General features: G+C 72.0%; 52 protein-coding genes, 4 tRNA genes and 1 pseudogene (1 of these 57 running past the window's edge). 16 read left to right on the top strand and 41 right to left on the bottom strand.

All coding sequences use genetic code 11. The features are described from left to right. The 7 genes from rplL to C3486_RS07585 all read right to left on the bottom strand — a co-directional run. Positions 1-165, bottom strand: the 5' end (the start) of a protein-coding gene (rplL, locus tag C3486_RS07615; RefSeq protein WP_103831824.1) for a 50S ribosomal protein L7/L12. It extends 225 nt beyond the left edge of the window; the window shows 165 of its 390 coding nt (coding positions 1-165); its start codon is at positions 163-165; the stop codon falls past the left edge of the window. 125 nt (positions 166-290) lie between these two features. Next, entirely contained in the window at positions 291-818 is a 528-nt protein-coding gene (gene rplJ / locus C3486_RS07610) for a 50S ribosomal protein L10 (RefSeq protein ID WP_103831823.1), read from the bottom strand. Positions 819-1,248: 430 nt separating this feature from the next. After that, positions 1,249-1,971: a 50S ribosomal protein L1 gene (gene rplA / locus C3486_RS07605; protein ID WP_103831822.1), complete on the bottom strand. Its 723-nt coding sequence runs from the start codon at positions 1,969-1,971 to the stop codon at positions 1,249-1,251. A gap of 106 nt (positions 1,972-2,077) precedes the next feature. Then, positions 2,078-2,512: a 50S ribosomal protein L11 gene (rplK, locus tag C3486_RS07600; protein ID WP_030262765.1), complete on the bottom strand. Its 435-nt coding sequence runs from the start codon at positions 2,510-2,512 to the stop codon at positions 2,078-2,080. Positions 2,513-2,761: 249 nt separating this feature from the next. Continuing rightward, the gene (nusG, locus tag C3486_RS07595) at positions 2,762-3,640 is read right to left on the bottom strand and encodes a transcription termination/antitermination protein NusG (protein WP_103831821.1); all 879 of its coding nucleotides are present in this window, start codon (positions 3,638-3,640) and stop codon (positions 2,762-2,764) included. A gap of 73 nt (positions 3,641-3,713) precedes the next feature. Continuing rightward, positions 3,714-4,016: a preprotein translocase subunit SecE gene (gene secE / locus C3486_RS07590; protein WP_103831820.1), complete on the bottom strand. Its 303-nt coding sequence runs from the start codon at positions 4,014-4,016 to the stop codon at positions 3,714-3,716. A gap of 110 nt (positions 4,017-4,126) precedes the next feature. Next, positions 4,127-4,199 (bottom strand) — tRNA-Trp (locus C3486_RS07585). Between the two features lie 181 nt (positions 4,200-4,380). Between C3486_RS07585 and C3486_RS07580 the strand changes: the two genes are divergently transcribed. Further along, positions 4,381-5,616, top strand: a complete 1,236-nt coding sequence (locus C3486_RS07580) for a pyridoxal phosphate-dependent aminotransferase (RefSeq protein WP_103831819.1) — start codon at positions 4,381-4,383, stop codon at positions 5,614-5,616. 160 nt (positions 5,617-5,776) lie between these two features. After that, positions 5,777-6,796, top strand: a complete 1,020-nt coding sequence (locus tag C3486_RS07575; protein ID WP_103831818.1) for an adenosine deaminase — start codon at positions 5,777-5,779, stop codon at positions 6,794-6,796. Between the two features lie 36 nt (positions 6,797-6,832). Here C3486_RS07575 and C3486_RS07570 read toward each other — a convergent pair whose 3' ends face one another. Then, complete coding sequence (locus C3486_RS07570; protein WP_103831817.1) at positions 6,833-7,435, bottom strand: TetR/AcrR family transcriptional regulator; 603 nt, start codon at positions 7,433-7,435, stop codon at positions 6,833-6,835. Positions 7,436-7,501: 66 nt separating this feature from the next. On the opposite strand from C3486_RS07570, the gene C3486_RS07565 reads away from it, so the two are divergent. Further along, positions 7,502-8,146, top strand: coding sequence for an NAD(P)-dependent oxidoreductase (locus tag C3486_RS07565; RefSeq protein WP_103831816.1), 645 nt, complete (start codon positions 7,502-7,504; stop codon positions 8,144-8,146). Between the two features lie 108 nt (positions 8,147-8,254). Here C3486_RS07565 and C3486_RS07560 read toward each other — a convergent pair whose 3' ends face one another. From C3486_RS07560 to C3486_RS07535, 6 genes are all read right to left on the bottom strand, one after another. Further along, positions 8,255-9,310 (bottom strand): UDP-N-acetylmuramate dehydrogenase, encoded by a 1,056-nt coding sequence (locus C3486_RS07560; RefSeq protein WP_103831815.1) that lies wholly within the window; start codon positions 9,308-9,310, stop codon positions 8,255-8,257. 62 nt (positions 9,311-9,372) lie between these two features. After that, complete coding sequence (locus C3486_RS07555; RefSeq protein ID WP_103831814.1) at positions 9,373-9,807, bottom strand: MaoC family dehydratase; 435 nt, start codon at positions 9,805-9,807, stop codon at positions 9,373-9,375. A gap of 5 nt (positions 9,808-9,812) precedes the next feature. Next, a complete protein-coding gene (locus tag C3486_RS07550; RefSeq protein ID WP_103831813.1) occupies positions 9,813-10,268 on the bottom strand; it encodes a MaoC family dehydratase N-terminal domain-containing protein in 456 nt (151 codons plus the stop codon). Between the two features lie 100 nt (positions 10,269-10,368). Beyond that, positions 10,369-10,533 carry a 50S ribosomal protein L33 gene (gene rpmG / locus C3486_RS07545; protein ID WP_003956487.1) on the bottom strand — a complete coding sequence of 55 codons (165 nt, stop codon included), beginning with the start codon at positions 10,531-10,533 and terminating at the stop codon, positions 10,369-10,371. 88 nt (positions 10,534-10,621) lie between these two features. After that, positions 10,622-10,694: transfer RNA gene (locus C3486_RS07540), tRNA-Met, on the bottom strand. A gap of 46 nt (positions 10,695-10,740) precedes the next feature. After that, positions 10,741-10,813, bottom strand: a tRNA-Thr gene (locus C3486_RS07535). Positions 10,814-10,985: 172 nt separating this feature from the next. Between C3486_RS07535 and C3486_RS07530 the strand changes: the two genes are divergently transcribed. Both C3486_RS07530 and C3486_RS07525 read left to right on the top strand, forming a co-directional pair. Next, entirely contained in the window at positions 10,986-12,245 is a 1,260-nt protein-coding gene (locus C3486_RS07530) for an amidohydrolase family protein (RefSeq protein WP_103831812.1), read from the top strand. Between the two features lie 182 nt (positions 12,246-12,427). Next, on the top strand, positions 12,428-13,090 hold the full coding sequence (locus C3486_RS07525) for an NAD(P)H-binding protein (protein ID WP_103831811.1): 663 nt from the start codon (positions 12,428-12,430) through the stop codon (positions 13,088-13,090). 93 nt (positions 13,091-13,183) lie between these two features. Here the strand turns inward: C3486_RS07525 and C3486_RS07520 are convergent. Then, positions 13,184-13,265 (bottom strand) — tRNA-Tyr (locus C3486_RS07520). A 200-nt stretch (positions 13,266-13,465) separates the two neighbouring features. Here C3486_RS07520 and C3486_RS07515 point away from each other — a divergent pair. Next, entirely contained in the window at positions 13,466-13,954 is a 489-nt protein-coding gene (locus C3486_RS07515) for a YajQ family cyclic di-GMP-binding protein (protein WP_103831810.1), read from the top strand. A 132-nt stretch (positions 13,955-14,086) separates the two neighbouring features. Here the strand turns inward: C3486_RS07515 and C3486_RS07510 are convergent, their stop codons facing one another. From C3486_RS07510 to C3486_RS07455, 12 genes are all read right to left on the bottom strand, one after another. Then, entirely contained in the window at positions 14,087-14,479 is a 393-nt protein-coding gene (locus C3486_RS07510; RefSeq protein ID WP_103831809.1) for a YccF domain-containing protein, read from the bottom strand. Beyond that, positions 14,476-15,339 (bottom strand): zinc metalloprotease HtpX, encoded by an 864-nt coding sequence (gene htpX, locus C3486_RS07505; protein WP_103831808.1) that lies wholly within the window; start codon positions 15,337-15,339, stop codon positions 14,476-14,478. Before htpX ends, C3486_RS07510 begins: the two co-directional genes overlap by 4 nt. 159 nt (positions 15,340-15,498) lie before the next feature. After that, complete coding sequence (locus C3486_RS07500; protein ID WP_103831876.1) at positions 15,499-17,085, bottom strand: NADH-quinone oxidoreductase subunit N; 1,587 nt, start codon at positions 17,083-17,085, stop codon at positions 15,499-15,501. Between the two features lie 2 nt (positions 17,086-17,087). Beyond that, the gene (locus C3486_RS07495; RefSeq protein ID WP_103831807.1) at positions 17,088-18,767 is read right to left on the bottom strand and encodes a NuoM family protein; all 1,680 of its coding nucleotides are present in this window, start codon (positions 18,765-18,767) and stop codon (positions 17,088-17,090) included. Between the two features lie 88 nt (positions 18,768-18,855). Then, positions 18,856-20,889: an NADH-quinone oxidoreductase subunit L gene (locus tag C3486_RS07490; protein ID WP_103831806.1), complete on the bottom strand. Its 2,034-nt coding sequence runs from the start codon at positions 20,887-20,889 to the stop codon at positions 18,856-18,858. Further along, positions 20,886-21,260 carry an NADH-quinone oxidoreductase subunit NuoK gene (gene nuoK, locus C3486_RS07485; protein WP_103831805.1) on the bottom strand — a complete coding sequence of 125 codons (375 nt, stop codon included), beginning with the start codon at positions 21,258-21,260 and terminating at the stop codon, positions 20,886-20,888. The genes C3486_RS07490 and nuoK (C3486_RS07485) overlap by 4 nt, the downstream gene beginning before the upstream one ends. Then, a complete protein-coding gene (locus tag C3486_RS07480) occupies positions 21,260-21,883 on the bottom strand; it encodes an NADH-quinone oxidoreductase subunit J (protein ID WP_103831804.1) in 624 nt (207 codons plus the stop codon). Before C3486_RS07480 ends, nuoK (C3486_RS07485) begins: the two co-directional genes overlap by 1 nt. Then, positions 21,880-22,416 (bottom strand): NADH-quinone oxidoreductase subunit I, encoded by a 537-nt coding sequence (locus tag C3486_RS07475; RefSeq protein ID WP_103831875.1) that lies wholly within the window; start codon positions 22,414-22,416, stop codon positions 21,880-21,882. Before C3486_RS07475 ends, C3486_RS07480 begins: the two co-directional genes overlap by 4 nt. A 107-nt stretch (positions 22,417-22,523) precedes the next feature. Beyond that, complete coding sequence (locus tag C3486_RS07470; protein ID WP_103831803.1) at positions 22,524-23,489, bottom strand: complex I subunit 1 family protein; 966 nt, start codon at positions 23,487-23,489, stop codon at positions 22,524-22,526. Continuing rightward, positions 23,486-24,925: an NADH-quinone oxidoreductase subunit C gene (locus C3486_RS07465; RefSeq protein ID WP_103831802.1), complete on the bottom strand. Its 1,440-nt coding sequence runs from the start codon at positions 24,923-24,925 to the stop codon at positions 23,486-23,488. Before C3486_RS07465 ends, C3486_RS07470 begins: the two co-directional genes overlap by 4 nt. Next, a complete protein-coding gene (locus C3486_RS07460; RefSeq protein WP_103831801.1) occupies positions 24,922-25,698 on the bottom strand; it encodes an NADH-quinone oxidoreductase subunit B in 777 nt (258 codons plus the stop codon). Before C3486_RS07460 ends, C3486_RS07465 begins: the two co-directional genes overlap by 4 nt. After that, complete coding sequence (locus C3486_RS07455; RefSeq protein WP_103831800.1) at positions 25,689-26,090, bottom strand: NADH-quinone oxidoreductase subunit A; 402 nt, start codon at positions 26,088-26,090, stop codon at positions 25,689-25,691. The genes C3486_RS07460 and C3486_RS07455 overlap by 10 nt, the downstream gene beginning before the upstream one ends. Before the next feature lie 241 nt (positions 26,091-26,331). On the opposite strand from C3486_RS07455, the gene C3486_RS07450 reads away from it, so the two are divergent. The 6 genes from C3486_RS07450 (at position 26,332) to rarD (ending at position 34,942) form a co-directional block, all read left to right on the top strand. Further along, positions 26,332-27,525: a sensor histidine kinase gene (locus tag C3486_RS07450; protein ID WP_103831799.1), complete on the top strand. Its 1,194-nt coding sequence runs from the start codon at positions 26,332-26,334 to the stop codon at positions 27,523-27,525. A gap of 299 nt (positions 27,526-27,824) precedes the next feature. Further along, entirely contained in the window at positions 27,825-29,162 is a 1,338-nt protein-coding gene (locus C3486_RS07445) for a sensor histidine kinase (protein ID WP_103831798.1), read from the top strand. A 309-nt stretch (positions 29,163-29,471) separates the two neighbouring features. Continuing rightward, positions 29,472-30,131, top strand: a complete 660-nt coding sequence (locus tag C3486_RS07440) for a response regulator transcription factor (protein WP_103831874.1) — start codon at positions 29,472-29,474, stop codon at positions 30,129-30,131. Positions 30,132-30,462: 331 nt separating this feature from the next. Further along, positions 30,463-32,430, top strand: a complete 1,968-nt coding sequence (locus C3486_RS07435) for a 2-oxoacid:acceptor oxidoreductase subunit alpha (protein ID WP_103831797.1) — start codon at positions 30,463-30,465, stop codon at positions 32,428-32,430. Further along, a complete protein-coding gene (locus tag C3486_RS07430; RefSeq protein ID WP_103831796.1) occupies positions 32,423-33,517 on the top strand; it encodes a 2-oxoacid:ferredoxin oxidoreductase subunit beta in 1,095 nt (364 codons plus the stop codon). The genes C3486_RS07435 and C3486_RS07430 overlap by 8 nt, the downstream gene beginning before the upstream one ends. A 360-nt stretch (positions 33,518-33,877) precedes the next feature. Next, positions 33,878-34,942 carry an EamA family transporter RarD gene (gene rarD / locus C3486_RS07425; protein WP_103831795.1) on the top strand — a complete coding sequence of 355 codons (1,065 nt, stop codon included), beginning with the start codon at positions 33,878-33,880 and terminating at the stop codon, positions 34,940-34,942. A 192-nt stretch (positions 34,943-35,134) separates the two neighbouring features. Here the strand turns inward: rarD and C3486_RS07420 are convergent, their stop codons facing one another. The 4 genes from C3486_RS07420 to C3486_RS07405 all read right to left on the bottom strand — a co-directional run bounded on the left by C3486_RS07420 (position 35,135) and on the right by C3486_RS07405 (position 39,714). Continuing rightward, the gene (locus C3486_RS07420; protein WP_103831794.1) at positions 35,135-36,064 is read right to left on the bottom strand and encodes an ABC transporter permease; all 930 of its coding nucleotides are present in this window, start codon (positions 36,062-36,064) and stop codon (positions 35,135-35,137) included. After that, positions 36,051-37,058, bottom strand: coding sequence for an ABC transporter ATP-binding protein (locus tag C3486_RS07415; RefSeq protein ID WP_103831793.1), 1,008 nt, complete (start codon positions 37,056-37,058; stop codon positions 36,051-36,053). The genes C3486_RS07420 and C3486_RS07415 overlap by 14 nt, the downstream gene beginning before the upstream one ends. An 82-nt stretch (positions 37,059-37,140) precedes the next feature. After that, positions 37,141-38,421 (bottom strand): outer membrane lipoprotein carrier protein LolA, encoded by a 1,281-nt coding sequence (locus C3486_RS07410; protein WP_103831792.1) that lies wholly within the window; start codon positions 38,419-38,421, stop codon positions 37,141-37,143. A gap of 279 nt (positions 38,422-38,700) precedes the next feature. Further along, on the bottom strand, positions 38,701-39,714 hold the full coding sequence (locus C3486_RS07405; RefSeq protein ID WP_103831791.1) for a polyprenyl synthetase family protein: 1,014 nt from the start codon (positions 39,712-39,714) through the stop codon (positions 38,701-38,703). A 247-nt stretch (positions 39,715-39,961) separates the two neighbouring features. On the opposite strand from C3486_RS07405, the gene C3486_RS07400 reads away from it, so the two are divergent. Beyond that, positions 39,962-41,434: a peptide MFS transporter gene (locus C3486_RS07400; protein WP_258052654.1), complete on the top strand. Its 1,473-nt coding sequence runs from the start codon at positions 39,962-39,964 to the stop codon at positions 41,432-41,434. Between the two features lie 18 nt (positions 41,435-41,452). Next, on the top strand, positions 41,453-43,450 hold the full coding sequence (locus C3486_RS07395) for a CocE/NonD family hydrolase (RefSeq protein WP_103831789.1): 1,998 nt from the start codon (positions 41,453-41,455) through the stop codon (positions 43,448-43,450). Between the two features lie 58 nt (positions 43,451-43,508). Here the strand turns inward: C3486_RS07395 and C3486_RS07390 are convergent, their stop codons facing one another. Together C3486_RS07390 and C3486_RS07385 are read right to left on the bottom strand one after the other, a co-directional pair. Beyond that, positions 43,509-44,708, bottom strand: coding sequence for an NAD(P)-binding domain-containing protein (locus C3486_RS07390; RefSeq protein WP_103831788.1), 1,200 nt, complete (start codon positions 44,706-44,708; stop codon positions 43,509-43,511). 149 nt (positions 44,709-44,857) lie between these two features. Further along, positions 44,858-46,111, bottom strand: coding sequence for an ATP-grasp domain-containing protein (locus C3486_RS07385; RefSeq protein ID WP_103831787.1), 1,254 nt, complete (start codon positions 46,109-46,111; stop codon positions 44,858-44,860). A gap of 242 nt (positions 46,112-46,353) precedes the next feature. Between C3486_RS07385 and C3486_RS07380 the strand changes: the two genes are divergently transcribed. Both C3486_RS07380 and C3486_RS07375 read left to right on the top strand, forming a co-directional pair. Beyond that, the gene (locus tag C3486_RS07380) at positions 46,354-46,791 is read left to right on the top strand and encodes a hypothetical protein (RefSeq protein WP_103831786.1); all 438 of its coding nucleotides are present in this window, start codon (positions 46,354-46,356) and stop codon (positions 46,789-46,791) included. Positions 46,792-46,815: 24 nt separating this feature from the next. After that, complete coding sequence (locus tag C3486_RS07375) at positions 46,816-47,307, top strand: hypothetical protein (RefSeq protein WP_103831785.1); 492 nt, start codon at positions 46,816-46,818, stop codon at positions 47,305-47,307. A gap of 87 nt (positions 47,308-47,394) precedes the next feature. Here the strand turns inward: C3486_RS07375 and nuoN are convergent, their stop codons facing one another. The 8 genes and pseudogenes from nuoN to C3486_RS07335 all read right to left on the bottom strand — a co-directional run. Beyond that, entirely contained in the window at positions 47,395-49,071 is a 1,677-nt protein-coding gene (nuoN, locus tag C3486_RS07370) for an NADH-quinone oxidoreductase subunit NuoN (protein WP_103831784.1), read from the bottom strand. Then, positions 49,068-50,708, bottom strand: coding sequence for an NADH-quinone oxidoreductase subunit M (locus C3486_RS07365; protein WP_103831783.1), 1,641 nt, complete (start codon positions 50,706-50,708; stop codon positions 49,068-49,070). The genes nuoN and C3486_RS07365 overlap by 4 nt, the downstream gene beginning before the upstream one ends. 3 nt (positions 50,709-50,711) lie before the next feature. Further along, on the bottom strand, positions 50,712-52,658 hold the full coding sequence (nuoL, locus tag C3486_RS07360) for an NADH-quinone oxidoreductase subunit L (protein ID WP_103831782.1): 1,947 nt from the start codon (positions 52,656-52,658) through the stop codon (positions 50,712-50,714). Between the two features lie 12 nt (positions 52,659-52,670). Beyond that, positions 52,671-52,970, bottom strand: a complete 300-nt coding sequence (gene nuoK, locus C3486_RS07355) for an NADH-quinone oxidoreductase subunit NuoK (RefSeq protein WP_030262617.1) — start codon at positions 52,968-52,970, stop codon at positions 52,671-52,673. Continuing rightward, positions 52,967-53,839 (bottom strand): NADH-quinone oxidoreductase subunit J, encoded by an 873-nt coding sequence (locus tag C3486_RS07350; protein WP_103831781.1) that lies wholly within the window; start codon positions 53,837-53,839, stop codon positions 52,967-52,969. Before C3486_RS07350 ends, nuoK (C3486_RS07355) begins: the two co-directional genes overlap by 4 nt. A 22-nt stretch (positions 53,840-53,861) precedes the next feature. After that, positions 53,862-54,464, bottom strand: a pseudogene (nuoI, locus tag C3486_RS07345) (NADH-quinone oxidoreductase subunit NuoI); the annotation flags it as partial. Beyond that, positions 54,457-55,851, bottom strand: a complete 1,395-nt coding sequence (nuoH, locus tag C3486_RS07340) for an NADH-quinone oxidoreductase subunit NuoH (protein ID WP_103831873.1) — start codon at positions 55,849-55,851, stop codon at positions 54,457-54,459. The gene nuoH and the pseudogene nuoI, both read right to left, overlap by 8 nt. After that, positions 55,851-56,561: molybdopterin dinucleotide binding domain-containing protein (locus C3486_RS07335; RefSeq protein ID WP_181138471.1), on the bottom strand; the 711-nt coding region annotated here is incomplete at its 5' end. The genes nuoH and C3486_RS07335, both read right to left, overlap by 1 nt.

Here is a 56,561-nt window from a genome sequence, read left to right as displayed (position 1 = left end):
GGCGGCGTCGCCACCACCCTGGCCCGGGGCAGCGGCAACGACGGCGGCCGGGGCGGCGGCCTCGACGTCGAACTTCTCCTCGAACGCCTTCACGAACTCGGAGAGCTCGATGAGGGTCATCTCCTCGAACTGCGCGAGCAGGTCTTCCTGGCTGAGCTTCGCCATGGTGGCGGTCCTTCCACTAAATCGGCTGGTGCCGGGATGTACATGTCGGCGGGCGTACGTTGGGCCCGCTGTGGCCTCCTCCGCTCAGGCACGCCTGAGCAGGGGCTGCCAATGTGCGAGCCGAATTACTCGGCACCGCCCTGCTCGACCTTGCTGCGAAGGGCGTCCGCGGTGCGGGCGAACTTCGTGAGCGGGGCCTGGAAGGTCGCCGCGGCCTTGGCCATGGACGCCTTCATGCCACCCGCCAGCTTGGCGAGCAGAACCTCGCGGGACTCGAGGTCCGCAAGCTTCTTGATGTCGTCAGCGGAGAGCGCCTTCCCTTCGAAGACACCGCCCTTGATGACGAGGTTCTGGTTCTCCTTGGCGAAGTCACGAAGACCCTTCGCCGCCTCGACCGGGTCACCGGTGACGAAGGCGACGGCCGTCGAGCCCACGAGGTGCTCGTCCAGCACGGAGATCCCGGCCTCCTGGGCCGCGATCTTGGTCAGCGTGTTCTTCACCACACGGTACTGAGCGTTGTCACCGAGCGAACGACGCAGCTGCTTGAGCTGCGCGACAGAAAGTCCGGTGTACGCGGTGACGACAGCGGCGTTGGAGTTACGGAACTTGTCCGTGATCTCCGCGACAGCGTCGACCTTGTCAGGACTTGCCATGAGCCTCGGCCTCCTTCCGGGTGATGAGGACCGCGCAGAAGGGGCTGGGCAAAGCAAACGCCCCGGCGCAGGCGCACGGGGCGGACTCGACCGGAGACATGCGTATCCGGGAGTACTTCCTCGATCACCTGCGCGGGCCGTCCGCAGCTAGCGGATCCTTCGGCCGCCGCACACCCGGTTGGGCGCACAGAGACAACCAGCGGTCTTTGGCTTCTCCGTTACGGTACGCGAACCACTCGCGTGCAGGCAAATCGCCTCCCTGCGGGCCTGCTGCCGCCGGCCGCTCCCCGGCCGCCCGCCGGTCCCCGGCGCCCCGTACGGCCTCCTGCGGCCGCTCACCGGCCCCTGAGCGGTACGCAAAAGGGCCGGGCCCCGCACCCGATGAACGGATGCGGGGCCCGGCCTCACGCGTACGCGCGAGCCATCAGGCTCAGACCGCGGCCGGGTCCTCCTCGACGAGGAGGTTGCGGGTGCGGTTGGCGTCCACCGGAACGCCGGGGCCCATCGTGGTGGTGATGGTGGCCTTCTTGATGTAGCGGCCCTTGGCGGCGGACGGCTTGAGGCGGTTGATCTCCTCGAGCGCAGCGGCGTAGTTCTCCACCAGCTTGGCGTCGTCGAAGGACACCTTGCCGATGATGAAGTGGAGGTTCGCGTGCTTGTCCACGCGGAACTCGATCTTGCCGCCCTTGATGTCGGACACGGCCTTGGCCACGTCCGGGGTGACGGTGCCGGTCTTCGGGTTCGGCATCAGACCACGGGGACCGAGCACGCGGCCGAGGCGGCCGACCTTGCCCATGAGGTCCGGGGTGGCGACGACGGCGTCGAAGTCCAGGCGGCCCTTGGAGACCTCGTCGATCAGCTCGTCCGCGCCGACGATGTCGGCGCCGGCGGCTTCCGCGGCCGCAGCACGGTCACCGGTCGCGAAGACCAGGACCCGGGCGGTCTTACCGGTGCCGTGCGGGAGGTTCACGGTGCCACGGACCATCTGGTCGGCCTTGCGCGGGTCGACACCCAGACGCATGGCGACCTCGACGGTCGCGTCGAACTTGACGGACGAGGTGTCCTTGGCGAGACGGACGGCCTCGAGGGGGGCGTACAGACGCTCCCGGTCGATCTTCGCGTCCGCGTTGCGAAGAGTCTTGCTGCGCTTCACTGCTGCTCCTGAATGCAGTTACGCCATGCGGCTCGTGCCGCCTGGCAGGTGGAGTCGTGGTCCGGGCCAGCGCCTGGCCCTGCCACGGTGGCCATACGAGGCTCGATCAGCCCTCGACCGTGATGCCCATGGAACGGGCGGTGCCGGCGATGATCTTCGACGCGGCGTCCAGGTCGTTGGCGTTCAGGTCGGGCATCTTGGTGGTGGCGATCTCGCGGACCTGGTCGGCCGTGATCTTGGCGACCTTGGTCTTGTGCGGCTCGCCGGAGCCCTTCTCCACGCCCGCGGCCTTCAGGATCATCTTGGAGGCCGGCGGGGTCTTGGTGATGAAGGTGAACGAACGGTCCTCGTAGACCGTGATCTCCACCGGGATGACCCAGCCACGCTGCGACTCGGTCGCGGCGTTGTAGGCCTTGCAGAACTCCATGATGTTCACGCCGTGCTGACCCAGCGCGGGGCCGACCGGCGGGGCCGGGTTGGCGGCACCGGCCTGGATCTGGAGCTTGATGAGCCCCGTGACCTTCTTCTTCTTGGGAGGCATGCTCTCTCCGGGTCCTGTTGTTCCGCGCTCGCCCCCGGGGGACCAGACAGTCGTCCCCTTCGGCTCACGCGGCTGTGAGAGGTGTTTCGCCGTGCGATCCGGTCATCCGGATGCAGGCATACCGCACAACGATAACGGGTATGACTGTGCGGCCAAAAACCGAGCAGGTCAGGCGGCCCGTGAGGACCCGCCTGACCTGCTCGACGTCATTCCCGGGGACGGCCCCCGGACGCCCTGCCAGGAGAACGGTCAGTTCTTCTGGATCTGGTCGAAGCTCAGCTCGACCGGGGTCTCGCGGCCGAAGATCTCGACGAGGCCCTTGACCTTCTTCGAGTCGGCGTTGATCTCGTTGATCGTGGCCTGGAGCGTGGCGAACGGGCCGTCGGTGACGGTGACCGAGTCGCCCACCTCGAAGTCCAGCACCTGGACCTCGACCTTGCGCTGCGGCGCCGGCTTGCCCTCGGCCTCGGCGGCCTCCTTGGCGGCCTTCTCCTCGGCCTCCGGGGCGAGCATCTTGACGATCTCGTCCAGGGTCAGCGGGTACGGGTCGTAGGCGTTGCCCACGAAGCCGGTGACGCCCGGGGTGTTGCGGACGACGCCCCAGGACTCGTTCGTCAGGTCCATGCGCACGAGCACGTAGCCCGGGAGCTTGTTCTGACGGACGTTCTTCCGCTCGCCGTTCTTGATCTGGACGATCTCTTCCTCGGGGACCTCGGCCTGGTAGATGAAGTCCTCGACGTTGAGCGAGACGGCGCGCTGCTCCAGGTTGGCCTTCACGCGCTTCTCGTAGCCCGCGTAGGTGTGGATGACGTACCACTCGCCGGGCAGGCCGCGCAGCTCCTCGCGGAGCGCCGCGATCGGGTCCGCCGGCTCCTCCTCGGCCGCGTCCTCGGCGTCCTCGGCGGTGGCCTCGTCGGCCTCCTCGGCGGTCTCGGCGTGCACCGCGGCTTCCTCGGCGGACTCGCCGGCGGCAGCGTCCTCCGCGTCGAGCTCGTCGACGGCGTCGGCGCCCTCGACGATCTCCTGCGGGGTGTCGTCGCCCTCGACCTCGGCCGTAGCCGTCGCGTCGACGTCGGCCGCTGCCGCCGCGACGGGCTCGGCGGGCTCGTTCAGGTTCGGGTCAGACACTGTGGCTGCTTCTTCCTGGCTTCAAGGGGTTGAACATGCGAACGGGCGCCCGCTTCAGGCGCCCATCGCGGGATCAGGCGAAGACGTAATCGACGACTTCCTTGATTCCCAAGTCAATCACGGTCACGAGACCGATGCAGATGACTACGAAGACGATCACCACGGTGGTGTACGTCGAAAGCTGGTTGCGCGTCGGCCAGACGACCTTGCGGAGCTCCGCGATGATCTGGCGGTAGAACAGCGCGAGGCGGGCGAGCGGGCCCTTCTTGCCGCGCTTGCCGCCGCGACGGGGCTTCTTCTTCGACTTCGACTCGGTCGCGTCGTCGTCGGAACGGCCACGCTCAGGCATGTCGATGGAGCCCAGGGCGTCCGTCACTCGTCCTCACCTGAATCCGGGTCGTGGCCGTGCCGCGCCCGGTAGAGCCCGCACGGCGGTGCATTGCCTTACGTACGCGTGCACGCACCCCGGTGATGAAGTGCGTGTAGCAGGGCCGGAGGGACTTGAACCCCCAACCGCTGGTTTTGGAGACCAGTGCTCTACCAATTGAGCTACGACCCTTTGTGGTTCCCCCAACCTACAGCATCGACCGGTGCACTGTGTGCGCGGCCGACGACGACCCGTCGGGAGCCAACGGTGGACGAGTGTACGTGGTCGGCGGCCGGGCGTCGAACGGGAACCTCCGGGGCCGCCGGGACAAACCCCCGTGCCGGGCATCCGGCCGGTCTGCGACGATGCAGGTATGAGTGCTGCTACTCCACCCGCACAGTCCCCTACCGAGCGTCGCGTGTCGGCCCGTGTCGGCGCGATCTCCGAGTCCGCCACGCTGGCCGTGGACGCCAAGGCGAAGGCCCTCAAGGCCGCCGGGCGCCCGGTGATCGGCTTCGGCGCCGGTGAGCCGGACTTCCCGACCCCGGACTACATCGTCGAGGCCGCCGTCGAGGCCTGCCGCAACCCCAAGTTCCACCGCTACACGCCGGCCGGCGGCCTCCCGGAGCTCAAGCAGGCCATCGCCGAGAAGACGAAGCGCGACTCGGGGTACGAGGTCGAGGCCGCCAACATCCTGGTGACCAACGGCGGCAAGCAGGCCATCTACGAGGCGTTCGCGGCCGTCCTCGACCCGGGCGACGAGGTCATCGTGCCGGCCCCGTACTGGACCACCTACCCCGAGTCGATCCAGCTCGCGGGCGGTGTCCCGGTCCCGGTCGTGGCCGACGAGACCACCGGCTACCGGGTGACGGTGGAGCAGCTGGAGGCCGCCCGCACGGAGAACACCAAGATGGTGCTCTTCGTGTCGCCGTCCAACCCGACCGGAGCGGTCTACAGCCGCGAGCAGGTCGAGGCCGTCGGCCGCTGGGCCGCCGAGCACGGCCTGTGGGTCATGACGGACGAGATCTACGAGCACCTCGTCTACGGCGACGCGGAGTTCTCCTCGCTGCCGGTCGTCGTCCCGGAGCTGCGCGACAAGTGCATCGTCGTCAACGGCGTCGCCAAGACGTACGCCATGACCGGCTGGCGGGTGGGCTGGGTCATCGGCCCGAAGGACGTCATCAAGGCCGCGACCAACCTGCAGTCGCACGCCACGTCGAACGTCTCCAACGTCGCGCAGGCCGCCGCCCTCGCGGCCGTCTCGGGCGACCTGAAGGCCGTCGACGAGATGAAGGTCGCCTTCGACCGGCGCCGCAAGAAGATCGTGCAGATGCTGAACGAGATCGACGGCATCGTGTGCCCGGAGCCGGAGGGCGCGTTCTACGCGTACCCCTCGGTGAAGGGCCTGCTCGGCAAGGAGATCCGCGGCAAGCGGCCGCAGACCAGCGTGGAGCTGGCCGAGGTCATCCTGGAGGAGGCCGAGGTCGCGGTCGTCCCGGGCGAGGCCTTCGGCACGCCGGGCTACCTGCGCCTTTCGTACGCGCTCGGGGACGAGGACCTCGTCGAGGGCGTGTCGCGCATCCAGAAGCTGCTGGCCGAGGCGAAGTGACCCCACGTACGGATTTTCGTATGTGGTCGCGCGTCGCGTGAGGCCCTGGTGAACGGCGGGTACCGGAAGTTGTCCGGGACCCGCCGTTCGTCTGTTCGCGGAACCCTCCGTTCGGGGAGGGGCCTACCGGATCGGCGGTTGCGTGCGGCAAGATCCTGGAATGGTGCGTGTCCGAGATCTCCGTCTGCTGCCCAAGGCCCATCTCCATCTGCACTTCACCGGTTCCATGCGGTCCTCGACCCTGCTGGAGCTCGCCGACAAGTACGGCGTGCACCTGCCGGAGGCGCTGAGCGGCGGCGAGCCGCCGAAGCTGCGGGCGACCGACGAACGGGGCTGGTTCAGATTCCAGCGGCTGTACGACATCGCACGGTCCTGCCTGAGATCGCCCGAGGACATCCAGCGGCTGGTGCGCGAGACGGCCGAGGAGGACGTCAGGGACGGCTCCCGCTGGCTGGAGATCCAGGTCGACCCCACCTCGTACGCGCCCCGGCTGGGCGGGCTGATTCCGGCGCTGGAGATCATCCTCGACGCCGTGGCTGCGGCCTCCCGCGAGACCGGGCTCGGGATGCGCGTGCTGGTCGCGGCGAACCGCATGAAGCACCCGCTGGACGCCCGTACGCTGGCCCGGCTCGCGGTGCGCTACGCCGACCGCGGGGTGGTCGGTTTCGGCCTCTCCAACGACGAACGGCGCGGCTTCGCGCGCGACTTCGACCGGGCGTTCGCCATCGCCCGGGACGGCGGGCTGCTGGCCGCGCCGCACGGCGGTGAGCTGTCCGGGCCGGCCAGCGTCCGGGACTGCCTGGACGACCTGCACGCCGGCCGGGTGGGCCACGGTGTGCGGGCCGCCGAGGACCCGCGGCTGGTGTCGCGGCTGGCGGACTCCGGGGTGACCTGCGAGGTGTGCCCGGCCTCGAACGTGGCGCTGGGCGTGTACGAGAAGCCCGAGGACGTGCCGCTGCGGACGCTGTTCGACGCCGGGGTGCCGATGGCCCTCGGGGCGGACGACCCGCTGCTCTTCGGGGCGCGGCTGGCGGCGCAGTACGAGATCGCCCGCGAGCACCACGGCTTCTCGGACGCCGAACTGGCCGAGCTGGCCCGGCAGTCGGTGCGCGGCTCCCGCGCGCCCGCGGACGTGCAGCGGCGGATACTGGCGGACATCGACGCCTGGCTGGCGGACTGAGCGCCACGCGCCCCGCGGGACCCCGGCGTACGGGCCTCAGCCGATGCCCGTGAGGACCGTACGGGCCACCTCCGCCGCGAAGTCGCCCGTCCCCTCGCCCGCGCCGGCGTCCGCCTGCGCGAAGGCCGTGAGGAAGACCCGCTGGAAGCAGGCCCCGAGCAGCAGCGCGGCGGCGGCCTCGGGGTCGGCGTCAGCACGGATGCGGCCGCGGTCCCGTTCCCTGCGGAGGTAGCGCGCGAGCTGGTCGAGCGGCTGGCGGGGGCCCGTGCCGAGCTCCGCCAGACCTTCCTGGTGCCGCCGCAGCAGCGCGGGCTCGGCGAAGAGCGAGCCGGCGATCGGCAGGGTCTGCGTGTACAGGTCCAGCGCCCGGCGCGCGACGGCCGTCAGGCATTCCTCGACGGTGCGGTCCCCCGGGTCGGCGGTCAGCTCGTCCAGGAGCGGGCCGACGCTCGGCAGCCGTTCCTGGAGCACCCGTACGAAGATCTCCTCCTTGCTCGCGAAGTGCTTGTAGAGCGCGGCTTCGGAGCAGCCGGCGGCCCGGGCGATCTGCTTGGTCGTGGTGCGCGCGAGGCCGGCGGTACGCAGGAGTTCGTGCGCCGCGTCGAGGATCCTGGCAGGCGTTGACTTCGGGGTGGGCATTCGCTCACCCTAAGGGTGGGTGAGTACTCACTCACCCTTTCGCGACCGGCCTCCAGGAGGTACGTCATGGCGCTTCGGCTCACGGTCTTCGGCGCGACCGGCGGCATCGGACAGGAGCTCGTCAGGCAGGGCCTGGCGGCGGGGCACGAGGTGACGGCGGTGGTGCGCGATCCCGCGCGGCTCACGGTCACGGGGCCGGGTCTGGAGGTGTTCCGCGCGGACCTCACGGACCCCGGGGCGCTGCGCCCGGCGGTGGCGGGGCGGGACGCGGTCCTCTCCGGGCTGGGCGCGCGCTCCCGCAAGGAGGCAGGGGCGGGGACCGCCACCCGGGTGACCGTCCCCGTGCTGCGCGCCATGGAGGCGGAGGGCGTGCGGCGCCTCCTGGTGGTGAGCGCGGCGCCCGTAGGGCCGGCCCCCGAGGGCGATCCGCTCCTCGACCGCGTCGTACGGGCGGTGATCGGCGCGCTCCTGAAGGACGTCTACACCGACCTCACCGCCATGGAGGCCGAGCTGGCCCGCTCCGCGACGGACTGGACGGCCGTCCGCCCGCCGAAGCTGACCGACGGGCCGCTGACCGGCAGATACCGCACGGCCGTCGGCACCGGCCCGCGCAGCGGGCGCACGATCTCCCGCGCGGACGTGGCCCACGCGATGCTCACGATGATCGGCGACCCGGCCACCCTGAAGCAGGGCGTGGGCGTGGCCTACTAGGCGCCGCGCCCGGCGCGCCTCAGGGGTGACCTACTAGGCGCTGCGCTCCGGGCGCCTCAGGGGTGGCCTCATGGGCGCAGCGCCCCGCGCGCCTGAGAGGCCGACGCCTCAGAGGCCGACGCCCACCATCACGGGCTCGTTGACGAGCGTCACCCCGAAGGCCGCGCGCACTCCGTCGCGCACCTCGCGCGCGAGGGCGAGCAGGTCCTCGGTCGTCGCCGTGCCGCGGTTGGTGAGCGCGAGGGTGTGCTTGGTCGAGATCCGGGCCGGCCCGTCGCCGTAGCCCTTGGTGAAGCCGGCCTTGTCGATGACCCAGGCGGCGGAGGTCTTGGTCCGTCCGTCGCCGGTGGGGAAGGCGGGCGGCATGACCTCGTCGCCGAGGCGTGCGTGCACCTTGGCGACGAACTCCGCGTACTCCTCGGCCGTGAGGATCGGGTTGGTGAAGAAGGACCCCGCCGACCAGGTGTCGTGGTCCTCGGGGTCGAGGACCATGCCCTTGCCGGCGCGCAGCTTGAGCACCGTCTCGCGGGCGGTCGCCGCCGGCACCCGGTCCCCCGCCTCGACGCCCAGCACGCGGGCCGTCTCGGGGTACTTCAGGGGCGCGGACAGCCCGCCGGCGTCCTCCAGGGCGAAGCGGACGCGCAGGACGACGTACCGCTCGGGGTGCTCCTTGAAGCGGCTGTGCCGGTACGAGAAGTCGCACTCGGCGTTCGTCAGCGTCACCGTCTTGTCCGCCTGGCGGTCGAACGCGATCACTTCGGTGATGGTGGACGACACTTCCTGGCCGTACGCGCCCACGTTCTGGATGGGCGTGGCGCCCGCCGAACCGGGGATGCCGGCCAGGCACTCGACGCCCGCCAGGCCCGCCTCGACCGTGCGGGCCACGGCATCGGACCAGTTCTCGCCGGCCGCGAGGGTCAGCTCCGTGCCGTTCAGCTCGAAGCCGCGGGTCGCGATGCGCAGCGCCGTGCCCTCGAAGCCCTTGTCGCCGATGATCAGGTTCGATCCGCCGCCGATCAGGAGCAGCGGCGTGCCGGTCGCGTCCGCCTCGCGGACGACGGCGATCACCTCGTCGTCGGTCGTGGCCGTGACGAGCCGCGCGGCGGGTCCGCCGAGCCGGAAGGTGGTCAGGGGGGCGAGGGGGGCGTCGTGAAGTTCCTGCACCCCTCAAGAGTACGGGGGCGCCCCCGGCATGGGCCGGGAGCGCCCCTCGTCCTCCGGGTGCCTCAGGCGAGCCGCACGACCGCGCGCGACATGCCGAGCACCTTCTGCCCGGCGCTGGTGGCCGTCAGGTCCACCCGCACGGTCCGCGCCTCGTCGTCGAGCTTCGCCGCGACCTTGCCCGAGACCTCGATCACCGCGCCCTCGTCGTCGTTGGGCACGACCACCGGCTTGGTGAAGCGCACACCGTACTCGGCCACCGCGGCCGGGTCGCCCGCCCAGTCCGTCACCACACGCGCCGCCTCGGCCATGGTGAACATGCCGTGCGCGATGACGTCCGGGAGGCCCACCTCCTTGGCGAACTTCTCGTTCCAGTGGATCGGGTTGAAGTCGCCGGAGGCGCCCGCGTACTGCACGAGTGTGGCGCGTGTCACGGGGAAGGACTGCGCCGGCAGCTCCGTGCCGACCTCGACGTCGTCGTAAGAGATCTTCGCCGTCATCGCCTTCAGCCCTCCTCGTCGGCCGCGCGGGCCACCAGCTTGGTGACGGCCGTCACCACGTGCTCGCCGGCCTCGTCGTACACCTCGCCGCGGACGTCGAGGATGTCGTTGCCCGCGAGGGACTTGATCGACTCGATGGTGGAGGTGACGGTCAGCCGGTCACCCGCGCGCACCGGACGGGTGTACGAGAACTTCTGGTCGCCGTGCACCACCCGGCTGTAGTCCAGACCCAGCTGCGGGTCCTCGATCACCTGGCCCGCCGCCTTGAATGTGATGGCGAACACAAAAGTCGGCGGAGCGATCACATCGGAGTGACCGAGCGCCTTGGCGGCCTCGGTGTCCGTGTAGACCGGGTTCGCGTCGCCGATCGCCTCGGCGAATTCCCGGATCTTCTCGCGGCCCACTTCATACGGCGCGGTGGGCGGATACGTCCGTCCGACAAAGGACTGGTCGAGCGCCATGGCTCGCAACCTCCTGGGGTGTCACGCAGGCTCCAACGCTACGAGGCCGCCCCCGGTGTGGGGGCGGCCTCGTAGTTACTGCTTCAGGGCAGTGCCTTTGTTATCGCGTCTCGCGGTGCGCGGTGTGCGAGTTGCAACGCGGGCAGTGCTTCTTCATCTCAAGACGGTCCGGGTTGTTGCGCCGGTTCTTCTTGGTGATGTAGTTCCGCTCCTTGCACTCCACGCAGGCCAGCGTGATCTTCGGGCGGACGTCGGTGGCAGCCACGTGAGTGCTCCTTGACGAACAAGATGGACGGATTAACGCATAAAGAGTAGCCGATCGGAGGACCGACCCCACAATCGGCTACTGTGTGTAGCGGTGACCGGACTTGAACCGGTGACACAGCGATTATGAGCCGCTTGCTCTACCGACTGAGCTACACCGCTGTGATGCGCGTGGGACTCACCCGAAGGTGAGTACCTCACACACCAGAGCCCCAATACGGAATCGAACCGTAGACCTTCTCCTTACCATGGAGACGCTCTGCCGACTGAGCTATTGGGGCGAGCGATGAAGACATTACACGGCCGACAGCCAAACGTGAAATCCGTATCGGCTCGGCGCCACAACTGCCTCGTGGACCACACCGGTACGACTATTCCGCGCCTGCTCGAAGGCGCCCTTACCGCGGCCTAGGCTCGGAGCACGCTGCGTGATCTTGCACCCCTAGGAGCGCGATGGCCGACAGCAGTCAGACGCCTGAGCCGGGGAAGCCGCACGGGGCCGGCCGTGCCGAGCGGGCCGAGGCGGGCACCCTGACGCTCTGCGGCGCCCGGCTGGCCGACGGCCGGACGGTGGACGTACGGCTCGGCGGCGCACGCATCGAGGCGGTCGGCACGGCGGGCCGGCTGGACGCCCGGGGCCCCCGCATCGACCTGTCCGGCTACCTGCTGCTGGCGGCCCCCGCCGAGCCGCACGCGCACTGCGACACGGCGCTGACCGCCGACTGCGGCGGCCCCGCCCCCGACACCCCGGACGACGTCCAGCGCCGCACCACCGAGGCGGCGCTGCTGCACCTCGGGCACGGCTCGACGGCCCTGCGGACGCACGTACGGATCGGTGACGTCTCCGGACTGCGCGGCCTGGAGGCGGTCCTGCACGCCCGTAGGACGCTGCACGGGCTCGTCGACCTCACCGCGGTGGCCGTGCCCCGGCTGCTGACCGGCGCCGCGGGCGCCGACGGGCTGGCGATGCTGCGGGACGCGGTGAAGATGGGCGCCGCCGTCGTCGGCGGCTGTCCCGACCTGGACCCCGATCCCGCGGGGTACGCGGAAACGGTCCTGGAGCTGGCCGCCGAGTACGGCTGCGCCGTCGACCTGCACACCGACGGCGACGACCCGGTGCGGCTGGGCCGGCTGGCCGCGATGGCCGGCGGGCTGCGGCCCGGCGTGGCGATCGGGCCGTGCGCGGGCCTGGGCCGGATGCCGTGGCGGGTGGCGGCGCGCGCGGCCGAGCAGCTGGCCGCCGCCGGGGTCACGGTCGTATGCCTGCCACAGGGCGACTGTGCGGGCCTGGAGCGGGCCTCCTCGCAGGTGACGGGCCCGGCGCCGGTGCGGCTGCTGCGGGCGGCCGGAGTGCGGGTCACGGCCGGCAGCGGCGCGCTCCGGGACGCGGCCAATCCGGTCGGCCGCGGCGACCCGCTGGAGGCCGCGTACCTGCTGGCCGCGCGCGGCGAGGCGACTCCGGAGGACGCGTACGAGACGGTGAGCGCGGCGGCGCGGGAGACGCTGGGCCTCCCGGAGGTGCGCGTGGAGGCCGGTTTCCCGGCCGAGCTGCTGGCCGTGCGCGGCGACGGCATCGCGTCCGCGCTGTCCCTGGCGTACAGCCGGATCGTGGTCCACCGGGGGCGGGTGGTGGCGCGTACGAGCGCGGTCCGGGAGTACTGCGACTCCGAGGCCACGGTCGCACTGGAACTGCCCCGGCAGTCGCAGCGCTGAGCACCCCTCGGGCGGCGCCTGGCGGGCCTTCTGACGGCCTTTCGGGCGGCGCCCGGCCGCGGGGACTTCCGGCCGTGTGCCGGGCCCGCGCTGTGCGCCGGATGGCGTGGAACGCGCGCGCCCGGCGGCGTGTGCGGGGCTTTGCCGCCCGGCCCGTGGCGCGCGGGCGTACGGTCGGGATCATGCGCATTGTCATCGCAGGAGGACATGGTCAGATCGCGCTGCGGCTGGAGCGGCTGCTCCACGCGCGCGGGGACGAGGTCGCGGGCATCGTCCGGCGGCCCGAGCAGGCCGGGGATCTCCTGGCCGCCGGGGCCGAACCGGTCGTGTGCGACCTGGAGTCGGCGTCGGCCGAGGAGGTCGCGCGGCATCTGGAGGGCGCGGACGCCGCGGTCTTCGCCGCGGGCGCGGGGCCGGGCAGCGGCGCCGAACGCAAGGAGACGGTGGACCGGGGCGCCGCCGCGCTCTTCGCGGACGCGGCGGAGGCCGCCGGCGTACGGCGGTTCGTGGTGGTCTCGTCGATGGGCGCCGACCGTGAGCCGCCGGCGGGCACGGACCCGGTGTTCGCCGCCTATCTGCGGGCGAAGGGCGCGGCGGACGCGGACGTACGGTCCCGGAAGGGCCTGGACTGGACGATCCTGCGCCCGGGACGGCTGACGAACGACCCCGGCACCGGGCGGGTGGCGCTGGCGGAGTCGACGGGCCGCAGCGACGTCACCCGGGACGACGTGGCGGCCGTCCTGGCGGCCCTGCTGGACGAGCCGGGCACGATCGGCCGCACCCTGGAGCTGATCGGCGGCGACACCCCGGTCGACGAGGCCGTACGGAACGCGGCGAGCGCCTGAGCACCGGAGCCTCCGGCGGCCGTTCGCCGGGGCCGCACCGGGCGGCGCACACGCGAAAGGCCCCCACTCTCGTGGGGGCCTTTGCCATTCCTGTGGCGGCGCCAGGATTCGAACCTGGGAAGGCTGAGCCGGCAGATTTACAGTCTGCTCCCTTTGGCCGCTCGGGCACACCGCCTGGGAATGCTGCCGGGAGTCCCGCCTGGGCGGTGCTCCGTGGCAACGACGTAAACCATACCTGATGGCGGGGGGTGGTCCGCCACTCGGTTCCGCGCGCCCCGACCATGGCCGGGGCCGCTGCCCGGGTGGCTAGGCTTGCGGGGCGGTCCGGGACGGGCCGCGTCCCTGACGGATCTACGTACGAGGAGCCAATCCACGATGGCCGACTCCAGTTTCGACATCGTCTCGAAGGTCGAGCGGCAGGAGGTCGACAACGCCCTCAACCAGGCCGCCAAGGAGATCTCGCAGCGGTACGACTTCAAGGGCGTCGACGCTTCGATCGCCTGGTCGGGCGAGAAGATCGAGATGCGCGCCAACGCCGAGGAGCGGGTGAAGGCTGTCCTCGACATCTTCCAGTCCAAGCTGGTCAAGCGCGGGATCTCGCTGAAGGCGCTGGACGCGGGCGAGCCGCAGTCCTCCGGCAAGGAGTACAAGATCTTCGCCTCGCTCCAGGAGGGCATCTCCCAGGAGAACGCGAAGAAGGTCGCCAAGATCATCCGCGACGAGGGCCCCAAGGGCGTCAAGGCTCAGGTCCAGGGTGACGAGCTGCGCGTCTCCTCCAAGAGCCGCGACGACCTCCAGTCCGTCCAGCAGCTGCTCAAGGGCAAGGACCTGGACTTCGCGATCCAGTTCGTGAACTACCGGTAGGCACCGTGCCCAGGGGGCAACGGACACGCCGGACGGGGCGGCACCGCGCACTGCGGGCCGCCCCGTCGGCGTGTGCGGGTGTGCGGACCTGTCCGGGCCCGGCGCGGGCCCGTGGGGGCGTCCGGGGCCGCCTCAGCGGGCCGCGAAGGGCCGGTCCGTGGGGACGATCTCGCGGCCGAGGGGCAGCAGGGAGACCGGGATCAGCTTGAAGTTGGCGATGCCGAACGGGATGCCGATGATCGTGACGCACAGGGCGATGCCGGTGACGACGTGCCCGAGCGCCAGCCACCAGCCCGCGAGCACCAGCCAGATGCCGTTGCCCAGGCAGGAGGCGGCGCCCGCGTCGCGCCGGTCGACCGTGGTGCGGCCGAACGGCCAGAGGGCGTACACGCCGATCCTGAAGGAAGCTATGCCCCAGGGAATCGTGATGATCAGGATGCACATGATCACGCCGGCCAGGGCGTAGCCGAGGAACAGCCAGAAGCCGGACAGGACGAGCCAGATGATGTTCAGGATGGTTTTCACGGTCGGTACCCTGCCAGTTCCTCCAGGCGGCTGATGCGCTCGCGCATCGGGGGGTGGGTCGAGAAGAGCCTGGACAGGCCCTCGCCGGCCCGGAACGGGTTCGCGATCATCATGTGGCTCGCCGTCTCCAGCCGGGGCTCCGGCGGCAGCGGGAGCTGCTGGGTGCCGTACTCCAGCTTCCGCAGGGCCGAGGCCAGGGCGAGCGGGTCGCCGGTCAGCCGGGCGCCGGAGGCGTCCGCCTCGTACTCACGGGAGCGGCTGACGGCGAGCTGGATGAGGGACGCGGCGACCGGCCCGAGGATCATGATCAGCAGCATGCCGAACAGTCCGGGGCCCTCGTCGTCGTCCGACCTGCCGAACGGGATCAGCCAGGCGAAGTTCACCAGGAACATCACCACGGAGGCGAGCGCGCCCGCGACGGAGGAGATCAGGATGTCGCGGTTGTAGACGTGGCTGAGCTCGTGCCCGATGACGCCGCGCAGCTCGCGCTCGTCCAGCAGCTGCAGGATGCCCTCGGTGCAGCAGACCGCGGCGTTGCGCGGGTTGCGCCCGGTGGCGAAGGCGTTGGGGGCCTGGGTGGGCGAGATGTACAGCCGGGGCATGGGCTGGCGGGCGGCGGTCGAGAGCTCGCGGACCATGCGGTAGAGCTGGGGCGCCTGGAACTCGCTGACGGGGCGGGCCCGCATGGCGCGCAGGGCGAGCTTGTCGCTGTTCCAGTACGCGTACGCGTTCGTGCCCAGCGCCACGAGGACCGCGACGATCAGGCCCGTACGGCCGAACGCGCTGCCGATGACGATGATGAGCGCGGACAGTCCCCCGAGGAGAACTGCGGTCCTGAGCCCGTTGTGCCGGCGGTGCACGGTACGCCCTCCAGGTGGTACGGCAGGGGAACCCTTGCGATGACGTGTCCACTTTTCAGTGGACCCTCCGTTTCTGGTCAACGCCAGACGGCGGAGCGTGGTTCCCTGCCCCCTGGAGGGGGCGCGTTCGTCCGTTCGAGTGGGGTCTCTGGAAGACCGCTAGAGCAGCGCCCCCGAGGCGAAGCGCAGCACGAGCTGCGGCGCTCCGGAGAGCGCGATGCCCACGAGTGCGGTGAGGCCGACCGTGGTGGCGAGCGCGGCGGGGACGCGCGGCCGTGCGGCGGGCGCCGCCTCGCCGCTCTCGGGGGCGGCCTCCGGTGCGCGGAAGAGGACCGCGGTCCACTGCAGGTAGTAGTAGAGCGCGATCACGACGTTGACGGCCATCACGACGGCCAGCCAGGCCAGGCCCGCGTCCACGGCCGCGGAGAAGACCGTGACCTTGGCGAACAGCCCGATGATGCCGGGCGGCAGGCCCGCCAGGCACAGCAGGAAGAAGCCGAGCGCGAGGGCGTACACGGGGTGCGCCGCGTACAGCCCCCGGTAGTCGGCGATGCGGTTCTGCCGGTGCGTGCGGGCCACGAGGGCGGCCACCGCGAAGGCGCCGAGGTTCACCGCCGCGTACATGAGCGCGTACGCCACCGTGGAGCCGATGGCGTGTGCGGCGTCGTCGGCGTACGCGGCGGACGCGATCGGCACCAGGAGGTAGCCGGCCTGGCCCACGGAGGACCAGGCGAGCAGGCGTACAGCACTGTGGGCGCGGTCGGGGCGCTGGCGCAGCGCGGCGACGTTGCCGACCGTCATGGTGAGCGCGGCCAGCACGGCCAGGAAGGGGCCCCAGACGTCGCCGTACGAGGGGAACGCCTCGACGGTGACGACGATCAGCCCGGAGAAGCCGACGGCCTTGCCGACCACGGAGAGGTAGGCGGCCACCGGGAGGGGCGCGCCCACGTAGGTGTCGGGCACCCAGAAGTGGAAGGGCGCGGCGGCCGTCTTGAAGGCGAAGCCCACGAGGGTGAGCGCGACGCCGGTCTTGGCCAGCACGTCGAGCCGCGGGTCCGGGTGGGTGAGGGCCTCGGCTACCTGGACCAGGTGCAGGCTGCCGGTGGCGGCGTACACGAAGCTGACGCCGAGCAGCATGACGGCCGTCGCGGTGACCGAGGAGAGGAAGAACTTCAGCGCCGCCTCGGAGGAGAGCCGGTCGCCGCGCTTGATGCCCACGAGCGCGAACGCCGGGAGCGAGGCCACTTCGAGGGCGATCACCAGCGTGGCGAGGTCCCGGGACGCGGGGAGCAGGGCCGCGCCGGCGGCGGAGGACAGCAGCAGGAACCAGAACTCCCCGCCGGGCAGCTTCTGGTCCTTGACCGGGTTCACCGACAGCAGCGCGGTGAGCAGCGCGCCGCCCAGGACGAGCAGCTGGATGACGACCGCGAAGTGGTCGGCCGCGTAGCTGCACACCTCCGGGTGCCCGGTGAGGCAGAAGGTGGTGCGGTCGCCCTTGAGGATCGGCAGCAGCGACAGCCCGGCGAGGACCAGGCCCGCGATGCCGATCCAGCCGAGGACCGGCTTGCGGCGCTCGGGCACGAAGAGGTCGGCGACGAGCACGATCAGCGCGAAGAGGGCGGTCAGGGTCGGCGGGGCGATGGCGACCCAGTCGACGGACTGGACGAGGCTCCCGACGCCGCCCGCGGCCTGCGTGGCGGTCCCGTCGGCTGCGGCGCTCCCGGCGCTCGCGGCGAGGGCAGTCATCATCAGCTACCGCCTCCGAGGAGGTTCTGCACGGCCGGGTCGGTGAGGCCCAGCAGGGCCGCGGGCCAGAGACCGGCGAGGACGGTGAGGGCGGCCAGCGGGGTCCAGGCCACGTACTCGTAAGGGGCGATGTCGGGGACGGCGGGGGCTCGCTCCTTCACCGCGGTGGGGGCCGTGGCGACGGTGGTCGCGGCGGCCGGGCCCGGGGTGACCCCGGCGGTCGCGCCCTCGCCGGCGGTGGCGGCCAGCGCGTCCTGCTCGGCGGTCTCCTTGCTGCCCATGCAGACGCGGCGGACGACGATCAGGAGGTACGCGGCGGTCAGCAGGGTGCCGAGGCCGGCCAGGGCCATGAAGGTGAGGAAGGCGGGGCGGCTGAGGCCGTCGGCGGGCTCGAACGCGCCGAACATCGCGAGCATCTCGCCCCAGAAGCCGGCCAGGCCCGGCAGGCCGAGCGAGGCGATGGCGCCGAAGGCGAGCAGGCCGCCGAAGCGGGGCGCGCGGCCGTAGAGCGCGGCGCCGGTGCGGCCCGCCATCGCGTCCAGGTCGGTGGTCCCGTACCGGTCCTTGAGCGCGCCGACCAGGAAGAACAGCAGGCCGGTGATGAGGCCGTGTGCGATGTTGGCGAAGAGCGCGCCGTTGATGCCGGTGGGCGTCATGGAGGCGATGCCGAGCAGGACGAAGCCCATGTGGCCGACCGAGCTGTACGCGATCAGGCGCTTGAGGTCGCCCTTCGCGCCGCGGCGGGCCAGCGCCAGGCAGGCGAGCGAGCCGTAGACGATGCCCACGGCGGCGAAGGCGGCGAGGTACGGCGCGAAGGTGTGCATGCCGTCCGGCGCGATCGGCAGCGCGATGCGCACGAAACCGTACGTGCCCATCTTCAGCAGCACGCCGGCCAGCAGGACCGAGCCGACGGTGGGCGCCGCGGTGTGCGCGTCGGGCAGCCAGCTGTGCAGCGGCCACATCGGTGCCTTGACCGCCAGTCCGATGCCGATCGCGAGCACCGCCAGCAGCTGGACGGTGTGGCTGAGCTGGGACGCAGGGCCGTTGTCAGTGGCGAGTGCCACCATGTCGAACGTGCCGGACTTCAGGCCGATGAGGAGGAGGCCCAGCAGCATCACGACGGAGCCGAGCAGCGTGTAGAGGATGAACTTCCAGGCCGCGTACTGCCTGTTCGCGCCGCCCCAGCGGTTGATCAGGAAGTACATCGGGATGAGGACCATCTCGAAGGCGAGGAAGAAGAGCATCAGGTCCAGCACGGCGAAGGTCGCCAGGGTGCCGGACTCCAGCACGAGGATCAGCGCGACGAATGCCTTGGGGGACGGGCCCGCCGGCATTTTGAAGTACGAGTACAGCGCGCAGAGGAAGGTCAGCAGCGCGGTCAGGACCAGGAGGGGGAGCGAGATGCCGTCGACGCCGAGGTGGATACGGATGCCCAGCGCCGGGATCCAGCTGATATCGGTCTGAGCCTGCATCTCAGCGGGCTTGGCGTGGTCGAAGCCGGCCGCGAGCGCGACGGCCGCGGCGAGGACGACGCCGGTGACGGTCACGCCGTGCCGCAGCACGGCCTGGTCGGGGCTCTTGCCCTTCAGGCCGGGCGGGGCGGGGAACAGCGCCGCGAGCGCCCCGATCAGCGGGAGTACGACGACGCCCGCGAGGAGGATCTGCATGGCGTGGTGGCTCATGGTCAGGCCCTCCTCAGGGTTTCGGCTCCGGTGAGCCGGGACGGTGGCTGGGGGTACGGGGGGCGTCCCCCGGGAGATTGCAGCACGATCAGGCTCCCGTGCCCGTAGCGACGAGGACGGCGGCGACGGCCAGCACGAGTGAGCCCGCGAGCAGCGCGCCGAGGTAGGTCTGCACGTTGCCGGTCTGCGTCCGGCGGACGGCCCAGCCCAGCCAGCGGGCTCCGGTGCCGGCGCCGTGCACGTACGTGTCGACGACCTCGCGGTCGAGGAAGCGGACGAGCCGGGCGGCGGCGCGTACGGGCCGGACGAAGAGCGCGGTGTATGCGGCGTCCAGGTGAAAGCCGCAGGTCGCGGGGGCGTGCAGCGGGCCGAGCAGGAGCCGGCCCGGGTCGGCAGGGTCGGGCGCTCCGGCGTTGTCGCCGTAGGCGGCGGCGTGCGTGGCGATGGCCTCCTCCTCCGAGACCGCGGGCGCCGCGTCCGGGTCCACCGCCACCGCGCCGATCGGGCGGCGGGCCGCGACGGCCGCGGTGTGCCGCCACGCGCCGTACATGATCAGCGCGCCGGCCAGCGCGAGGCCGGTGCCGAGGACGGAGGTGACCAGGGTCGGCGTCAGTTCGTTGCCGTCGAACCAGTCCGGGAGGAGGGGCGCGGCGATGCCGAACGCTGCGGTGGGGAGGAAGAGCACCCACAGCACGGCGTTCATCACCAGCGGCTGCTTGCCATGGTCGGGGGCCTCCTGGGGCCCGCGGCCGAAGAAGGCGAGCAGCCAGAGGCGGGTCGCGTAGGCGGCCGTGAGGAGGGCGGTGACCAGGCCGGCGACGAGGACGGTCCAGCCGGCCGCGCTCGGCACGGCGCCGAGGTGGCCGTGGAACCCGTCGAGCGCGAGGTGCGCCTCGCCGGTGGCGGCGTGCTCGGCGGCGCCGAGGACGGCCTCCTTGGAGAAGAAGCCGGCGAACGGCGGAATCGCGGCGAGCGCGAGCAGCGCCACGGTCACCGTCCAGAACGCGTCGGGGATGCGCTTGGAGAGGCCGCGCATCCGCGACATGGCGGCGAGCGAGTTGGTGCCGGCCGCGTGGATGATCACGCCGGCGCCGAGGAAGAGCAGGGCCTTGAAGGCGCCGTGCGAGAGGAGGTGGAAGACGGCCGCGCCGCGGTCGCCGACGGCCAGCGCGCCGGTCATGTAGCCGAGCTGGCCGACGGTCGAGTACGCCAGGACGCGCTTGATGTCGTCCTGGGCGAGGGCCGCGAGCGCCGAGCCGATCATGGTCACTGCGGCCATCACGGCGAGTACGACCAGCGCGGCGGCGGAGGCCGCGAAGACCGGGAGGAGCCGGGCGATGAAGTAGACACCGGCCGCGACCATCGTGGCGGCGTGGATGAGCGCGGAGACCGGCGTGGGGCCGGCCATCGCGTCGGGCAGCCACGTGTGCAGCGGGAACTGCGCGGACTTGCCCGCCACACCGGCGAGCAGCAGCAGCGCGATCACCGTCGGGTGGTGCAGGTGACCGGCCGCGACGGCGTTCAGGATGCCGGTGATGCGGAAGGTGCCGGCGTCCGCGGCGAGCGCGAAGAGCCCGAAGAGGAAGGGCACGTCGCCGAGCTTGGTGACCAGGAAGGCCTTGAGGGAGGCGGACCGGGCGGCCTCGGTCTCCCAGTAGTGGCCGACCAGGAAGTACGAGCAGATGCCCATGATCTCCCAGCCGACCAGCAGCACCATCAGGTCGCCGGAGTAGACGACGAGCAGCATCGCGGAGGTGAAGAGGGAGACCAGCGCGGCGTACGAGGCGTAGCGCGGGTCGTCGCGCAGGTAGCCGGTGGAGTACAGCTGCACGCAGGTGGCGACGGCGCCGACGAGCACCGCGACCAGGGCGGCGAAGCCGTCGATGTGCAGGGCCAGCTCGATGGGGACCGAGCCGGTCGGGGTCAGCTGCGTCGCGGCGTCGACGGGCGCTCCCCCGCCCTGCCGGGCGGCCACGACGACGGCCAGGACGGCCGCTGCGAGGGTCGGCAGGACGGCCAGCGGCCGTACGAAGCCGGGCGCGCGCCGGCCGAGGAGCAGGCCGAAGGCGGCGCCGAGGAACGGCAGGAGGGGGACGAGGACGGCGGTGGTCGTGGTCGTCACGCGGCGGCCTCCGCCTGCTGGTCGGACGGGTGGTGCGCGGGCTCGTCCGCCCCGTCGGCAGCGGGGCGCTCGGCGAGGTCGGTGAGCCGGTCGACGTCGGAGCTGCCGCGGTTGCGGTAGACGAGCAGGACGATCGCGAGGCCGATGCCGATCTCGGCGGCGGCGACGGCGATCGTGAAGAGGGTGAGCGCCTGGCCGGCGTGGAGTGCGTCGCGCAGCCAGACGTCGAAGGCGACGAGGTTGAGGTTGACGGCGTTGAGCATCAGCTCGACGGACATCAGGACCAGGATCGCGTTGCGCCGGGCGAGGACGCCGTAGAGGCCGACGCAGAAGAGGAGGACGGCGAGGACGGCGGGGTAGACGAGATGCATCAGCGCTGTCCCTCTCGGCGTGCGGAGTCGGGGACGGTGCCGGCGGCGGTGCCCGCTGCGGTGCGGCCGGCCGGCGTGTTCGCGTCGTCCCCGTTCTTGCGGGACAGCACGATCGCGCCGACGAGGGCGGCCAGCAGCAGGACGGACAGCGCCTCGAAGGGCAGCACCCAGTGCTGGAAGAGGCTGCGCCCGGAGACCGCTGTGGAGCCCTGGGCCGCGCCGTCGAGGTCGATCCAGGACGCCCGGAAGGCGTCGACGACGACCCAGACGAGGGCCGCGGCGGAGGCCACGGCCACCAGGAGCGCGGCCCAGCGGTTGCCCGAGTCGGCGTCCGGCGAGCGGCCGATGGGCGCCTTGGTCAGCATCAGCCCGAAGAGCAGGAGGACGACCACGGAACCGACGTAGATGAGCACCTGCACCCAGGCGATGAACTCCGCGGTGAGCAGGAGGTACTCCACGGCGATCCCGCCGAGGGCGACCACCAGCCACAGCGCGGCGTGCACCAGCTGCTTGGTGGTGACGGTGACCACGGCGGCGCCCAGGGTGACCAGGCCGACGAGGAGGAACGCGATCTCCACGCCGCTGGGCGTCAGGAAGCCGTGGCTTGCGGCGGCGAGCGTCACGCTTCCTCCCCCTCGGCCGGGCCGGGCCCGGCGTCCTGCGCGGCGGCCTCCGCGGCCTCCTTGGCCTGCTGGGCGGCCAGCTTGTCGGCGGCCTTCTGCGCGGCGGCGATCTCCTTGGGCTGCTCGGCGCCCGGGTCGAGCGCGGGCGGTTCGGGCACCGTCCACATCCACTCGCGCAGCTTGTCGCGCTCGTGGGTCAGGTCGTGGATGTCCGTCTCGGCGTACTCGAACTCCGGCGACCAGAAGAGCGCGTCGAACGGGCACACCTCGATGCAGATACCGCAGTACATGCACAGCGAGAAGTCGATGGCGAAGCGGTCCAGCACGTTACGGCTGCGCTCGCGGCCTCCGGGGGCTGCCGGGGGCACCGTCTCCTTGTGGGAGTCGATGTAGATGCACCAGTCGGGGCACTCGCGGGCGCACAGCATGCAGACCGTGCAGTTCTCCTCGAACAGCCCGATGACGCCGCGGGTGCGGGGCGCCAGCTCGGGCTGGACGTCCGGGTACTGCTCGGTGACCGTGCGCTTCGTCATCGTGCGCAGGGTCACGGCCAGGCCCTTGGCGAGGCCGGAACCGGGGAACGAGCGGGGCCGCCCGGAGGGCGTCGTTGAGGGGCGGTGGTCGGGCGACGGGCGGGACATTACGAGATCACCACCTTGACGACGCCGGTGAGGGCGATCTGGGCGAGAGCGAGCGGGATGAGGCAGGTCCAGGCGAGCTTCTGCAACTGGTCCTCGCGCAGCCGCGGGTAGCTGACCCGCAGCCAGATGACGCCGAAGGCCAGGACGACGGTCTTCAGCAGCATCCAGAGCCAGCCGAGCCCGTCGGCCCCGAAGGGGCCGTGCCAGCCGCCCAGGAAGAGCACCGCGGTCAGCGCGCAGAGCACGACGATGCCGGCGTACTCCGCGAGCAGGAAGAGCGCGAAGCGCAGCCCGGTGTACTCGGTGTACGCGCCGAAGATGATCTCCGAGTCGGCCACCGGCATGTCGAACGGCGGCCGCTGCAGCTCCGCGAGGCCGGCCGTGAAGAACACCAGCCCGCCGACGATCTGCCACGGCACCCACCACCAGTGGAAGGCGTCGAGGATGCCGGGCAGCGAGAGGGTGCCGGCGGCCATCGTGACGGACGCGGCGGCGAGCAGCATCGGCAGCTCGTACGCCAGCAGCTGCGCGGCCGTACGGAGACCGCCGAGCAGCGAGAACTTGTTGGCCGACGCCCAGCCCGCCATCAGGGAGCCGAGGACGCCGACGCCCATCACGGCGAGCACGAAGAAGACGCCCGCGTCGAGCGCCTGGCCGACCGCGTTGCCGGGGCCGACCGGGATGGCGATCAGGACGAGCAGGTACGGCAGCAGGGCGACGGCCGGCGCGAGCTGGAAGATCTTCCGGTCGGCGCCCGCCGGGACGATGTCCTCCTTCTGCGCGAACTTCACGCCGTCGGCGACCAGCTGCGCCCACCCGTGGAAGCCGCCCGCGTACATGGGGCCGAGGCGGCCCTGCATGTGCGCCATCACCTTGTGCTCGGTCTGCCCGATGACCAGCGGGAAGACCAGGAAGATCACGAAGACGGCGAGCACCCGGAGGACGATCGCGAGCGTGTCACTCATGCGGTGCCGTCTCCTGTCTCGTCGTCGGTGCGGGTGGCGCCTTCGGCGCCTTTGCTGTCGGTGGTGCCGGTGGTGCCTTCAGGGGCGGCGCCTTCAGGGGCGGCGGCCGGCTTGCCGGCTTCGGGCTCCCGTTCGGCGGCCTGGGCCTCCGGCTTGGCCGCTTCCGACTCCGGCTCGGCGGCCTGGGCCTCCGGCTCGGCGGCTTCCGCCTCCGGCTCGGCGGCGTCCGCTTCGAACGCGGGACGGGCATGGTGCCACGGCGCGTCCGAGGAGCGCGGAGCGGTCCGCGGGGCGGACGCCGGCGTACCGGCATTCGTCGTCCCCGGTGTACCGGCCGGGTCGGCGGCCGCCTCCTTGGCGGCGTCGGCGGCCTTCGGGGCCTCGGTGTCCTTCGGCGGTTCGACGCCCTTGGACTCGGGCTTCTCGGCCGCGGCCGCGGCCTGCTGGCTCGCCGAACCGGCGCTCGCGCTGCGCATCCGGCGGGCCGGCCGCTCCCCGGCCGCACCTGCCGCTGCCTCCCGGCCCGCGCCGGCGGCCCGGCCGGCACGTCCCGCGGCACCGGCACCGGCCGCGCGTGCGCCCCGTGCACCGCGCGCCGGACGGGCCGGAGCGGGCGGCAGCTGGCCCTTGAGCGGGCCCCACTCGTTCGGGTCGGGCACACCGGGCGGCAGCATCTGGCGGCGCTTGGGGCCGCCGTGCTCGGACTCGCCCGGCTCCTTGGCGCCCGGCCACGCCTTGGCGACCCGTGCGGCCAGCACGAAGTCCTTGCGCAGCGGGTGGCCTTCGAAGCCCTCGGGCAGCAGCAGCGGCTCGAGGCCCGGGTGGCCCGTGAAGTCCACGCCGAACATCTCGTGCGTCTCGCGCTCGTGCCAGCCCGCGCCCGCGTACACGCCGATGGCCGTGGGAAGCGCGGCCTTCTCGTGCGGCACGGTCGTCCGTACGAGGAGCCGCCGGACGCCCCCGGCGCGTGACACGTCGGCGACGTGGGCGCAGATCCGGAAGCCGGTGCCGGGCTCGTCGACGGCGCTCAGCCAGTCGAAGTACGTGCAGCCCAGGGTGTCCCGGGCGGCGGTCAGCGCGTCGGTCCAGGCGGTCGCCGGTACGTCGACGGTGAGCAGGCCGTACGCCTCCTCGGCCGTCGCCCCGGCACCGAAGATCCGCTCGGCCGGCTCCGGCAGCCAGCCCACGGGTGCCGCGACCGGTGCCTCTTCGGGCGCCGCGCCCGTCGTCTCCTCGGAGGCCGCGCTCGCCGTCCCTTCGGACGCCGCGCCCGCAGCCTTCCCGGGGGCAGCTTTGGCGGCTTCCTCGGGGGCTGCGCCCTTCGCCTCACCGGACGCCGCGCCCGTCGCCTTCTCGGGCGCCGCGTCCTTCGGCTCCTCGGGGGCCGCGCCCGTCGGCTCCTCCGGTGTGCCCGGTGCTGGCGGCTGGGCCGTCATCGGGTGTCCTCCCCGGTCTGCTCGGACGGCGGCTTCTCGGCGGACGGCTGCTCCGCGGACGGGTGCCCGTTCTGCTGCCCGTTCGGCCGCTGTTCGTCCGGCCGGCCGGACGCGGCGGACGGCGGGGCCGGCGGGGCGACCAGGCCGCTGCGCAGCGCGTCGGGGGACGGACGGCCGGCGGCCTTGCCGGACTTGCCGGCCCGGCCTGCCTTGCCCGCCTTGCCCGGCTGTCCGTACCGCTCGCCCAGCGACTCCTGGGCGATCTTCTCCTGGAGCTTGAGGATGCCCTGCAGCAGCGCCTCGGGGCGCGGCGGGCAGCCCGGTACGTACACGTCCACCGGGATGATCTGGTCGACGCCCTTCGTGACCGAGTACGAGTCCCAGTACGGGCCGCCGCAGTTGGAGCAGGCCCCGAAGGAGATCACGTACTTCGGCTCGGGCATCTGCTCGTACAGCCGCTTCACCGCGGGCGCCATCTTGTCCGTGACCGTGCCGGACACGACCATCAGGTCGGCCTGGCGCGGGCCGGGCGCGAAGGGGATCACACCGAGCCGGATGAAGTCGTGGCGCGCCATGGACGCGGCGATGAACTCGATCGCGCAGCAGGCGAGCCCGAAGTTGAAGACCCAGAGGCTGTAGCGGCGGCCCCAGTTCAGGACCACCTTCATCGGTTCGGGGGCCAAGCGGGCCAGCGGGCCGAGGCGGCGCGGCTCGGGCAGGAGCTCGGGGCCCGGCGAGGCTCCGTTGGCCGCGGAGGCGGGGGTCACGTCCATTCCAGGACGCCCTTCTTCCATGCGTAGAGCAGGCCGACGGCGAGGAAGCCGAGGAAGATGAACATCTCCACCAGCGTGACACCGCCGAACCCGGGTGCGGCGTAGACCGTCGCCCAGGGGAACAGGAAGATCGAGTCGACGGCGAAGATGACGTACAGGAAGGCGTACACGTAGTAGCGGACCTGGGTGTGCGCCCAGCCCTCTCCCACGGGGTCGACTCCGCATTCGTACGTGAGCAGTTTCTCGGGTGTGGGCACCACTGGACGCATCAGCCGGCCCGCTCCGAAGGCGACGGCCACGAAGAGCACACCGATCACGGCGATGAGCCCGACGGCCGAATAGCCCTGGAAGTAGTCCGCGGCGCTGATGGTGCGTACGGTCGTGTCCGGCACGTCCGCCCCTCGCTCCCTGACTGCTCGTGCGCAGCGGGCCGCCCCGGCGCGCCCATAGGCGCCGTGCCACCCTTCTGCAACGCTTTCGACGAAGATTTTCGACGATCTGTACGGACGGGAGTCTAGGCCCTGCGTGGCTCGGACCGAGCAGTCCCATCGGCGGAGAGGTGGGGATATCCCCACTTCGCCCCACCTATCCACCCCATGGCACCGGGCCGCGCCGCCCGGCAAGCTGACCCGTATGACGGTGACCTCCGCCCCGGGCACGCGTGCCCACGACGGCCATGACGACGGTTTCGCCCCGGTTCTGCCCCCGCCCCGCGCGCCGCTGAGCGCCGTCACCTGGCGCGAGGTCCTGCACCTGCTGTGCAACCTCCCGCTGGCCGTGGTGTCCTTCGCGCTGCTGGTCTCCTGCCTCGCGACGGGCCTGGGCCTGTCGGTCACGGTCATCGGCCTGCCGCTGCTCGCGCTGGTCCTGCTGGGCTGCCGGCAGTACGGGAAGCTGGAGCGGGCCAGGGCCCGTGCGCTCCTCGGGATACGGGTCGACGAGCCGAGCCCGTCGCTCGCCCGGGAGCCGGGCTTCTTCCCGTGGCTGTGGGCGCGTCTGAAGGACCCGGTCGGCTGGCGGCACGCGCTCTTCGTCTTCGTACGGCTGCCCTGGGGCATCCTCACCTTCACGCTCGCCTTCGTGTCGCTGTTCGTCGCGTGGCCCGTACTGCCGTGGCTGGCACGCTGGCTGACGAATGTGGACCGGGCGCTGGTACGCGGGCTGCTGTCGCCCTCGGACGAGCTGGAGCGGCGGATCGCGGAGCTGGAGTCGGGGCGGGGCGTGGTCGTGGACACGGCGGCGGCCGACCTGCGGCGCATCGAGCGCGACCTGCACGACGGTGCGCAGGCCCGGCTGGTGGCGCTGGCGATGGGGCTGGGCCTGGCCAAGGAGAAGCTGCTGGAGGACCCGGACGCGGCGGCGCGGATGGTGGACGAGGCGCACGGCGAGGTGAAGCTGGCCCTTCAGGAGTTGCGCGACCTGGCCCGCGGCATCCACCCGGCGATCCTCACCGACCGCGGCCTGGGCCCGGCCCTCTCGGCGCTGGCCGCGCGGTGCACGGTGCCGGTCACCGTGACGGTGGACATCGGGGCGCGGCCCGCGCCCGCCATCGAGGGCATCGCGTACTTCACCGTCTCCGAACTGCTGCAGAACGTCTCCAAGCACGCACGGGCCACCGGCGCCTCGGTGGAGGTGTGGCGGGCCGAGGACCGGCTGCTGCTCCAGGTGCGCGACGACGGGCGGGGCGGCGCGCGCCCGGACCGGGGCAGCGGGCTGGCCGGCCTGGCCGAGCGCCTCGGCTCGGTCGACGGGCTGTTCGTCGTCGACTCACCGGCGGGCGGCCCGACGACGGTCACGGCCGAGCTGCCGTGGCGCAGTGCTCCGTAGCGGGTGCAGCGCACCGTAGCGAGCGCGGCGCACCGTACGTGGCGGGCGCGGCGCCTGCCCCGGAGGGGGCGGCCTCGGCCCGCCCGAAGAAGCCGTGTCCGCAGGCTCCGAGGGGAGGCGGCACCCCGCAGGTAGGGAAAACCCGAGGCCGAAGACGCCGACCGGCTCCATGTGCCGCGCGGCCCGGAACGGACAGGCTGGACGTACGTGACCACCGAAGCGCCCGGCGCCCTCGAGCGAGCGCCACTCCGCACCCCGGCACCCGGCAGCGCTCCGCACCCGCAGAAGGACGAGACGCCATGGACACCGCGTACGGCCCGTCATCCCGCGCACCGCAGGCCTCCGGGGGCCGCGGGGCGCCGCGCATCCCCTTCGTGCTGCGCGCGCCCTTCTCCGGCCGTACCTGGCGGGAGTTCCTGTACCTGCTGCTCGGCCTGCCGGTCGCCGTCGTGCTGTTCACGTACGCCGTCACGACGGTGTCGCTCGGCGCGGGGCTGCTGATCACCTTCCTCGGCATCCCCGTACTGGCCGCCGGCCTCGCCGGCTGCCGCGGGCTCGGCGCCCTGGAGCGGGTACGGGCGCACGCCCTGCTCGGCCTGGACGTACGCGCCCCCGAACCCGTGCGCACCGCCAAACCGGGCCTGATGGGCTGGGTCGGCGGCGTCCTGAAAAGCGGGGTGTCCTGGCGGCACTTCCTGTACTGCCTGCTGCACTTCCCGTGGGCCGTCTTCGCCTTCTCCCTCTCGGTGACGCTGTGGACGGCCGGCTGGGGCCTGCTCACGTACCCGCTGTGGCGCTGGACCTTCCCGATGTACCTGGGCCAGGACGGCATCCAGCTCTACGGCGACGGAACCCACGGCGTCTATCTGGACACCCCCGTGGAGATCGCCGTGACCAGCGCCGTCGGCCTCCTGCTCGTGCTGGTCTGGGGCGGCACGGTGCGCGGCCTGAGCCAGGTGGACCGGCTGCTGGTGCACGGGCTGCTCGGCCCGTCGCGCCTGGCCACCCGGGTGACGGAGCTGGAGACGGACCGTACGGCGGTGTCCGAGACGGCGGCGGCCGACCTGCGGCGCATCGAGCGGGACCTGCACGACGGCGCGCAGGCCCGGCTGGTCGCGCTGGCCATGGACCTCGGGCTGGCCAAGGAGAAGCTGCAGGAGGACCCGGAGGCGGCGGCCCGCATGGTGGACGAGGCGCACGGCGAGGTGAAGATCGCGCTGCAGGAGCTGCGCGACCTGGCCCGCGGCATCCATCCCGCGATCCTCACCGACCGCGGCCTGGGCCCGGCCCTCTCCGCGCTCGCCGCACGGTGCACGGTGCCGGTGGAGGTCGGTGTGGACCTGGTCTCGCGCCCCGCGGCGGCGATCGAGGGCATCGCGTACTTCACCGTCTCCGAGCTGCTGCAGAACGTCTCCAAGCACGCGCAGGCGACCCGTGCCTCGGTGGACGTGTGGCGGGCCGACGACCGGCTGATGGTGCTGGTCACCGACGACGGCCGGGGCGGCGCGCACACCGGGACCGGCAGCGGTCTGGCGGGGCTGGCCGAGCGGCTGGACGCGGTGGACGGGCTGCTGGTCGTCGACTCGCCGGCGGGCGGCCCGACGACGGTCACGGCCGAGCTGCCCTGGCGCGACTGACGGCCGACGACTGACGACCGGCGCCGGCGGTGGCGGTCGTCATGGCGGTGGCGGTCGTCATGGCGGTGGCGGAGACGGCGGCGAGGTGCGGGCACTGCGGGCACCCGCCGCCGTCTCCGCCGTTCGGCGTAGCCCGCCGCGCGCCCGGCTTCCCCGGCTCCCCGCCCGCGCCCGCGGCCGTCCACAACCGGCCATTCCGAGTTATCCACAACCCGCACGGTGATCCGGCGCGCGCGTCCGAATCCTGGGATGCTGAAGAGCGTCGGAACGAAAAACGGGGTGGGGGAGCCGAAGATCGTGGAGAACAGCGTGCGGGTGGTCATCGCCGAGGACTCGGTGCTGCTGAGAGAGGGGCTGACACGACTGCTGACCGACCGGGGGCATGAGGTCGTCGCGGGGGTGGGCGACGCCGAGGCGCTGATCAAGGCCATCGGGGAGCTGGCCGACGAGGGAGCGCTGCCGGACGTGGTCGTCGCGGACGTCCGCATGCCGCCGACGCACACGGACGAGGGGGTGCGCGCCGCGGTCCGGCTCCGCCGGGACCATCCCGACCTGGGCGTCCTGGTCCTCTCGCAGTACGTGGAGGAGCAGTACGCGACGGAGCTGCTGGCCGGTTCGAGCCGGGGCGTCGGCTATCTGCTCAAGGACCGGGTAGCCGAAGTGCGTGAGTTCGTCGACGCGGTGGTGCGGGTGGCGGAGGGCGGTACGGCACTCGATCCGGAGGTCGTCGCCCAGTTGCTGGGCCGCAGCCGTAAGCAGGACGTACTGGCCGGCCTCACGCCGCGGGAGCGCGAGGTGCTGGGCCTGATGGCCGAGGGGCGGACGAACGGCGCGATAGCCCGGCAGCTGGTGGTGAGTGACGGTGCGGTGGAGAAGCACGTCAGCAACATCTTCCTGAAGCTGGGCCTGGCCCCGAGTGACGGGGATCACCGTCGTGTGCTCGCAGTCCTCACCTACCTCAATTCCTGAACCCCTGACAACCTGTCAGTAGTAAGCGTCGGTGCGGAGTCGGCTCCGGCACGGGAGCAGGGAGCGACGAACCATCGCTGCAGGACGGAGTGTCCTGCAGAAGAAGCCGCGGGGGGCGGATAAATCATGGCGTATTACGACAGAGCGGCATCTCGCTCGCCTGTCCACGATGTGAGCACGGCGTCTCACATTCACGTCCAGCATGTGATCGCCTCAGGGAAGGCGACCCTTACCCACGTACGATGGCCATGGGACGACAGGTCCGCACGTTGCGTCCCGGATTCCCTGCCCACGGCGGGGACACCCCAGGCCCCGAGGGAGGTCCGAAGCAGTGACCAGCCAGGTCAGTAGCCCAGCCGACAAGACCGACGGTGCACTCGCAGGGGAGTCGTGTACCCCCGCGACGGAGAACGGCGCCGGCAAGGAGGTCCGGCGGCTGGACCGGGTCATCATCCGGTTCGCGGGTGACTCCGGTGACGGCATGCAGCTCACGGGCGACCGTTTCACTTCCGAGACGGCCTCGTTCGGCAACGACCTGTCGACGCTGCCGAACTTCCCCGCCGAGATCCGGGCCCCCGCCGGCACGCTGCCCGGCGTCTCCAGCTTCCAGCTGCACTTCGCCGACCACGACATCCTCACGCCCGGTGACGCGCCCAACGTCCTGGTCGCGATGAACCCGGCCGCGCTGAAGGCCAACCTCGCGGACGTGCCGCGCGGCGCCGACATCATCGTGAACACCGACGAGTTCACCAAGCGCCCGATGGCGAAGGTGGGTTACACCACCAGCCCGCTGGAGGACGGCTCGCTGGAGGCGTGGAACGTCCACCCGGTGCCGCTGACGACGCTGACGGTCGAGGCGCTCAAGGACTTCGGGCTGTCCCGGAAGGAGGCCGAGCGGAGCAAGAACATGTTCGCGCTCGGCCTGCTGTCGTGGATGTACCACCGCCCGACGGAGAGCACCGAGGCGTTCCTGCGGCAGAAGTTCGCCAAGAAGCCGGAGATCGCGGAGGCCAACGTCGCCGCGTTCCGGGCGGGGTGGAACTTCGGTGAGACCACGGAGGACTTCGCGGTCTCCTACGAGGTCGCGCCGGCGACGAAGGCGTTCCCGACGGGTACGTACCGCAACATCTCCGGCAATCTGGCGCTGTCCTACGGCCTGGTCGCCGCGAGCCGCCAGGCGGACCTGCCGCTCTACCTCGGCTCGTACCCGATCACCCCGGCCTCCGACATCCTGCACGAGCTGTCCAAGCACAAGAACTTCGGTGTGCGGACCTTCCAGGCGGAGGACGAGATCGCGGGCATCGGCGCGGCGCTGGGCGCGGCGTTCGGCGGCTCGCTGGCGGTGACCACCACCTCGGGCCCCGGTGTGGCGCTGAAGTCGGAGACGATCGGCCTGGCCGTCAGCCTGGAGCTGCCGCTGCTGATCGTGGACATCCAGCGCGGCGGTCCGTCCACGGGCCTGCCGACCAAGACCGAGCAGGCCGACCTGCTGCAGGCGATGTACGGGCGCAACGGCGAGGCGCCGGTGCCGATCGTCGCGCCGCGGACGCCGGCCGACTGCTTCGACGCGGCGCTGGACGCGGCCCGGATCGCGCTGACGTACCGCACGCCGGTCTTCCTGCTCTCCGACGGCTACCTGGCCAACGGCTCCGAGCCCTGGCGCATCCCGGACGTGGAGGAACTGCCGGACCTGCGCGTGCAGTTCGCCACCTCCGCCAACCACGAGCTGGCGGACGGCACCGAGGTCTTCTGGCCGTACAAGCGCGACCCGCAGACCCTGGCGCGGCCGTGGGCGGTCCCGGGCACGCCGGGCCTGGAGCACCGCATCGGCGGCATCGAGAAGCAGGACGGCACGGGCAACATCTCCTACGACCCGGCCAACCACGACTTCATGGTCCGCACCCGGCAGGCCAAGATCGACGGCATCGAGGTGCCCGAGCTGGAGGTCGACGACCCGTCGGGCGACGCCGACACCCTGGTCATCGGCTGGGGTTCGACGTACGGCCCGATCACCGCTGCCGTGCGCCGTGTGCGCCGTGCGGGCGGGCGCATCGCCCAGGCGCATCTGCGCCACCTCAACCCCTTCCCGGGGAATCTCGGTGCGGTGCTGGGGCGTTACGACAAGGTGGTCGTCCCCGAGATGAACCTCGGCCAGCTCGCCACGCTGCTGCGCGCGAAGTTCCTCGTGGACGCGCAGTCCCACACCCAGGTCAGCGGGATGCCCTTCAAGGCAGAGCAGCTCGCCGCCCACCTCGAGAAGGTAATGAAGCAGGGCCCGAAGGAGGCCATCAATGACTGAGACGATCTCGGAGGGTGCGGCGCAGATCGAGGCGCTTTCCCTGGTGCCCAAGGCCGAGGCCAAGCAGTCCATGAAGGACTTCAAGTCCGATCAGGAAGTGCGCTGGTGCCCCGGCTGCGGCGACTACGCCATCCTCGCCGCCGTGCAGGGCTTCATGCCCGAGCTCGGCCTGGCGAAGGAGAACATCGTCTTCGTCTCCGGCATCGGATGCTCCTCCCGCTTCCCGTACTACATGAACACCTACGGGATGCACTCCATCCACGGCCGCGCCCCGGCCATCGCCACGGGCCTGGCCTCCTCGCGGCGGGACCTGTCGGTGTGGGTGGTCACCGGTGACGGCGACGCGCTCTCCATCGGCGGCAACCACCTCATCCACGCCCTGCGGCGGAACGTCAACCTCAAGATCCTGCTGTTCAACAACCGGATCTACGGCCTGACCAAGGGGCAGTACTCGCCCACCTCCGAGGTCGGCAAGATCACCAAGTCGACGCCGATGGGCTCGCTGGACGCGCCCTTCAACCCGGTCTCGCTGGCGATCGGCGCCGAGGCGTCCTTCGTCGCGCGCACCGTCGACTCCGACCGCAAGCACCTCACCTCGGTGCTGCGCCAGGCCGCCGAGCACCCGGGCACGGCGCTGGTGGAGATCTACCAGAACTGCAACATCTTCAACGACGGCGCGTTCGAGGTGCTCAAGGACAAGGAGCAGGCCCAGGAGGCCGTCATCCGCCTGGAGCACGGGCAGCCGATCCGGTTCGGCGCCCCGGCCGAGGACGGTCTCGGCTCCAAGGGCGTCGTGCGCGACCCGGCCACCGGCGACCTGCGGGTCATCGACGTCACCCAGGAGGGCACCGCGGGGGTGCTGGTGCACGACGCGCACAACCCCTCGCCCACCACGGCCTTCGCCCTCTCCCGGCTCGCCGACGCCGACACCCTGCACCACACGCCCATCGGCGTGCTGCGCAGCGTGGACCGGCCGGTGTACGACACGGAGATGAGCGACCAGCTGGACGCCGCCATCGAGCAGAAGGGCAAGGGCGACCTCGCCGCGCTGCTCGCCGGCAACGACACCTGGACGGTCGTCGGCTGACGCACCCCGGGCGGCTCCGGCCGCCGTCCTGCTCCCGGCTGCCCGGGACCGGCTCCCAGCCCGGTCCCGGGCAGCCGTGCGTGCGTCGGCATCGCGCCCCGGCGCCACGGCCGCAGCACGCCCGGACCCGGGCACCACGGCCGCCGCGCCGGGCCCGGCTCCGGGCCGCCGCACCGGGCCTCGCTCCCGGTCCGCCGCAGCACCGCAGCCGGTCGGAGCACCGGTCACCGCACCCCGTCCCGCCCCCTGTCCGGAGCGGTAACCACCGTGTTTGAGATACGGGCATGACAGGCGGGGCGGGCGGCGTTACCTTCGGAGAGCCGCGCGCCGTACCGCGCCCGTCCCGCCCAGGAGGAACCCTTGTCCGCTCCGTCCGACCAGCGCACCGGCCTGGCCTACGGCTTCGTCGCGTACGGCCTGTGGGGCTTCCTCCCCCTCTACTGGCACCTGCTCTCCGCCGCCTCCCCCACCGAGATCCTGGCCAGCCGCATGGCCTGGTCGCTGCCGGTGGCCTTCCTCATGCTGGCCGCGCTGCGTCGCTGGTCCTGGATACGCCCGCTGCTGCGGCAGCCGAAGCGGCTCGGGCTGGTGGTGGCGGCGGCCGCGGTCATCTCGGTCAACTGGTACCTCTACATCTGGGCGGTCAACGCCGGCCACGTGCTGGAGGCGTCCCTCGGCTACTTCATCAATCCGCTGGTCAGCATCGCGTTCGGCGTGCTCTTCCTGCGGGAGCGGCTGCGCCCGCTGCAGTGGGCGGCGGTGGGCGTCGGCGCGCTGGCCGTGCTGGTGATGGCCGTGGCGTACGGCCGGGTGCCGTGGATCGCCCTGGGCCTCGCCCTCTCCTTCGCCACGTACAGCCTGGTGAAGAAGGGCGTCCGGCTCGGCGGCGTCGAGGGCTTCGGCGCGGAGACGGTGATCCAGTTCCTGCCGGCCGTGGCGTGCCTGGTCCTGCTGGGCGTGCGCGGCGAGTCCGGCTTCGTCAGCGGCGGCCTCGGCCAGGCGGCGCTGCTCGCGGGCAGCGGTCTGGCCACCGCGCTGCCGCTGATCGCCTTCGGCATGGCCGCGGTGCGGCTGCCGCTGTCGGTGCTCGGGATGCTCCAGTACCTCGCGCCGACCTTCCAGTTCGTGCTGGGCCTCACCGTCTTCCACGAGGCCATGCCGCCCGAGCGCTGGGCGGGCTTCGTCCTGGTCTGGCTGGCCCTGACCGTGCTGACCTGGGACGCGCTGCGTACGGCCAGGTCCTCGCGGGCCGCGCTGGCCGCCGCCCGTGCCTCCGCCGCGGAAGCGGTGGCCGAGGGCGCAGGACCGGAAACCGTGGCGGAAGCCGCGGGCGCCCCCGCCGGTACCCCCGCCGACACCAGCGCCGAGCCGGCCGCCGCTCCCGCCGACCCGTCCCCGGCCGCCACCCGGCCGACCAGCTCCTAGACCGGCCGGCTCCTGACCGGCCGACCAGCTCCTGACGGCCGACTCCTGGCCGGCCGCCCCGGCCCCGATCACCACCCGCGGCCGGGCCCCGCGGCAGCCCGCCGAGCGGCAGCCCGCCATGCCTCAGCCCGTGCCGGCCCCGCGTCTCAGCCCGCACTGCCCCGCACTCTCAGCCCGTGCGGCCCCGCGCTCTCAGCCCGTGATGTCCCGCGTGGTGAATCGTGCCCAGGCCGCTGAGCCCAGCACCAGCGTGTAGGCCGCCTGGAGGCCGAGGTTGGTGCGGATGTCGTCCCAGTAGACCGGGTCGCGCAGCAGGTCGGCGAAGCTCAGCCAGTAGTGCGGGAAGAGGTACGGCTGTACGGCCGCCAGCTGCGGGAGCGTGTCCAGGATCTGGACCGTGAGCACCAGACCCACGGTCGTCGCCATCGCCGCGATCCCGCTCCCGGTGAGTGTGGAGACGAACAGGCCCAGGGCCGCCACGCCGGTCAGCGAGAGCGCGACCACGCCCGCGACGGCCAGTGCCCGCAACAGGCCCTCGGTGAACGGCACGGCCGTCCCCGACAGCAGCGTGACCTCGCCCAGCGGGAACAGCAACGCCCCGACGGCCAGCGCGGACGCGGCCACGACCAGCGTCGCGACCAGGGAGAACACCAGCGCGGTGGCGTACTTGACGAGCAGCAGCCGGGTCCGCCCGGCCGGGGCGACCAGCAGGTACCGCAGCGTCCCGGCGTGCGCCTCGCCCGCGATCGCGTCCCCGGCCACCACGCCCAGTGCCATCGGCAGGAAGACCGGGAGGGTGGCCGCGAGGGAGGTGAAGACCAGGAAGAGGCCGTTGTTGGTGATCAGCGAGATGAAGGCCGGGCCGCCGCCTCCGCCGCCGTCCCCGGTGTGGACGCGTACCGCGATCCCGACCAGTACCGGCACGCAGGCCAGCACGGCGAGCAGCACCACCGTGCGGCGCCGCCGGAACGTCGTGCCGATCTCGTTGCGCAGCAGCCCGAAGGAGCGCACGGCGTACACCGCCCGCGCACCCGGCTCGCCGTGCGCTGTCCGCGCACCCGGCCGGCCCTCCGCCGTCCGGCCCGGCACCTGCGCCCGCTCGGCCGGTTCAGTCCGCGACATCGAAGCCCTCCCCGGTCAGTGCCACGAAGACGTCCTCCAGTGAGGCACGTTCGGTCCCGAAGGCGCGGACGCGGACGCCGGCCGCGACGAGCGCGGCGTTCAGGGCGGCCGGATCGGGCGCCTCGCCGCCGGGCCCTGGCGGCAGCTCCCCCGTCACCCGGTCCTCGGTGGCCACCAGGTCGGACAGGCCGTGCTCCTTGAGCACCCGGACCGCGTCCGCGGGGTCCGGGGTGGTGACGGCCAGCCGGCCGCGCGCCCCGGCCGCGAGCCCGGCGACCGTGCCCTGGGTGATCAGCCGGCCGCGTGACATCACGGCCGCGTGCGTGCAGACCTGCTCGATCTCGTCGAGGAGGTGGGAGGAGAGGAAGACGGTGGTGCCGTCGGCGGCCAGCTCGCGCACCAGGCCGCGGATCTCGCGCATGCCCTGCGGGTCCAGGCCGTTGGTCGGCTCGTCGAGGACCAGCAGCTCGCGGGGGCGGAGCAGGGCAGCGGCGAGCCCGAGCCGCTGCTTCATGCCGAGGGAGTACGCGCGGGCCTTCTTGCCGGCCGCCGCGGCCAGGCCCACCCGGTCCAGCGCCGCTGCCACCCGCGCTGACCGGGTGCGGGGATCGGCGGTCGGGTCGGCGGCGTCGTACCGCAGCAGGTTCGCGCGCCCGGTGAGGAAGCCGTAGAGGGCCGGGCCCTCGATGAGCGCGCCGACCCGGGGCAGTACCCGCCGCGCGGCCGCGGGCATCGGCTCGCCCAGCAGCCGGGCGCCGCCCGCCGTGGGCTGGATCAGCCCCATCAGCATGCGGATGGTGGTGGTCTTGCCGGACCCGTTGGGGCCGAGGAAGCCGAAGATGCTGCCGGCCGGCACGGACAGGTCGAGCCCGTCGACGGCCGGCCGGCCGCTGCCGTACGTCTTGGTCAGCCCGCGGGTCTCGATGACGGGCCCGCCGGCCCCGCCACCGTCCAGGACCGCTCCCCGCTCCCCGTCCGACGACGGTGGCGCCATGCACTCCCCCACTGTGAGCCGGGCCGCCGGTGCGGCCGCCGCGCGCCGCGGCGACCGCACCCGTACGGCCTGCCGGTCGCGGTCACTTCGCCGCGTTGGCCGCCTTGACCAGCGTCTGCCGGTCGACGGCGCCGGCGTAGACCGTGCCGTCGTCCGTCACCAGGGCGTTGACCAGACGCGTGCTGAAGACGTGGCCGGAGCCGAAGTCGCCGGTCACCTTCTCGCCCATGGAGTCGAGGAACTTGGCGGCGTCGGCGCTCCGGGCGCCCGCCGCTTCGCCCTTCCGGCCCGCTTCCGCGCTCCGGCCGCCGCCGTCGATCTTCGCGATGGCGGTCCAGCCGTGGCCGATGACGTCCATGCCGCCGGAGTCACCGGACCGCATCCCGGCGAGGCCCTGCGGCAGCCCGCCGGGCAGCTTGTTCGGCCGGTTCTCGGCCTTGCCGTGGTGCTGCGTACGGACCTCGTCACCGTCGACGATCTTCGCACCGGCCGGCGGGCGGAAGGCGAAGGTGTCCGCAGCGGGCTTGGCGAAGTCGACCGAGGCGAAGCCCGCTTCGATGACCGGCGCGCCGCCGCTCTTCGGGGCCAGCGTGAACCGCAGCGGTACGCCGTTCCGCGCGTCCACCGCGACGCGGACGGACCCGACCGTGGAGCCGGCCTGCTTGGGCTTGATCAGCAGCTGGTAGGCGTCCCGCCCGGCGACCTTGGCGGTGCCGTCGACGGTCACCGAGGTGGTGTCGCCGGCCGCGTCGAGCACGTGCTCGGCCAGCTCCTTCGGGGTCAGGTCGGCCATGTCCGCCGGCGGCCCGGAGCGGCGCTCGCCCTTCTTCGCGTCGCCCGCCTGCGGGCCGGTGGCGCGGAAGGCGGTGTTGCTGCCGCTGTCGTACGCCCATACCTTGGCGCCGTTGCGTACCAGGCTGTACTCGGCGGCCTTGTCGATGAGGGAGACCCGCTGCCGGTCGGGTCCGTCGGCGGCCACCCGCAGCGTGTGCGTGCCGGAGGCCAGCTCCATCAGCTTGTCCTGGGGGTCGGCGGAGCCGCCGCCCTTGCCCTGGCCGCCGCCGAACGCGCCGGCGCCCGCCCCGCCGGGCAGCTCCGGCAGGCCCAGGTCGGTGCTGATCCGTACCGTGCCGGACAGCTGCTGCACGTCCGACGCCGCCATCTTGGCGATCAGCTGCTGTGCGGATATCTCGGGAAGATCGGGATCACCGGATCCGGCGAACGCCGGGACGAGCCCGACCGTCGCCGCCGCCACCCCCGCCACCGCGACCGGGACGCCGTACCGGACGGCCTTGCGGCGGCGCGTCCGGTTCCCTTCGTCGTCCCATTCGCCGGTGACCCGTGTCGCTTCGTTCCGTGGCATGTGCTCTACCTCCGTCGTAGGCGGCGGTCTCAACGCGACGCACTCGTCCACACCTCGGGCTCATTGTGGCCCGCCCCGCCGTGGCGTGGTGGTGTCAATGCCACCAAATCCGCCATCACAAAGCGTCAGCCCCGGGGCTGGAACGGTGTACTGCTGAAGGATGAGACCGCCCCTGAGGAACTGCCCCCGAGGGAGGCCGGCCCGGCCGGATACGCGGAGGGGCGCTCAGCCCGCCCGGGTACGCGGGGGGCTCAGCCCGCCCGGGTACGCGGGGGAGGCTCAGCCCGCCCGGTGCACCACCGCGTCGCACAGCTCCTGCAGGGCCGTCTTCGCCGGGCACTCCGTCAGCGGCGCCAGCGAGGCGCGGGCCTCCTGGGCGTACCGGACGGTGTCGCGGCGGGCCTGCTCCAGCGCGGGGTGGGCGCGCAGTCCGGCCAGCGCCTCGGCGTGCCGGGCGTCGTCGGTGAGGTCCTCCTCCAGCAGGGCGGCCAGCGCGCGGTCGGCGTCGGTGGCGTGCTCGGAGGCGGCGAGCGCCCGGAGGTGCAGGACCGGCAGGGTCGGGATGCCCTCGCGCAGGTCGGTGCCGGGGGTCTTGCCGGACTCGTGGGAGTCGCTGGCGATGTCCAGCACGTCGTCGGCGAGCTGGAAGGCGGTGCCCAGCCGCTCGCCGTACTGGGTGAGGATGTTGACCGTGGACTCCTCGGCGCCGGCCATCATCGCGCCGAAGCGGCAGGCGACGGCGATCAGCGAACCGGTCTTGCCGGCCAGGACGTCGAGGTAGTGCTCGATCGGGTCGCGGCCGTCGCGGGGCCCGGCGGTCTCCAGGATCTGGCCGGTCACCAGGCGCTCGAACGCCTCGGCCTGGATGCGGACCGCCTCGGGACCGAGGTCGGCCAGCATGTGCGAGGCGCGCGCGAAGAGGAAGTCGCCGGTGAGGACCGCGACGGAGTTGTCCCAGCGGGCGTTGGCGCTGGGCACGCCGCGGCGCACGGCGGCCTCGTCCATGACGTCGTCGTGGTACAGCGTCGCCAGGTGCGTCAGCTCCACCACCACGGCCGAGGGCACGACGCCCGGCGCGTGCGGGTCGCCGAATTGCGCGGCGAGCATGCCCAGCAGCGGCCGGAAGCGCTTGCCACCTGCGCGGACGAGATGCTGTGCGGCGTCGGTGATGAACGGCACGTCGCTCTTGGTGGCCTCCAGCAGGCCCTCCTCGACAGCCGCCAACCCGGCCTGGACATCGGCCTCAAGAGCCTGGTCCCGCACGCTCAGCCCGAAGGGCCCGACGACGGTCACGAGGGTTACTCCTGTCTGCTGACGATCAAACGGATTGTCGATCTGTCGCTGTCTCCACCATTGGCCAGCGTATCCGGTCCCAGTTCGATCACCGTGAGCGCCTGCCCGTCTCCATGGTCAGGGCGGCCGGCGGACCGCGCGCCACCCGGCCCGGTATGTTCTTGATCACCCACCGTCGTGGGTTTTGCACGCGGAGGAACGGACAGCAGTAGCAAGCTCATTCCCGCCTGCCTCAGGAGTCACATCCGTGTCCGGACCACCGCAGCCGCGCGACGACCGTTCCTTCCTCGGCCACCCCCGCGGGCTGCTGACCCTCTCCGGTCTGGAGGTCTGGGAGCGGTTCTCCTTCCTCGGCATGCAGGCCATCCTCGTCCTGTACTTCGCCGACACCGTCGCGCACGGCGGCCTGGGCATGGCGGAGAACACCGCGGCGTCCGTCACCGCCGCCTACGGCACCCTGGTCTACCTGGTCTCGGTGGCCGGCGGCTGGCTCGCGGACCGGATGCTCGGCTCCTACCGCGCGGTGCTGTGGGGCGGCGTCCTCATCGCCTGCGGCCACTACTCCATGGCGGTGCCCACCGCGGCCATGACCTGGGTGGGCCTGGGACTGATCATCGCGGGCACGGGTCTGCTGAAGCCGAACGTCTCGACCATGGTCGGCAAGCTCTACGCCACCGAGGACGAGCGCCGGGACGCGGGCTTCGCGCTGTACTACATGGGCATCAACACCGGGGCCTTCCTCGCCCCGCTGGTCATCGGCTGGCTGGGCCAGAAGCAGGGCTGGCACTGGGGCTTCTCGGCCGCCGCGGTCGGCATGACGCTGGGCCTGGTCCAGTACGTCGCTGGCCGCAAGGGGCTCGCCGGCCGCAAGCACGCAGCGGAGTACGCGCTGCCGCGTGCGGCGATGCGCCGCACCGCCCGGCTGATCGCCGGCGGCTGCGTCCTGGCCGCCGCCGCGGCCACGGGCCTCGCCCTGGCGGGGTGGCTGACCATGGACCGCACCGTGGACGTCCTGACGGTGATATCGGTGCTCGCCCCGGTCGCGTACTTCGTGGTGATGTTCCGCAGCCCCCGGGTCGACCCCGCCGAGCGCGGCCGGCTCCGCCCCTACCTGGTGCTCTTCGCCGCCTCCGTGGTCTTCAACTTCGTCCTCTTCCAGTCGTACTCGACCATGACGCTGCTGGCCGCGAGCCATGCCGACACCGAGGTGCTGGGCTGGGAGTTCCCCTCGACCTGGTACGGCTCGGTGCTGGGCGGCGCCGAGGTGCTGCTCGCGCCGGTCGTCGCGGCCGTCTGGGTCCGGCTCGGCCGGCGCCAGCCGCACGCCTCGCACAAGATCGCGTACGGTGTGCTCCTGGGCGGCCTGTCCTTCCTCGTGATGGTCCCCGCCACGCACGGGCGGACGGGCGACTGGAAGATGGCCGCCTGGTGGATCCTGCTCTCCTTCGTGCTGCTCGGCCTCGGCGACATCCTGCTGGAGACCACCGGCATGTCCGCGACGACCAAGCTCGCGCCCGCCGCCTTCGCCAGCCAGACGATGGCCCTGTGGTTCCTCTCGCTCGCGCTGGCCAACGGCGTCCAGGCCCAGGTGGTGAAGTTCTTCGGGGAGATCCCGAACGACCTGTACTTCGGCCTCAACGGCGCCGTCGCGGTCGTCACGGGCCTCGCGGTGATCGCCGCCGGGCCCTGGCTGCGCCGCACCATGCATCCCGTCCACTAACGCTCATTGGACCCGTCCATGCACATCCGGACCGACTTCCCGCACCGGACGTTCCAGGAGGACGTCCGCATCCCCCTCCCGGACGGCACGCAGCTGTACGCCCGGGTCTGGCGCCCGTACGGCACGGAGCCCGTGCCCGCCCTGCTCGAATACCTGCCGTACCGGCTCAGCGACTGGACCGCGCCGCGCGACGCCCAGCGCCACCCGTACTACGCGGGCCACGGCTACGCCTCCGTACGCGTCGACGTCCGCGGGCACGGCAACTCCGGCGGGCTGCCCACGGACGAGTACTCCGAGACCGAGCTCGCGGACGGCGTGGCCGTCATCGAGTGGCTGGCCGCGCAGCCGTGGTGCTCCGGCAAGGTCGGCATGTTCGGCATCTCCTGGGGCGGCTTCAACAGCCTGCAGCTGGCCGCCCGCGCGCCCGAGGCGCTGAAGGCGGTCGTCACCGTCTGCTCGGCCGACGACCGGTTCGACAACGACGTGCACTACATGGGCGGCTCGCTGCTCGCCGTCGACATGCACGCCTGGGCCGCGACGATGCTCGCCTTCGTGTCCAGGCCGCCGGACCCGGCGCAGGTCGACGAGGGCTGGCGCGCGCAGTGGACCGAGCGCCTGGCGGCCGTCGAGCCCTTCCTGCACACCTGGCTGGGCCACCAGTCCCGGGACGCGTACTGGCGGCACGGCAGCGTCTGCGAGGACTACTCAGCGGTCAAGGCGGCGGTGCTCGCGGTCGGCGGCTGGCACGACCCGTACCGCGACACCGTGCTGCGCCTGGCCGAGCACCTCGACGCGCCCGTACGCGGCATCATCGGGCCCTGGTCGCACCAGTACCCCGACCGCGGCCTGCCCCCGGGCCCCGCGATCGGCTTCCTCCAGGAGACGCTGCGCTGGTGGGACCACTGGCTCAAGGGCGAGGACCGCGGCGTCGAGGACGATCCGCTGCTGCGCTCCTGGATCAGCGAGTCGCACCCGCCGGCCACCGTCTACGACGAGCTGCCGGGCCGCTGGGTCGGCGACCCGGCCTGGCCCTCCCCGCACGTCACCCCGACGGCGCACACGCTGCCCGGCGACCGGCCGCTGCTGGTCCGCTCGCCGCAGCACACCGGCGTCGACGCGGGCCGCTACTTCCCGTTCGGCAACGACGCCGACCTGCCGCCCGACCAGCGCGAGGAGGACGGCCGCTCGGTCTGCTTCGACCTGCCGGAGCTGACCGAGCGGGTGGAGATCCTGGGCCGGCCGCGGGTCACCCTGCGGCTGACCTGCGAGGTGCCGCGCGGCCAGGTCATCGCGCGCATCTGCGACGTGGCCCCGGACGGCTCGTCCACGCTGGTCACCCGCGGTGTGCTCAACCTGCTCACGCGGCACGGCCGGGACCGGCCCGTCGCGTGGATGCCCGGCACCACCGAGGACGTGACCTTCGAGCTGAACGGCATCGGGCACGCCTTCCCCGCCGGGCACCGCATCCGCGTCGCGCTCTCCTCCGCGTACTGGCCGTGGATCTGGCCGCACGCGGGCAGCGAGGCGGGCTGGACGGTCGACCCGGCCGCCAGCTCCATCGAGCTGCCCGTCCGCGCCCCGCGCGCCGACGAGCCGGAGATCTCCTTCGAGGCACCCGAGCAGTCGGCGCCGCTGGGCGTGGTCTTCCCCGAGGCCGGCGAGCAGCGCCCCGAGCGCAAGGTGATCAGGGACGTCGCGGCCGGCACCTGGACGCTGGAGGTCGACCCCCGGTACGGCGGCACCCGGATCTACCCGGACGGGCTGGAGTTCACCGAGGACGCGCTGGAGACGTACCGCATCGACAGCGCCGACCCGGAGAGCGCCGCGACCCGCTCGGACTGGTCGATCCGGCTGCACCGGCCGGACCTGGGCTGGGACGCCCGGGTCCGGACCCGCTCGGAGATCACCACGGACGGCGGCGACTTCGTCACGGTGAACGAGGTCGTGTGCCACGACGGCGAGGAGGAGGTCTTCCGCCGCAGCTGGGAGCGCCGGATTCCGCGCACGGCGGTCTGAGCCGCGCCCGCCCGGGCCCCGTACGCCCGCAGTACCGTACGGGGCCCGGGGACGCGCGTCAGCCGCGCGTCCGCGCGAGGGACCCGGCGAGCCTCGGGGAGGCGAACTCCGTGCCGCACACGAACCGCATCACCGGGCCGTAGCTCGCCGCCGCCGGCAGCCCCGTGAAGTACAGCCCCGGCACCGACGACTCGAACCCGGCGCCCAGCCGCGGCCCGCCGGCGCCCACCGCCAGCTCCGTCCGCAGCCCCTGGCCGAGGAAGTCCAGCGCGCCGAGGTCCACCCGGTAGCCGGTGGCCGCGAGCACGTGGTCGGCGGACAGCTCGCCGTCGTACCCGTCGTCGCCGCGCAGCGACAGCACCGCGCGGCCGTCCTCGACCCGGGCCCGGACGATCCGCCGCCCCGCCGTCACCTGCACCCGGCCGACGAACCGGTCCCGCAGCCACCAGGCGCCCAGCGGCCCCAGCACCCGCTTGACCAGGAGCTGCCGGGCCGGCGCCGGCAGGTAGCGGAAACCGTCCGCGTGGTACGAGAAGGCGTACAGCGACCAGGCGTTGCCGAACGGCGTCTCGGGGCGCAGCTTCGGCTGCCGGTCCGGGGGCGCGCCGAAGCCGACGGCCTGCCGGCCCCTGGCCACCACGCGTACGTCGGCGCCGGCCTCCGCGAGCAGCACCGCGCTCTCCAGCGCCGACTGCCCGGCCCCCACGACCACGACCTGCCGGCCGGCGAAGCCGGACAGGTCGGCGTGCTGGGAGCTGTGCGAGATGGGCCCAGTGGGGGACGGTCCATCCGGTACGGCGTCCGCCAGCTCCGGCGGCAGGTACGCGAAGCCGGTGAGCCCGGTCGCCACGACCACCGCGCGCGCCGCGAACTGCTCGCCGCTGTCCAGCTTCAGCTCGAAGCCGCCCCGGTGCCGGTCGACGGAGACCACCCGGACCTCCTCCAGGTCCGGCACCTGCCGCTGCTGGAACCACTGCCCGTACCGGACGAAGGTCTCCACCGGGATGATGTCCCAGTCCGACTCGTACCGCCGCTCCCCCGCGGCAGCGCAGTAGTCGACCAGCGTGTGGCCGGGCTGCGGGGTGTCGATGCTGGAGGCCGCCGGCGTGGACTTGAGCAGCATCCCGGCCGGCATGTGCGCGCTCCAGCTCACCATCGGGCGGCCGAAGGTCCGTACGGGTATGCCGCGTGCGCGGAGGTGGGCGGCGGTGGACAGGCCGAAGGGGCCTGCGCCGATGACTGCTACCGGAGTGTTCACTCGGGTTTCCCTCCCCAGGGTGCTGCTGATGCGTCGTGCTGTGTACGAAGGGCCGGACAGGATGCGCGGCCGTGCCGCCCGGAAGCCGTGAGCTGCGGGATCGGGGCGGCGGGCCGTGCGGTCCGGTGGAGCGGTGCGGGCACCGCGGCTCAGCAGTCGTGGCGCCGGCCCGCCCGGCCGCGCCACATCTGCCAGAGGTGCTTGGCGCCCGGGCGGACGAACCGCGCGAGCATGGTGAAGAACGGCTTCATGTCGTCGGCGGCCAGCCAGGCCAGCTCCGTGCTGCGCGGCCGGTCGGGCACGTGCGGCGTGGTGTAGCCGCTGCGCCGGTAGGCCAGCCAGGCGGGCAGGTCGATGTTCTCCACGACGAAGCGGTGGCCGTCCCGCTGCTCGGCCTCCGGGACCGCGCGCCCGGTCAGGTCCAGGTGCTGGGCGCGGACGACGTCCACCCCCGCCTCGTTCTCGAACAGCCGGAACTGCGCGCCCATCCGCGGATTGAAGTCCAGCAGCTTGTAGCGGCGGTCCCGCCGGTCGTACCGCCAGTCCAGGTCGACGATGCCGCTGAAGCCGATGCGCTTGATGAACTGCGCGCTCAGCTCGGCGAGGTCGGGGTTGTCCACGACGTACGCGCAGGCGGTCATCCCGGCGTGCGGCGGCCAGGAACGGACCTTGACCCCGGTGAACATCGCCAGCGCCGCGCTGTCCGCGTCGAAGTACGCGTGCACGATCCAGTCCTCCGCGTCCTCGCGCGGGAGGTACTCCTGGAGGATCACACTGGGCTGCTGGCCCCAGTCCCTGGCGAGGTGCCGGAGGTGCGCGGCGTCCGCGATGCGCGTGGTGCCGTTGACCGCGGGCCGGCTGCGGCGCTGGAACGCCTCGCGGTTCTTGGCGACGACCGGGAAGCAGGCCCGCCCGGCGAACTCCTCGATGTCCGCCTGGGTCCGCGGGAAGGCCGCCCGGGGGGACGGGACGCCGTGTTCGGTGCACAGTTCGTGCAGGCCCTGCTTGCTGGCCACTCTGCGGGCGAGGCCCGGCGGGGTGCGCGGGAAGAGGAAGCGGTCGCCCAGCACGTCGGCGTGCTCGGCGATCAGCACGGCGGCCTCCTCGTCGGTCGGTATCAGGACCGACGGGCGGCCGATCCGGCGGCCGATCCGCAGCAGTCCGTCGACCAGCCGCTCCGGGTCCTCACGTCCGGTGGTCGGCCAGACGAAACGCCCGTGGAGGTATCGCGACGCCGCCGCCGGCGTGTATCTGTCCTCCGTGATCGCGTACATGGGCACGCCGAGCCGTCCCAGGCTGCGGATCGCCCCCACCCCGCCGTGGTGCAGCGGATAATCACCGATCTTCACGATGAGCCCCGGCACGGTCCGGTCGACCGTGAACCGCGTGCTGGCTTGTGCCACGTATCCCCCCTATGGCCACAGCCCCACCCCGGCCGCGCCCCGAAAGGACGCTAGGACTCTCGTGGGGCCCCTGCCAATCCATTTCCGGACATTGCTAACTCTTTAGCCATCTCTCGGAAGCCTGGTACCAAATGGGTGCATGCGGCGGAGGCGCAGGAGGTGGAGCGTGAGGCGAACGGGACGGTTGTCATGCGCGTGACTGCTAGCCTCACGCATCCTGTCCCACAACGGAGGAGACGTACGTGCGCAAGGCAGCGCAGATCGCCGGGGCGGCCGCCATCGCGGCGCTGTTGCTCAGTGGTTGCGGCAGCGGCGGAGGCGGCGAGGAGAGCAAGCCGAGCCCGTCCGCGTCCGCGGACGGCGCCGACAAGACCGCCAAGGGCCTCGACGGTGCGTGGCAGTCGAAGTCCGCGAACGGCACCGTCACCCTCGGGATCATCGGCGAGTCCGCGACCCTGGCCGCGGGCAAGACCGCCTGCCAGGGCGCGGTCCAGGACATGGGCACCACCATGCTCGCGCTGAAGTGCGACGGCGGCGACGACACCCGCTCGATGGGCACGGTGAAGCAGGCCGGTGGCAAGCTGACGGTCAGCTGGAAGAACGGTCCCACCGAGGAGTTCACCAAGGCCGAGGGCAAGGTGGAGATCCCCAAGCCCGACCTGCCGACCGGCGCCAACTGAACGGCGTCACCCGAGGAGATCAACGTGCGCAAGGGCATTCAGTTCGCCGCCGCGGCAGCGGTGGCCGCGGTACTGCTCGCCGGCTGCAGCAGCGGCGGCGACGAGAACGGCAGTGGCGCGAAGGGGTCGGCGACGCCGTCGCCGACCGCCTCGTCGGCCGGGGAGACGCCGGGCGGCGACGTCTCCCTGGCGTCCCTGGAGGGCGGCTGGACCACGCACGCCCGCGCGGCCGACCAGGGCCTGCTCATCCTCTCCGTCTCCAAGCGCGAGGCGGTGCTGATCGGGAAGAAGTCCTGCGGCGGCAAGGTCACCGGCGACAAGCCGCTCAAGCTCGCCTTCAAGTGCGCCGACGGCGACACCGAGCACGCCGAGGGCACGGTGCGGAGCCTCACGGGCAAGAAGCTCACCATCGCCTGGGGCTCGGGCAAGGAGGACGTCTTCACCCGGACCGAGGGCACCACGGACCTCCCGTCCATCGACCCGTCGTCGCTGGACGGCTTCGGGCAGGAAGGCTGACGCAGCCGCCCGTACCGCGTACGTACGCCGCTGCCCGGTACCCCCGCTGGGGTACCGGGCAGCGGTATGCGTACGGCCTTCGGCGGGTCAGCGGACGAACACGCCCGCCTGGCCCGCCAGGTCGAGGAAGTACTGCGGCGCGAGACCCAGCACCAGGGTCACCACGACGCCGGCCGCGATGGCCGTCATCGTCAGCGGGCTGGGCACCGCAACCGTGGGCCCGTCGGCCTTCGGCTCGTTGAAGAACATCAGGACGATCACCCGGATGTAGAAGAACGCGGCGATCGCGGACGACAGCACACCGATCACGACCAGCCAGCCCGCGCCGCCCTCGGCCGCCGCCTTGAACACCGCGAACTTCCCCGCGAACCCGGAGGTCAGCGGGATGCCGGCGAAGGCCAGCAGGAACACCGCGAAGACCGCTGCCACCAGCGGCGAACGCCGGCCCAGCCCCGCCCACTTGGACAGGTGCGTCGCCTCGCCGCCCGCGTCCCGCACCAGCGTGACGACCGCGAAGGCGCCGAGCGTCACGAAGGAGTACGCCAGGAGGTAGAAGAGCACCGAGGAGATGCCGTCCTCGCTGGTGGCGATCACACCGGCCAGGATGAACCCGGCGTGCGCGATGGAGGAGTACGCCAGCAGCCGCTTCACGTCGGTCTGGGTGACCGCGATGACCGCACCGGCCAGCATCGTCAGGATCGCCACGCCCCACATCACCGGGCGCCAGTCCCAGCGCATGCCCGGCAGCGCCACATACAGCAGGCGCAGCAGCGCGCCGAACGCGGCGACCTTGGTGGCGGCGGCCATGAAGCCGGTCACCGGGGTGGGCGCGCCCTGGTACACGTCCGGGGTCCACATGTGGAACGGAACCGCGCCGACCTTGAACAGCAGCCCCATGACCACCAGCGCGCCGCCGATCAGCAGCAGCGCGTCGTTGCCCATGGTGTCGGCGAGCGCCGGGTCGATCTGCTTGGCGCCGTCGCTGACCACCTCGGCGATGCCCGCGTACGTGACCGTGCCCGCGTAGCCGTACAGCAGGGCCACGCCGAACAGCAGGAACGCCGAGGAGAACGCGCCGAGCAGGAAGTACTTCACCGCCGACTCCTGCGAGAGCAGCCGCTGGCGGCGGGCGAGCGCGCACAGGATGTACAGCGGGAGGGAGAAGACCTCCAGCGCGACGAAGAGCGTCAGCAGGTCGTTGGCCGCCGGGAAGACCAGCATGCCGCCGATCGCGAAGAGCGCGAGCGGGAAGACCTCGGTCGTGGTGAACCCGGCCTTGACCGCCGCCTTCTCGGCGTCACCGCCGGGCACGGCCGCGCCCTGGGCGGCGAAGGAGTCCACCGGGCGGCCGTGCGCCGCGGGGTCCAGCCGGCGCTCGGCGAAGGTGAAGACCGCGATCAGCGAGACCAGCAGGATCGTGCCCTGCAGGAAGAGCGCCGGGCCGTCCACCGCGAGCGCGCCCATCGCGGCGATGTGCGCCTTGGTCGTGCCGAAGCCGCCGGCCGCGAGGCCGATGACCGCGGCGAACGCGGCGGCCAGCGCGACCACGGAGAGCAGCACCTGCGCGTAGTACCGGCCGCGGCGCGGCCAGAACGCCTCGACCAGCACGCCGAGCACGGCCGCGCCGAGCACGATCAGGGTGGGCGCCAGCTGGGCGTACTCGATGTGCGGCGCCGGGATCCGCCCCGGGCCGTCGGGGGCGAGGGAGCCGGCCGCCCCGTCCGCCATCGTCCACAGACTGTGGACCGCTGCCACGGATGTCACTTCGCGGCCTCCGCATCTCGATCGGTGCCGGCCTCACCGGGCACGGCGTTGACCCGGACGTCGGGCTTGGGGTCCTGCTTGTCCACGACGGACAGGGTGTGGTCCACCGCGGGGTTCACCAGATTGGTCAGCGGCTTCGGGTAGACGCCGAGGAAGAGCAGCAGCGCGATCAGCGGCGCCACCACGACCAGCTCCCGGGCCTTGAGGTCGGGCATGGACCGGACCTCGGCCTTGACCGGCCCGGTCATCGTGCGCTGGTACAGCACGAGGACGTACAGCGCGGCCAGCACGATGCCGACCGTGGCGATGATGCCGAGGACCGGATACCGGCTGAACGTGCCGACCAGGACCAGGAACTCGCTGACGAACGGCGCGAGGCCGGGCAGCGAGAGGGTGGCGAGGCCGCCGATCAGGAAGGTGCCGGCCAGCACCGGGGCGACCTTCTGCACGCCGCCGTAGTCCGCGATGAGGCGGGAGCCGCGGCGGGTGATGAGGAAGCCGGCGACCAGCATCAGCGCGGCGGTGGAGATGCCGTGGTTGACCATGTAGAGCGTCGCGCCGCCCTGGCCCTGGCTGGTCATCGCGAAGATGCCCAGGATGATGAAGCCGAAGTGCGAGATCGAGGCGTACGCGATCAGGCGCTTGATGTCCTTCTGGGCGACCGCGAGCAGCGCGCCGTACAGGATGCTCACCAGCGCCAGCACCAGGATCACCGGCGTCGCCCACTGGCTGGCCTCCGGGAAGAGCTGGAGGCAGAAGCGGAGCATCGCGAACGTGCCGACCTTGTCGACCACCGCGGTGATCAGCACCGCGACCGGCGCCGTGGACTCGCCCATGGCGCCCGGCAGCCAGGTGTGCAGCGGCCACAGCGGCGCCTTCACCGCGAAGGCGAAGAAGAAGCCGAGGAAGAGCAGCCGCTCGATGCCCGTGCCCATGGTCAGGTCGCCGGCCGCGCGGGCCTGGACGATCTGGGTGAGCGAGAAGGTGCCGGTGCCGAGCTGGTCGGCGGTGACGGCGTACAGGCCGGTCACCGCGGCCAGCATGATCAGACCGCCGGCGAGGTTGTACAGCAGGAACTTCACCGCGGCGGACGAGCGCCGGGCCGCGCCCTCCGTGGCGTCGTCGACACCCGCCCGGTCCCCGAAGCCGCCGATGAGGAAGTACATCGGGATGAGCATGGCTTCGAAGAAGATGTAGAAGAGGAAGACGTCGGTGGCCTCGAAGGAGATGACCACCATCGCCTCGACGGCGAGGATCAGCGCGAAGAAGCCCTGGGTCGGCCGCCACCGCTTGGTGGCGTCCTTCTCCAGCGCGTCGGCGTCGTGCCAGCCCGCCAGGATCACGAACGGGACCAGCAGCGCGGTCAGCGCGATGAGCGCCACCGCGATGCCGTCCACGCCCAGCTCGTACCGCACGCCGAAGTCGGCGATCCAGGCGTGCGATTCGGTGAGCTGGAACGGGCCCTTGGCGCCGGGCTCGAAGCGGACCGCGATGACCAGCGCCAGCGCCAGCGTGGCCAGCGAGAAGAGCAGCGCCAGCCACTTGGCGGCGGTGCGCTGCGCGGCGGACACGGCGGCCGTGGCGACCGCACCGATCGCCGGTACCGCCGCGGTGGCCGTCAGCAGGGGAAACGACATGGCTCAGACACCCCTCATCAGCAGGGTCGCGAACACCAGCACCGCGGCGCCGCCCAGCATCTGGAGGGCGTAGGAGCGGACGTAACCGGTCTGCAGGCGGCGCAGCCGGCCGGAGAGGCCGCCGACCGACACCGCGGTGCCGTTGACCGCGCCGTCGACGACGCTCTCGTCGATCCGGGCCAGCGCCCGGGTCAGTTCCTCGCCGCCGCGGACCAGGACGACGTGATTGAAGTCGTCCTGGAGCAGGTCGCGGCGGGCGGCGCGGGTGAGGAAGGAGCCGCGCGGCGCGAGCGCCGGGACGGGCTTGCGGCCGTACATCAGCCAGGCGATGCCGACGCCGACGAGCAGCACCACGATGGTCGAGGCGGTCACCACGGGGGCGCTGACCGGGGAGTGGCCGTGCGCGAAGGAGGTGACCGGCTCCAGCCAGTGCACGAACGCCTCGTTGATGCTGAACAGGCCGCCCGCGAAGACCGAGCCGAAGGCCAGCACGATCATCGGGATCGTCATGGACCTGGGCGACTCGTGCGGGTGGGGCGGCTCGTACTCGCCGCGGGTCTCGGCAGCGGGCTCCACGCTGGGCTCGGCCGGCGACGGGGTCGGGGCCTTGCGCCAGCGCTCCTCGCCGAAGAAGGTCATCAGCATCACGCGCGTCATGTAGAACGCGGTGATCCCGGCGCCCAGCAGGGTGGCCGCGCCCAGGATCCAGCCCTGGGTGCCGCCGCTGGCGAAGGCCGCCTCGATGATCTTGTCCTTGGAGAAGAAGCCGGACAGGCCCGGGAAGCCGATGATGGCGAGGTAACCGAGGCCGAAGGTGACGAAGGTGACCGGCATGTACTTCCGCAGGCCGCCGTAGCGGCGCATGTCCACCTCGTCGTTCATCCCGTGCATCACGGAACCGGCGCCGAGGAAGAGGCCCGCCTTGAAGAAGCCGTGGGTCACCAGGTGCATGATCGCGAAGGCGTACCCGACGGGGCCGAGCCCGGCCGCGAGGATCATGTAGCCGATCTGCGACATGGTCGAGCCGGCCAGGGCCTTCTTGATGTCGTCCTTGGCGCAACCGACGATCGCACCGAAGAGGAGCGTGACCGCGCCGACCGCGACCACGGCGGTCTGCGCGTCCGGCGCCGCGTTGAAGATCGCCCCGGAGCGGGTGATCAGGTAGACGCCGGCGGTGACCATGGTGGCGGCGTGGATGAGGGCCGAGACCGGGGTCGGGCCCTCCATCGCGTCGCCGAGCCAGGACTGCAGCGGCACCTGGGCCGACTTGCCGCAGGCGGCCAGCAGCAGCATCAGCCCGATGGCGGTCAGCATGCCCTCGCCGGTCCTGCTCGCCGCGCCCAGCACGGGCCCGAAGGCGAACGTCCCGAACGTGGTGAACATCAGCATGATCGCGATGGACAGGCCGACGTCACCGACGCGGTTGACGAGGAACGCCTTCTTGGCGGCCGTCGCCGCGCTCGGCTTGTGCTGCCAGAAGCCGATGAGAAGGTACGAGGCGAGGCCGACGCCCTCCCAGCCGACGTACAGCAGGAGGTAGTTGTCGGCGAGGACGAGCAGCAGCATCGCCGCGAGGAAGAGGTTCAGGTAGCCGAAGAAGCGGCGGCGCCGCTCGTCGTGCTCCATGTAGCCGATCGAGTAGAGATGGATCAGCGATCCCACACCGGTGATCAGCAGGACGAACGTCATCGACAGCTGGTCGAGCTGGAAGGCGAGGTCGGCCCGGAAGCCGCCCACCGGGATCCAGCTGAAGAGGTGCTGGTACAGGGTGCGGTCCTCGGCGCCCCGGCCCAGCATGTTCGCGAACAGCAGCAGGCCGATGACGAACGACACCACCGCGAGCAGGGTGCCGAGCCAGTGGCCCGCGCGGTCCAGGCGTTTGCCGCCGCAGAGCAGCACGGCCGCACCGACCAGTGGTGCCCCGACGAGCAGCGCGATCAGAGATTCCACGAGTGCGACCCCTTACAGCTTCATCAGGCTGGCGTCGTCGACCGAGGCCGTGTGGCGGGTACGGAAGATCGTGACGATGATCGCCAGACCGACCACGACCTCGGCCGCGGCGACGACCATCGTGAAGAACGCGATGATCTGGCCGTCCAGGTTTCCGTGCAGCCGCGAGAAGGCCACGAAGGCGAGGTTGCAGGCGTTCAGCATCAGCTCGACGCACATGAAGAGCACGATGGCGTTCCGCCGGATCAGCACCCCGGCCGCGCCGATGGTGAACAGCAGCGCCGCGAGATAGAGGTAGTTGATCGGGTTCATCGCGTGGCCTCCTCGTCGCGCTGCCGGGCCTGCTCACCGCGCCGCTGCTCCGCACCGCGGCCGGTGCCGCCGCGCTCCAGCCACTCCGCGGAGCGCTGCTCCAGCGCCGCCAGCTCGGCCAGCGACTCCCCGGAGACGTCCCGGACCTGGCCGCGCTCGCGCAGCGTGGAGATGACGGTGAGCTCGGAGGGGGTGCCGTCGGGCAGCAGCCCCGGAATGTCCACGGCGTTGTGCCGGGCGTAGACACCGGGCGCGGGCAGCGGCGTGACCTGGGTGCCCTCGCGCACGCGGCGCTCGGCCTGCTCGCGCTGGGACTTGGCCCGCTCGGTGCGCTCCCGGTGCGTCAGCACCATCGCGCCGACCGCCGCGGTGATCAGCAGCGCGCCGGTGATCTCGAAGGCGAAGACGTACTTGGTGAAGATGAGGGCCGCCAGACCCTGGACGTTACCGCCGGCGTTGGCCTCGGCCAGGCCGTTGAAGTGGCGCACCGAGGCGTTGCCGAGGCCGGCGATCAGCAGGATGCCGAAGCCGATCCCGGCGCCCGCTGCGAGCCACCGCTGGCCCTTGAGCGTCTCCTTGAGGGAGTCGGCGGCGGTGACGCCGACCAGCATGACGACGAAGAGGAAGAGCATCATGATCGCGCCGGTGTAGACGACGATCTGGACGATGCCGAGGAAGTACGCGCCGTTGGCGAGGTAGAAGACCGCCAGGATGATCATGGTGCCGGCGAGCGACAGGGCGCTGTGCACCGCGCGCTTCATCAGGACCGTCGACAGGGCACCGATCACGGCGACCGTGCCGAGGATCCAGAACTGCACCGCCTCGCCGGTGGAGGTGGCCGAGGCCGCGGCCAGGATCGCGGGGCTCATGCCTCCACCCCGTCCCGGCCGGGCGCTCGGCGGTGGGCGCGGGCGTCTCGGGAGCCGCGTCCGGGCCCTCCGGCCGCTCGCCCTTGCTGACGGCCACCTGCCGCACCGTGCCCGGCGCGGCCTCGGTCACCAGGCCGTTGTAGTAGTCCTTCTCCGTCATGCCGGGGAAGATCGCGTGCGGGGAGTCGACCATGCCCTCCTCCAGCCCCGCGAGCAGCTCCTCCTTGGTGTAGATGAGCGACTCGCGGCTGCGGTCGGCGAGCTCGTACTCATTGGTCATCGTCAGCGCGCGGGTGGGGCACGCCTCGACGCACAGGCCGCAGAGGATGCAGCGGAGGTAGTTGATCTGGTAGACGCGGCCGTACCGCTCACCCGGGGAGTAGCGCTCCTCGTCGGTGTTGTCCGCGCCCTCCACGTAGATGGCGTCGGCCGGGCAGGCCCAGGCGCACAGCTCGCAGCCCACGCACTTCTCCAGGCCGTCCGGATGGCGGTTGAGCTGGTGCCGGCCGTGGAAACGAGGCGCGGTCGGCTTCTTCTCCTCCGGGTACTGCTCGGTGAGCCGCTTCTTGAACATGGCCTTGAAGGTCACGCCGAAGCCGGCCACCGGATTCTGGAAGTCAGACACCGTTGTCCCCCTTTCCGTTCTCGTCACTGTCAGTATTGGCCCCGCCACTGACAATCAGCTCGCGATCTTGGTGGCGCGGTCGCCGGCGCGGTACCGGCGGCAGGGTCTGGCCGGGCAGCGGCGGTACGGGGAAACCGCCCGCCATCGGGTCGAAGGGCTCCTCGGCGAGAGGCTTCTCCTCCTCCTTCTCGCCCTTGCGGAAGAAGTCGGCGACGAGGGAGATCAGCAGCAGGGCGACGGCGGCGCCGCCGACGTACAGCACGATCCGCTGGAAGTCGTAGCCCTCGTTGCGCAGCGCCCGCACGGTCGCGACCAGCATCAGCCAGACCATCGAGACCGGGATCAGGACCTTCCAGCCCAGCTTCATGAACTGGTCGTAGCGGACCCGCGGGAGCGTGCCGCGCAGCCAGATGAAGAAGAACAGCAGCAGCTGGATCTTGATGGTGAACCAGAGGAGCGGCCACCAGCCGTGGTTGGCGCCCTCCCAGAAGGTGCTGATCGGCCAGGGGGCGCGCCAGCCGCCGAGGAAGAGGGTGGTCGCGACGGCCGAGACGGTGACCATGTTGACGTACTCGGCGAGCATGAACATCGCGAACTTGATGGAGGAGTACTCCGTGTTGAAGCCGCCGACCAGGTCGCCCTCGGACTCCGGCATGTCGAACGGCGCACGGTTGGTCTCGCCGACCATCGCCACGATGTAGATCAGGAAGGAGACCGGCAGCAGCGCGACGTACCAGGTGCTGTGCTGCCCGTCGACGATCGCCGAGGTGGACATCGAGCCGGAGTAGAGGAACACCGAAGCGAAGGCCATGCCCATCGCGATCTCGTAGGAGATCATCTGGGCGCACGAGCGGAGCCCGCCGAGCAGCGGGTACGTCGAGCCCGAGGACCAGCCCGCGAGCACGATGCCGTAGATGCCGACCGAGGCCGTGGCCAGGATGTAGAGCAGGGCGATCGGCAGGTCGGTCAGCTGCATCGGCGTACGGTGGCCGAAGATCGAGACCTCGTTGTCGGCCGGGCCGAACGGGATGACGGCGAAGGCCATGAACGCCGGGATGGCCGCGACGATCGGCGCCAGGACGTACACCGCCTTGTCGGCCCGCTTGACGACCACGTCCTCCTTCAGCATCAGCTTGATGCCGTCGGCGAGGGACTGGAGCATGCCCCAGGGGCCGTGCCGGTTGGGCCCGATGCGCAGCTGCATCCAGGCGACGACCTTGCGCTCCCAGACGATCGAGAAGAGCACGGTCAGCATCAGGAACGCGAAGCAGAAGACCGCCTTGATGACCACCAGCCACCACGGGTCGCGCCCGAAGACGCTCAGGTCCTCGGCGGCCAGCGCGATGCGGTCCGCGACAGGCGCCAGCTGTTCCGCGGCGAGGTTCATCATTCCGCCACCTCCGTGCCGTCCGCCGGGGCCGCCGGGCCCGCGGTCTTCGCGGCGACCGTCACCAGGTCACCGGGGTTCGCTCCGGTGTCGTGCGCGACACCGCCTCCCTGGGAGTTGAGCGGCAGCCACACCACCCGGTCGGGCATCTCGCTCACCTGGAGGGGGAACGTCACGGCACCGTGCGGCCCGGTGACCTCCACCTCCGCACCGTCCTTCAGGCCCGCCTCGGCCGCGGTGGCGGCGGACATCCGGGCCACCGCCGCGTGCCGGGTGCCGGCCAGCGCCGGGTCGCCCTCCTGCATCCGCCCCTGGTCCAGCAGCAGCCGGTGCCCCGCGAGCACCGCCTCGCCCGAGCCGGGGCGGGGCAGCGCCCGTGCCTCGGTACCGGCGAGCAGCCCGGCCGTGGCACGCGGCCCGTCCCAGCCACCGAGCCGGTCCAGCTCCGCGCGTACGGCACGCACGTCCGGCAGCGCCAGACCCGGTACCGCGTCGTCCGCCACGGACATCGCGTCCGCGAGCATGTGCAGCACCCGGGCGTCGGGGAGCAGGTGGCGGCGCGTCATCTGGTCCGGCTTGAGCGCCGCCTCGAAGGGCCGTGCGCGGCCCTCCCAGTTGAGGAACGTGCCGGCCTTCTCCACGACGGCGGCCACCGGCAGCACCACGTCGGCCCGCCGGGTCACCTCGCTGGGCCGCTGCTCCAGGCTGAC

Origin of the sequence: Streptomyces sp. Ru73 (genome assembly GCF_002920575.1) — a bacterium.
Classification (GTDB): Bacteria; Actinomycetota; Actinomycetes; order Streptomycetales; family Streptomycetaceae; genus Streptomyces.
Note: the sequence above shows the minus strand (reverse complement) of the source record. Positions and strands in the feature narration are given on the sequence as shown.

What these genes read in the sequence shown, in the direction of transcription:
- rplJ (WP_103831823.1), bottom strand. Translation starts at nt 818, where the DNA reads ATGGCAAGTCCTGACAAGGTCGACGCTGTCGCGGAGATCACGGACAAG.
- rplK (WP_030262765.1), bottom strand. Translation starts at nt 2,512, where the DNA reads ATGCCTCCCAAGAAGAAGAAGGTCACGGGGCTCATCAAGCTCCAGATC.
- C3486_RS07580 (WP_103831819.1), top strand. Translation starts at nt 4,381, where the DNA reads ATGAGTGCTGCTACTCCACCCGCACAGTCCCCTACCGAGCGTCGCGTG.
- C3486_RS07575 (WP_103831818.1), top strand. Translation starts at nt 5,777, where the DNA reads ATGGTGCGTGTCCGAGATCTCCGTCTGCTGCCCAAGGCCCATCTCCAT.
- C3486_RS07570 (WP_103831817.1), bottom strand. Translation starts at nt 7,435, where the DNA reads ATGCCCACCCCGAAGTCAACGCCTGCCAGGATCCTCGACGCGGCGCAC.
- C3486_RS07565 (WP_103831816.1), top strand. Translation starts at nt 7,502, where the DNA reads ATGGCGCTTCGGCTCACGGTCTTCGGCGCGACCGGCGGCATCGGACAG.
- C3486_RS07555 (WP_103831814.1), bottom strand. Translation starts at nt 9,807, where the DNA reads ATGACGGCGAAGATCTCTTACGACGACGTCGAGGTCGGCACGGAGCTG.
- C3486_RS07550 (WP_103831813.1), bottom strand. Translation starts at nt 10,268, where the DNA reads ATGGCGCTCGACCAGTCCTTTGTCGGACGGACGTATCCGCCCACCGCG.
- C3486_RS07530 (WP_103831812.1), top strand. Translation starts at nt 10,986, where the DNA reads ATGGCCGACAGCAGTCAGACGCCTGAGCCGGGGAAGCCGCACGGGGCC.
- C3486_RS07525 (WP_103831811.1), top strand. Translation starts at nt 12,428, where the DNA reads ATGCGCATTGTCATCGCAGGAGGACATGGTCAGATCGCGCTGCGGCTG.
- C3486_RS07515 (WP_103831810.1), top strand. Translation starts at nt 13,466, where the DNA reads ATGGCCGACTCCAGTTTCGACATCGTCTCGAAGGTCGAGCGGCAGGAG.
- C3486_RS07500 (WP_103831876.1), bottom strand. Translation starts at nt 17,085, where the DNA reads ATGACTGCCCTCGCCGCGAGCGCCGGGAGCGCCGCAGCCGACGGGACC.
- C3486_RS07495 (WP_103831807.1), bottom strand. Translation starts at nt 18,767, where the DNA reads ATGAGCCACCACGCCATGCAGATCCTCCTCGCGGGCGTCGTCGTACTC.
- nuoK (WP_103831805.1), bottom strand. Translation starts at nt 21,260, where the DNA reads ATGCATCTCGTCTACCCCGCCGTCCTCGCCGTCCTCCTCTTCTGCGTC.
- C3486_RS07475 (WP_103831875.1), bottom strand. Translation starts at nt 22,416, where the DNA reads ATGACGAAGCGCACGGTCACCGAGCAGTACCCGGACGTCCAGCCCGAG.
- C3486_RS07470 (WP_103831803.1), bottom strand. Translation starts at nt 23,489, where the DNA reads ATGAGTGACACGCTCGCGATCGTCCTCCGGGTGCTCGCCGTCTTCGTG.
- C3486_RS07465 (WP_103831802.1), bottom strand. Translation starts at nt 24,925, where the DNA reads ATGACGGCCCAGCCGCCAGCACCGGGCACACCGGAGGAGCCGACGGGC.
- C3486_RS07460 (WP_103831801.1), bottom strand. Translation starts at nt 25,698, where the DNA reads ATGGACGTGACCCCCGCCTCCGCGGCCAACGGAGCCTCGCCGGGCCCC.
- C3486_RS07450 (WP_103831799.1), top strand. Translation starts at nt 26,332, where the DNA reads ATGACGGTGACCTCCGCCCCGGGCACGCGTGCCCACGACGGCCATGAC.
- C3486_RS07445 (WP_103831798.1), top strand. Translation starts at nt 27,825, where the DNA reads ATGGACACCGCGTACGGCCCGTCATCCCGCGCACCGCAGGCCTCCGGG.
- C3486_RS07430 (WP_103831796.1), top strand. Translation starts at nt 32,423, where the DNA reads ATGACTGAGACGATCTCGGAGGGTGCGGCGCAGATCGAGGCGCTTTCC.
- C3486_RS07420 (WP_103831794.1), bottom strand. Translation starts at nt 36,064, where the DNA reads ATGTCGCGGACTGAACCGGCCGAGCGGGCGCAGGTGCCGGGCCGGACG.
- C3486_RS07415 (WP_103831793.1), bottom strand. Translation starts at nt 37,058, where the DNA reads ATGGCGCCACCGTCGTCGGACGGGGAGCGGGGAGCGGTCCTGGACGGT.
- C3486_RS07410 (WP_103831792.1), bottom strand. Translation starts at nt 38,421, where the DNA reads ATGCCACGGAACGAAGCGACACGGGTCACCGGCGAATGGGACGACGAA.
- C3486_RS07395 (WP_103831789.1), top strand. Translation starts at nt 41,453, where the DNA reads ATGCACATCCGGACCGACTTCCCGCACCGGACGTTCCAGGAGGACGTC.
- C3486_RS07365 (WP_103831783.1), bottom strand. Translation starts at nt 50,708, where the DNA reads ATGTCGTTTCCCCTGCTGACGGCCACCGCGGCGGTACCGGCGATCGGT.
- nuoK (WP_030262617.1), bottom strand. Translation starts at nt 52,970, where the DNA reads ATGAACCCGATCAACTACCTCTATCTCGCGGCGCTGCTGTTCACCATC.
- C3486_RS07350 (WP_103831781.1), bottom strand. Translation starts at nt 53,839, where the DNA reads ATGAGCCCCGCGATCCTGGCCGCGGCCTCGGCCACCTCCACCGGCGAG.
- nuoH (WP_103831873.1), bottom strand. Translation starts at nt 55,851, where the DNA reads ATGAACCTCGCCGCGGAACAGCTGGCGCCTGTCGCGGACCGCATCGCG.